Origin of the sequence: Kitasatospora sp. NPDC059327 (assembly GCF_042752535.1) — a bacterium.
Lineage (GTDB): Bacteria > Actinomycetota > Actinomycetes > Streptomycetales > Streptomycetaceae > Kitasatospora.
Map to the genome: position 1 here is coordinate 57672 of NZ_JBHYYB010000014.1, position 57117 is coordinate 114788.

The following is a 57117-nucleotide window of genomic DNA, read 5'->3' on the forward strand; positions in this document are numbered from 1 at the left end:
CTGGGCCCGCGCCCTGCTCGGCGCGCTCGGCGTCTCGGTCCGCCTCGCGCCGCCCCCGGCCGGCGGGGGCGGCGTGCTGGTGGTGGCCAACCACGTCTCGTGGCTGGACATCCCGCTGATCGCGGCCGGCCGGCCCGGCCGTTCGCTGGCCAAGACCGAGGTCCGGCGCTGGCCGGTCCTCGGCCCGCTGGTGGCCTGGGGCGGCACCGTCTTCCTCGACCGCGACCGGCTGCGCACCCTCCCGGGCACCGTCGCGGCGGTCGCCGAACTGCTGCGCGCGGGCCGGCCCGTGGTCGTCTTCCCCGAGGGCTCGACCTGGTGCGGGCGGGAGAGCGGCCGGTTCCGCCCGGCCCTCTTCGAGGCCGCCGTCCAGGCCGGGGCGCCCGTGCAGCCGGTGACGGTCCGTTACCGGCTCGCGGACGGACGGGCGACCAGCGTGCCCGCCTTCGTCGGCGAGGACGGGCTGATCGCCTCGATCGCCCGGGTGGTGTCGGTCCGTGGACTGGTGGCCGAAGTAACGTTCCTGCCCCCGATCCCGGCCCCCGAGGCCCGGACCGGATGGCCGGTGGACCGGTGGCGGCCACGCCGGGAGCTGGCACGCGCCGCGCAGGCGGCCGTGGAGGCGACCGGCCGGTGACCTCCGGCCGGCGCGACCGGGTGCCCACCGCGGGCACCCGTCGCGACCGGCCACCGCCCGGGCCGGCGGACGATCGGCACCGGCGACCACCCGGGACCGGTGACGGGCTGGGACCGGCGGCGGCCTGGGACCGTGCCCGAGCGGGCCGGCGGATGGTCGGGACCGGCGGATGGTCGGGACCGGCGGGCGATCGACGGGCCACGGGCCGGGCGGGTAGCCTCACGGCGTCCCGTCCGTTCAGCGCCACCGGCCGCCCGCCACCGCGGTCGGCCACCGATCGCCCAGGAGGGCCTTCCGCCGTGCCCGATTCGTACCCGATCGGCAAGCCGTACGCGCAAGGACTGCTGGAGGTCGGCGACGGCCACCGGATCCACTGGGAGGCCTCGGGAAACCCGGCCGGCAAGCCGGCCGTCGTGGTCCACGGCGGGCCCGGCTCCGGGCACAACCCGGGCAACCGACGCTATTTCGACCCCGATCGCTACCACCTGGTGCTGTTCGACCAGCGCGGCTGCGGGCAGAGCCTGCCGCACGCGTCCGACCCGACGACCGGCCTGGAGCACAACACCACCGCCCACCTGATCGCCGACATGGAACGGCTGCGCGAGCACCTGGGCATCGAGCGGTGGCTGCTGTACGGCGGCTCCTGGGGATCGACCCTGATCCTCGCCTACGCGCAGGCCCACCCCGAGCGGGTCTCGGAGATCGTGATCTGCGGGGTCACCATGACCCGCCCCGAGGAGACCGACTGGCTCTACCGGGGCGTCGGCCGGCTGTTCCCCGGCCCCTGGGAGGCGTTCCGCGACGCGCTGCCGCCCGCCGAGCGGGACGGCGACCTGGTGGCCGCGTACAGCCGGCTGCTGAACAGCCCCGACGAGACCGTCCGACGCAAGGCCGCCCGTGACTGGGCGACCTGGGAGGACGCGGTGATCGCGCACGAATCGCTCGGCAAGCCCAACGCCTACTCGGACCGCCCGGGCGACGCGCTGATGGCCTTCACCCGGATCACCGCGCACTACTTCGCGCACGACGGCTTCCTGGAGGACGGCCAACTCCTGCGTGACGCCGGGCGGCTGGCAGGGATCCCGGGGGTACTGATCCACGGCCGGCTGGACCTCGGCTCGCCGCTGCGGACCGCCTGGGAGCTGGCGAAGGCCTGGCCGGACGCCGAGCTGACGGTCATCGGGGAATCGGGGCACACCGGGAGCCCGGCCATGGCCGAGGCGGTGTTCGCCGCCATCGAGCGGTTCGCCGCACCCGCCGGACACTGAGCACGACCGTCAGCGTCGCCCGTCCCGCCCACACCGCCCGTCCCGTGCCACCGGATGGCACGGGCTCCCGGGCCGCCGACCGGTGGCACGGCGCCACGGCCTCACCTCCGTGACCGCTCCTCCGATTCGACCCGGCGTCGGCCGCCACCGCTCACGAATGGGCGGTCGGCCTGCCTGCCCGCGTGTCGCCCGGCCCTGGCGCCTCCGCCGCGAGGAGGACCCGCCGCAACAGGTCGGAGAGCAGGCGGCGCTCGTCGGACGCCAGGACGCCCAGCAGACGGCGCTCCTCCCGGCCGACCACGTCCAGCGCCTCCCGCCAGGCGGCGCGACCGGCCTCGGTGAGTTCGACGTCGACCCGGCGCCGGTCCTCCGTGGAGGGCGTGCGGACGATGAACCCACGCCGCTCCAGGGCCTCCAGCCGGCCGGTCACCGAGGCCGGCGCCAGGCTGAGGTCGTCGCGCAGATCGGAGGGCACGGCCCGGCCGCCACGGCCGGCCAGCACATGGAGCGTGTCGAACTCGTGCTTCTGCAGGCCGTAGTCGGCCACCCCCTGCTCACGCACCCGGCTCAGGTGACGCACCAGCTTGGTCATCCGGGTGACGGCGCCCTCGATGTCCGGATCCAGGTGCGGCAGCACCGGGCGCCAGCGCTCGACATGGCCGTCGGTCCAGTCACGCGGCCGCTCTACCTGCCCGTGGCCACCCTGGGACGCTTCCCGCGGCTCGTCGCGTGTGTCGTCGGCTCGTCGCTCGGGGTGTTCCATGCGACGAGTCTAGGCTCCACCGGCGCGCGCATATATTTCGTTGCCGAAATTTCGGTACCGAAATATAGTTTCGCCGTGACCCATCCCATGAGGCTCCCCGACTTCCGGCTGCTCTTCCTCGGCCGGACCATCTCCACCCTCGGCGACGCCGTCGTCCCCGCCGCCCTCGCCATCGCCATCACCAGGGCCACCGGCTCCTCCGGCGCGCTGGCCCTGGTGCTGGGCTGCGCCATGGTGCCGCGACTGCTGCTGCTTCCCCTGGGCGGCGTGGTCGGGGACCGCTTCAACCCCCGGACGATCGCCCTGACGACCGATCTGGTGCGGGCCGCCGCGCAGGTGTTCGTCGGCATCCAGCTGCTCGGCGGAGAACCCGGCCTGGCCGAGATCGCCGCGGCCGAGGCAGTCGGCGGCATCGCCTCCGCGTTCGCCCTCCCGACCGCCTCTCCGCTGGTCGCGGCAACCGTCGAGGGAACACTGCGGATGCGGGCCAACGCGCTGCTCGCCTCCGCCGCCAACGCGGGCCGACTCGGCGGCCCCGCACTGGCCGGAGTCCTGGTGTACACGGTCGGCGCGGGCTGGGCCTTCGTGCTGAACGGCGCCTCCTTCGTGGTCAGCGCCGCGCTTCTGACCCGGGTGACCGCCCGGCACACCCCCGCCGAACGGCGACCGCTCTTCGCCGAACTGACCGAGGGCTGGCACGAGCTGCGGACCCGAAGCTGGTACTGGACCAGCCTGGTCGCGCACGGCACGTGGAACGGCGCGGGCGCGGTCCTGCTCACCCTCGGCCCGCTGATCGCCTCCCGGGACCTGGGGGGCGACGGGGTCTGGATCGCCATGACGCAGGCCGGCGCGATCGGTGTGCTGGCCGGATCACTGCTCGCCGGAAAGGTGAGGCCGGGCCGCCCGGTACTGATCGCCAATCTCGGCCTCGCGCTGTACGCGCTCCCCCTCGCCGCCCTCGCGGTCGCCGCCCCGGCACCGGTGACGGTCGCCGCCTACACGCTCGCCATGGCCGGTCTGGGCTTCCTCAACCCCGTCTGGCAGACGGTGGTGCAGCAGGAGTTCCCGGCGCAGGTCCTGGCACGCGTCACCTCCTACGACTGGCTGCTCTCGCTGGCGGCCGCCCCACTCGGGTACACCCTCGCTCCGCTCGCGGCGGACGCCTGGGGCAGCACCGCCCCCCTGGCGGTGGCGGCCGCACTGGTGGCGCTGGCCTGCGCGGGCACGGCGGCTGTCCCGGGCGTTCGCCGGATCGGGCGCAGCTCGGCGCAGGGGGCGCCCGCCGCGGCGGGCGCCCCCGGGGCGGTGACCGTCCCCGCCGGGCCGACCGGAGGGACCGGGCGAACCGGCGGGGACGGGGTGGCCGTCCGGCCGGACGGTCCTGTCGCCGCAGCGGAACCTCCCGTGCTGGAGCCGAGGAGCTCGGTGCCCAAGAGCCGTTCCTAGCCGCCCGATCGGGCCCCTACGATACGAGCATGATCGCCTATGCCCCAGCGGCCCTCTTCTTCGTCCTGTGCGGGATAGGGGTCCTGCGCGACCGACGCCGGTTCAGCAATGCCGTCCTGCTCGGCATAGCCGTCTCCTTCCTCGCTCTGGCGCTGCTCGCCGAGCTGCGCAAGGCCCCGACGCTGGTCGCCGAAGTCGCGGCGGTCGCCATCATCCTGCTGCCGGCGATCGGGACGCTGGCCCTGGTCGGTTTCCTGATCGCCAACGGCCTGACCATGGTGCGCAAGGAGGGCAGGCGGCCCGCCAACCTGCTCTCCCTGCTCGCGGGGCTCGGTATTCTCGCGGTGATCGCCCTGCTCGTCGCGGCGGTGATCACCCGCTCCTACCGGCTGGGCGTCCTCGCCGGCACCGCCGTACTGGTGGTCGGTTACATCGCCTTCCTGTTCGTCTGTTTCGTGGGCTACGCCTTCCTGTACAGCCGTCACCGGCCGCGCCGGGACATCGACTTCGTGGTAGTGCTCGGCTCCGGTCTGATCGGTGGTGACCGGGTGCCACCGTTGCTGGCCAGCCGGCTGAACCGGGGCCGCGACGTGTACCTGAAGCAGGCCGCGCGCGGCAACCCGCCGGTGCTGATCACCTCGGGCGGGCAGGGCCCGGACGAGAAGCTTCCGGAGTCTCACGCGATGGCCGACTACCTGCTGGAGCGGGGCTTCCCCGAGGCGCACCTCGTTCGCGAGGACCGCTCGCGCACGACGGAGGAGAACCTGCTCTTCACCAAGGTGCTCATGGAACGGGCCAAGCCCGACTACCGCTGTGTGATCGTCACCAACAACTTCCACGCTTTCCGGGCCGCGCTGACGGCCCGCAGGACGGGCGTGACCGGCCAGGTGTTCGGCTCCCCCACGGCCGCGTACTACTGGCCGAGTGCGACGATCCGCGAATTCGCTGCCGTCTTCCTCTCCCACAAGCTGATCAACTTCGGTATCTGCGGCTTCCTCGCCCTGTGCGGGGTGCTCGCCGCGGCCCTCTGAGCCACCGCGACACCGTCCCTCCCGGGCCCCGTCCGCCGAAGCGGACCGGGGCTCGGCGCTCTACGGGCCCCGGTGAGTAGCGGGCCCCGCGACTTGCGGGCACCGTGTGCAGGGGTCCGGCGCGTAGCGGGCCCCGCGTGCAACCGGCCCCGCGCGTCAGGCCGTCGGGCGCGGGGGCAGGACCGCACACGTGGTGCTCCCGTGCGCGTACAGCTTGCCGTCCTCCACTCCGACCACCCGCGCCTCCGCCGTCGCGAGGGTGCGGCCGACGTGCAGGGCGACACCTTCGCACCGCAGCCTCCCCGTGGCGGCGAACACCGGGCGCACCATGTGCACGTTCAGCTGGGTGGTGGTGTAGCCGGTACCGGCGGGCAGCCGGCTCATCACGGCGCAGCCGAGCGCCGAGTCGAGCAGGGTCGCGAGGTAGCCGCCGTGAACGGTGTTCATCGGGTTGAACAGGTGATCCCCGACCTCACCCTCGAAGACCGCCGTTCCCAGCCCGGTCTCGACCAGTTCGAAGCCCAGCGTGCTCGACATCGACGGTGCCTGGATCCGGCCCGCGAGGATCTCGCGCAGGATCTCCTCACCGGTGAGGTGCGCGTAGTCGGAGATCGGCGGCCCGACCTGCCAGTGGTGGGTGCGGCTGCGCTTCGAATCGTCCGGCACGGGCTTGTCTCCCTCGAATTCATACGTGGTCATGGGTTCAACCTGCCTCCCCCGCGCGTGCGACTCAACTGGGATTCGCACTGCGGGGGCCGGTGCGCCAATGTCGGTACCGGCCATGACGGGTGGGCCGAGGGCGGGTGACCGTCACATACCTCCCGGCGGCCGGACGCGCCACGCTGCACGGCGTCCCACCGAACTCCGCCCCCACCCAGGAGTCCCCCATGGCTCTTCCGTCAGTACGCCTGGCCGCCCCGTCTGCTGTGACAGCCTCGCCCGCCCGGTCCGCCCGGTCCGCCGGATCCGTTGCCGTCCGGCCCACCACCGAAGTCGGCCCCGCCGTGCCGGCCGGCGCACCGCCCCACCGGGGCGGGCGGCTCGCGCGCCGCGGCGCGGCCGCCTTGCTGGCCGCGGTGGCGTTCCTCACCGCCGCACCGGCCTCCGCCGGTGCGGCCGCCTCCCCGGGCCCCTCCCGCCTCGCCGCCCTCGCGGTCCCTGCCGGCGGCGGCGCACCCTCCGAAACCTCCACCAGCGGCGCGGCCGCCGCCGCGACGGGCGGGACCTTCCAACAAGTCACCGGGTTCGGTAGCAATCCCGGAAACCTGGCGATGTACTCCTACACCCCCGCGAGCCTGCCCGCCGGTGCGCCGCTGGTGGTCGCGCTGCACGGTTGCGTCCAGACCGCCACCGACTACTACCGCAACTCCGGCTGGACCACGTTCGCCGACCGGTACGGCTTCGCGGTGGTGTTCCCGCAGACCGGCACCGCCAACAACAGCCTCTCCTGCTTCAGCTGGTTCGACGCCGCCAAGGACAGCCGGGGCACGGGCGAGGCCGAGTCGGTCGTCCAGATGGTCACCAAGGCCCGCGCACTGTACGGCTCGGACAGCCGCCGGGTGTTCGTCACCGGCCTCTCGGCGGGCGGCGGCATGGCGGCCGACCTGCTGGCCGACTACCCGGACGTGTTCGCGGGCGGAGCCATCGACTCCGGCCTGCCCGCGCACTGCGCCACCACCCAGAGCGCCGCCTCGGGGTGCCAGAACAACGACCAACGGCTCACCCCCGCCCAGTGGGGGGACAAAGTCCGCCGGGCCTACCCGGGTTACGCGGGGCCGTGGCCCCGGGTGGCGATCTGGCAGGGGACCGCCGACACCACCGTGAAGCCGGTCAACGGCACCGAGCTGCGGGACCAGTGGACGAACGTGTGGGGCATCGGCCAGAGCGCCGCCGAGACCCGGACTCTCCCGGGCGGCACGACCCAGTCCGTGTACAACGACGCGAGCGGCCGGCCCGCCGTGGCGCTGTACTCCGTCGCGGGGATGGGCCACGGGCTCGCCGTCAACCCGGGGCCGGCCCCCGACCAGTGCGGGGCCACCGGCGCCTACTTCCTGGACACGATCTGCTCCAGCTCCTACACGGCGCGGTTCTGGGGGCTCGACGGCGGCGACCCGAGCACGCCCGCGCTGCCCGCGCCCACCGGCCTGACCGCGACCGCCGTTGGCCCGGACTCCCTCACGCTCGGCTGGCAGGCCGTCACCGGCGCCGCCTCGTACCTGCTGTACCGGGACGGACTGCAGATCGCCGCCCCGGCGGGCACCTCGTACAGCGACACCGGACTGACCCCCGGAACCGCGTACGGCTACACCGTGGCCGCCGTGGACCGGGCCGGCGTGGTGGGCACCCGATCGGCGGTGCTGACGGTGAGTACCACCGGCGGCGCGCCGCAGTGCTTCACGGACAACAACTACGACCAGGTGAAGGCGGGTCGTGCGACGCAGTCCGGCGGCCTCACCTACGCCCTCGGCTCCGGGCAGGCCATGGGACTCTGGAACACCTTCACGACCCACACACTGAAGCAGACGGGGACCGGCTACTTCGTCCTGGCCGACGGACAGTGCTGAGCCGCCCGTGCCCCGGCCGGCGGCGAGGCGGTGCCCGAACGGGCCTCCCCGGAGCGCCGGTCCGGGGCACGGGACCGCACCGCCGAACCGGTCACCCACCTCTCCCCTGCTGCTGAATCGGCTCATCCGTGCTCCTCCCCGGGGCGCAGACCGGCGAACAGGTCGGACTCCGGGAGGGTCGTCCCCACCAGGCTCCGGGCCAGGTGGTAGTCCTCGGTGGGCCAGACCTCGCGCTCGATGTCACGCGGGTGCGCCATGAACCCGGTGCCGGGCTGTATCTGGGTGGCGTGCGCGAGCAGCGCCGCATCCCGGACGGCGAACTGCTCGGCGCAACGGATCCGTGTGGTGGTGGCGAGGGCTGGCGGGGTGTCGGGCCAGTCGGCGAGCAGCTCGCCCAGCGCCGAGTCGACGCCGCGCGCCGTCATCGCCTCGTGCATGGTCCGGAACCAGGCCCGGGACAGTGCCAGGTGGTAGTAGAGCTTGGCCACCTGCCAGGGCTCGCCCGCCTCCGGGAAGCGGTCGCGGTCGGCCGCGGCCGCCAGGGCCTCGACGGTGACCCGATGGGTCATCACGTGGTCGGGGTGCGGGTAGCCACCCGTCTCGTCGTAGGTGACGACGACCTGGGGCCGGAACCCGCGGATCAGCGCGACCAGCGGCTCGGCGGCGACGGCCGGCGGCAGGAGCGCGAAGCAGCCCTCGGGCAGCGGCTCGTCGGGGCCGGGGAGCCCGGAGTCGGTGAAACCGAGGAAGCGCTGCCGGACTCCGAGGATCTCGCTCGCGGCGGCCATCTCCGCCCGCCGGATCCGGGCCAGGTCGGCGCGGACCCCGGGCCGGTCGAGCGCCGGGTTGAGGACGGAGCCGCGCTCTCCACCGGTGCAGGTCGCGACCATGACGTCCACCCCCTGGGCGGCGTAGCGGGCGAGGGTGGCCGCTCCCTTGCTGGACTCGTCGTCCGGGTGGGCGTGAACGGTCAGCAGGCGCAGTGCGAAGGGCTGGATGAACATGGGCGGTCCTTCGGTCGGGGCCGTAACGGCGAGCGAGCGGGCAAGCGATCCGGCGGTGGCCCGCCGTGCCATGAACTTAGGTCGAACCCAGTGATGAGGTCAAGCCTAATTATTGTGCTCGACCCAGCGAACCTGCGCTAGGCTCACCCCATGACCGAGGGCACCCCCAATCTGCGCGAGCTCAACAAGCGCCGCACCCGCGAGGCGATCTCGACCGCCGCCACGCGGCTCTTCATCGAGCGCGGCTTCGACCGGACGACGATCGCCGAGGTCGCGGTGGCCGCCGGAGTCGCCAAGATGACCGTCACCAACCACTTTCCGCGCAAGGAGGACCTGGTCCTCGACCTGCACGAGGAGATCGTCGCGGGCCAGGCCCGGGCAGTCGCCGGACGCGCGTCCGGCGAGTCCGCGCTGGCGGCGCTGCGTCGCGCCTGCCTGGCGGCGATCGACCGGCACGACCCCGCACTCGGGTTCTCCGACCAGCCCTTCGCCCGCACCGTCTCGGAGAGCCCGGCCCTGCTCGCCCGCCTGCGCGAGATCCACGAGCAGAGCGAGAGCGCGCTGGCGGCAGCCCTTACGGAGGCCACCGACTCCTCTCCCTGGGACCTCACCGCCCGGCTCGCGGCCGGCCTGCTCGCCGCGATCCACCGGGCCCTGTTCACCGAGGTCTTCCGCCGCGTCCTGGCCGGCGAGGAGCACGAGACGATATCCGACGCCATCCGCCCGTCCGCCGTCGGCGCCTTCGACCAACTGCGCGGCGCGCTCGACGGGTACGCCGTCCGGGCGGCCGACTGAACCGGCACCACGCACCGGCGGCGGAACCGCCGCGCGCACCGCTCCGCGCCGCCCCGCACACCGGAGCGGCGCGGACAACGCGCAGGTCCCGGCACTTGACGAAAGGTTGACCTGTTCACGGCAGAACGTTGGCGGGCCCCGACCCTATGGTCGGCGCATGCCCCCACAGCCCATCGGGCGGACGACCCTCCCCGTCCTGCCCTATCGCAAGCCCACCCCCGGCCGGGACTACTGGGTGCTGGACGACGTTCTGCCCGATCCGGACGCGGTCCGCGAACGCTGCCTGGCCCGGGGGGGCTGGACCGAGGGTTACCCCTACCGGCCCGAGACCTGGCCCGGCCTGCGCACCATGCCCGGCCTGGAGCCGGAGGAACTCGCCCGGGTGGAGTCACTGGTCCGCAAGGCCACCGGCGCGTCCAGGCTCTGGGTCCAGAACACGCCCGGCGGTGGCACGCTCAACCACAACTGCGTCCAGCTGGTCGGCGCCGGCGAGTCGGAGTCACGCCCCCACACCGACTCCCGGGCGCTGTGCCGCTACGCCGCTGTCCTCTACCTCAGCCCGGGCGCCCCCAAGGAGGCCGGCACCAGCTTCTACCGCCAGCAGTTCCCGGGCGGACGCCTCGGCGGCAACCTCGTCGACGCTCCGCACAACAACCTCGTCGAGGCGCTCGGCACCCGGCGCGTTCCCGGCGACGCCTTCGCCGAGGACATCCGGGTCCCCAACCGCTACAACCGCCTCCTGCTCTACCGCGCCAATCTGATCCACAGCGCCACCGGCTACTACGGCATCCCGCTGGAGGAACGGCGGATGACGGCCGTCTTCTTCTGGATGGCCTGACCCGGGAGGCCGCACCCCGGCAGGCCACGCCCCGGCCGACCGCCGGGTTGACGACACCCGTGCCCGGGGAGACAGCGTTCATGGACAGCGACCTCCCGCCGGACGCGGAGCCCGACGCAACGGAGCCCGACCCGACGGAGCCCGACCCGACGGAAGCCGACACCACGGAGCCCGACCTGACGGCCGGTGCGACGACGACCACAGACGCGACGAGGACCGGTGCGACGACCGGAACAACCGCCTCCCGGGTCACCGGTGGTGCGCCCGACGGCCCGACCACCGAGGTCGTACGCCCCGAGTGGTCCGACATCGACCGCTTGACGACCCTCGACCTCGTCCGTCTGATGAACGCCGAGGACCGCACCGTCGCCGAGGCCGTGGCCGGGCAGCTGGAACCGATCGCCGCCGCAGCCGACGCGATCGCCGCCCGGATGAGCCGGGGAGGGCGGCTCATCTACGCGGGGGCGGGCACGGCGGGGCGGCTCGGGGTCCTGGACGCGAGCGAGTGTCCGCCGACCTTCAACACCGCTCCCGGCCAGGTCGTGGGGCTGATCGCGGGTGGGTCGGCGGCCCTGGTCGATGCCGTCGAGGGCGCGGAGGACCGCCCGGACCTCGCCCTCGCCGACCTGGACGCGCTGGCACCGACCGCCGCCGACTGCCTGGTGGGCGTCTCCGCCTCGGGCCGGACGCCGTACACGGTGGCCGCGGTCCGGCAGGCCCGGGCAGCGGGAGCCCTGACCGTCGGTCTGGCCTGCACCCGGGGCTCCGCCCTGGTGGCGGCGGCCGAGCTGGGCATCGAGGTGGAGACCGGACCGGAGGTACTGGCCGGCTCGACCCGCCTCAAAGCGGGCACCGCGCAGAAACTCGTGCTGAACCTGCTCTCCACGACTGTCATGGTCCGTCTCGGCAAGACCTACGGAAACCTGATGATCGACGTGCGGGCGGGCAACGCGAAGCTCCGCGACCGGGCCCACCGGATCGTCGCCCTGGCCACCGGCGCGGATGAGGACACCGTCCGGAGCGCGCTGGCCGCCACCCGCGGCGAGGCCAAGGACGCCGTCCTGGTCGTGCTCGCGGGAGTGGACGCTCCCACCGCCGGGCGACTGCTCGCCGCCTCGGGCGGACGGTTGCGCGAGGCCCTGGAGTCAGCCCGGCCGGAGGCCTGACCCGGGGTCACGGTCACCGCCGGGGCGGCGGGCACAGCATGGCGCGGCATAGGGCAGCGCGTCGCGGGAAGAGCGCGCGAGTCACCCGAAGCGGATGGCACCCCGCGCGACGACCTCACCGAAGCGGGGCAGGTCGAGGGCGACCGCCGACCTGTGCTCGGCCTCGGTCAGCGCCGTCATGGCGTCCTCGACGAACACCAGCTCGTAGCCGTGGTCGGCGGCCGCCCGGGCTGTCGACTCCACCCCCAGATTGGTCGCGATACCGCCGAACACGAGCGTGTCCACACCCCGTGCCTGCAACAGCTCGTGCAGCCCGGTGCCGTGGAACCCCCCGATGGTGCGCTTCACCAGAACAGCATCGGCCACCGCCGCCACCTCCCCGATCAACGCGCTGCCGGGCGGCTGCTCGGCGACGTTCGGACGCTCGACGCGCAACGCGACGACCGGGGCGCCCGCCGCCTGGAAGAGCGCCGCCAGTTCCAACGACACCGCGAGGACGTCGACGCCCGGTCGCGGGGCCAGCGGCAGGGCGACGATCCGGTCCATCAGATCGACCAGGACGAGCGCGGTCCGGCCGGAATCAAGGGTTCGCATGGCGGTTCACGGTAGCGGATCACGGGAGGGCGGCCGGCCTCCCGTGATCCGCACGGCCCCGCCCTCGGGGGCCTCAAGGCCGCCCTGCAGGCTTCCGCCCCCCCCGGCGCGGCCTCTCCGGTTCGACCTCCCGCAGGCGCCCGGACCGTCCGCGCTCAGCTCTTCCCACGCCGGAGGCGACGCCACCACGACCGATCCCCCTCCCGGCCGGGCCCCGGACCCGCGCCGATCACCGCCAGCAACACGCCGAACGCCTCGTCCAACTCGCGCCTGGGGCACCGCAGCGGAGAACAGGTGACTGCCCCGGCGCTCGGCTGCCACCGACAACGGGTGGACGTCGCCGCCCCACCTTGACCGACGGCTACCTACCGGCGACCGGGGCGTACACCTCGGCGCGAATCGCGTCGATCAGGTCAGCGGCCGGCCGACCTACCCCACCCATTGGACGGGTGGTCACACGGAGAGCCCAACTGGCCTACCGGACCCATGGATTGGCAGAATCTCGAATTGTTCTCCGCCGCAAGCGGGACCAGGATGGTCGGGCATGGGGACACACGATCCGTTGCCGCAAGAAGCGCAGAGCGTCGCGGAGTTCGTCGACTGCCTCCGGCGGCTCAAGGACCGGAGCGGCCTGACCTACCGGCAGTTGGAGGCGAACGCCGAACAGTACGGGGACGTGCTGGCGCGGAGCACCACGGCGGACATGCTGCGCCGGGGCTCGCTGCCGCGCCCGGAGACGGTCCTCGCCTTCGTGCGCGCCTGCGGACGGGGCGAGGCGGCCGCCGACTGGTTGGCGGCCAGGGACAGGTTGGCCGCCGCCGAACCGCCCCCGCCCGGTGGCACGGTGGCGTCCGACCAGGTGGCCGCCCCCTCCACCGGACAACCGGCCGGGGACCTTGCCGCCCACCGCGGCCGCGACGCCGGCCGACGGGTCCGCGCCGCCGCCGCAGGCGCCGTCCTCTTGCTGGCGGCCGGGGCCGCCTGGGCCCTGCTGCCCGACGACCGGGGCGCTCGGGACCGGCCGGCGCGTGGGTCCGGCGCCACCGCGCCGCTCGCCTCACCGCCGCTCACCTCACCACCCGCTGGATCTCTGCCTCCTGGATCACCGCCCCTCGGGAGCGCAGTCGAGGGCCCCGCCCCCGCGTCGGGTCGCACCCGTATTCGACCGGCCTCCAACCCGCAGCTGTGTGTCACCGACGGCCACGACCGCCAGGGGCGCTACCCCAGCCAGGTCGCCGTCCAGCGCGACTGCGCCGACGCCACGCCGCCCGACACCTCCCTGCTCCCGGTCGGCCGCCCCGGCTCCTTCTACATCCAGTGGAGCCACCCCACCCACGGGGACGGTTGCCTGACGGCGCTCGGCAGCGGCCATGTGGTCGCGGGCCTGCTCGAACCCTGGCCCTGGGAGAGCTGTTCGGCGGACCGGACCAGCCAGCACTTCCTCTTCGAACCCGTGGGCCGCACCCGGGCCGAGGGCTACCGGATCCGCGTGGTCTCCAACGGCATGTGCCTCGGCGTCAACGGCGTCAACGGCGTCAACGGCGTCAACGGCGCCGACGACAGCTCGGCCGGCGCCGAGATCGCCCAGCAGCGATGCACACAGGCACCCGGACAGACGTTCCTGGTGGACCCCGCCGGCTGATTGCCGCACGGGTGGGACCCGCGGTCCGCCGGGTCAAGAACCGTCACGAAGGTCCTCCCCGCAGGCGGGGGTAAGCCGTTCCGCCGCGACGACACCAGCCGGATCCTGGGGCCCTCAGCGCGTCCGCGGGGGTCAGCCGGTGTGGGCGTCCGCGGAGACGACCTCGGAGACCGAGGGGGCCTGTAGTCGTACCGATTCCCGGGACCTTCCCAACGCCTGCGCGGTTCCTGCGGCAGAGCCTACGATCTCGGTGTGACTGAACCCTCGGACTACGAGCTTGCAGCGTGGCGTGACATCCAGCGTTTCAAGGGTCGCCCGCTGTCCCGGAGGATGGGCGAGGCCGGCGAGCAACTGGCCGTCGGAGCGGCGAAACTCGGCAGGCGCGCGGCCAACAGGTTGGAGAGCCTCCCACGGGCCCGCTCCGCGGTGACACGCGGACGGGAGATCGTCGCCAAGGGCGCCCAGAAGGCGGGTACCGCCGCGCGCAGTGCCACCGACGCGCTGCCCGACTGGAGCGGTGTGGTCGTGCAGTCCACTCGGCAGACGGTGGGGCAGCTTTCGCGAGCGGGGCTGACCCCCGCACGGGTGATGAAGCGCCATCAGAAGCGGGGCCACGACGTGTCGTCGCTGGCCGACCTTCGCCGGCTCGATCTGGAGCAGATCGACGCGGCGCGGGGGCGCGCGGCCAGTTGGTACTACCCGGCCGCCGCAGCGCTGTCGGGAGCGACGGCGGGGCTGGTGATCTCGGGCGGGGAACTGGTCGTCGCCGCCTCCGCAGGAGCTGCGGCAGCGCCCTCGGGAGGCATGATCGTCGGCGCCCTCGCCGGCGACGCGGCGATCGTCCTCGGGCTGGCGTCCCGGGTGGTCGGCCATGTGTCGCTGTTCTACGGCTACGACCCCGAATCGCCCGCCGAGAAGCTGTTCGTGATGTCTGTGGTCAACGCCGGCACGGCGGTGTCGACCTCCGCCAAAGTCACCGCGATGGGCGACATATCCCGGCTCACCCAGGCACTCGTGCGAGGTAAGGCGTGGGATGTCCTGAGCGAGTCTGTGGTCACCAGGGTCTCTGTGGAGTTCGCCAGAGCGTTCGGCATACGCCTTACCAAGAAGGGCCTCGGCAAGGTCGTTCCCGGGGTCGGGATTCTGGTGGGCAGCACCCTCAACTGGTCCATGCTGGAACGGATCGTCGACACCGCTGACATGGCCTACCGGCGCCGCTTCCTCACCGAGAAGTACCCGCACCTCGGCGACGAGGAGGAGAGCGGTTCGTTCCCCGACACCGACGAGGACGGCGTGGAGTCGGCTGACAGTCCGATCAGCGTCCTCGCTGAACTCGCCAAGGCAGGCGGACCCGACCTTCCCTGAGGGTTGTCCCGCGCCCGCGGGGTGATCCCTGCACCCGGCTCGTCCCCGGCGGCCCGGCGTGTGGACGGTCACACGGGCTGTGGCCACGTCACTCCCCAGGTCCTGGCCGCGCGAGGGGCTGGGTTGGTGGGCGTGGGGACGCGGGGGCGGATGTATCGACATGTGGGTCCGGCGGAGTTGAAGGGGCTCGTCCGGGCGGGTGGTGAGGGTCGGAGCTTGCGCTCGTCGGTGGACTTCGGCGCGTGGGCCTCGGCGCTGACCCCGGACGAGTTGGCCGAGCCGTTCACGTTCGTCGTCGATGCCGGCGGGGTGCTGCGGCTGGCTCCGCGCCGCAGCGAGCATGTGGTGTGCGCCGGCGGCGAAGAGGTCTTGAGCGCCGGTGAGATGAGCTTCCGTGAGGAGTCCGGGCGGTGGGTGATCGACGAGGTCAGCAACCAGTCGACCGGCTACTGCCCGGACGTCGTCTCATGGCCGGCCGTGGCCGAGGCCCTGGACCGGATGGGGATCCGGCGCCCGTCCGGCTTCACGTACGAGGTGGTCTTCCGCCGCTGCCGCTCCTGCCGGGAGCTCAGCATCGTGCGGGAGGAGGACTTCGTCTGTGTTCTCTGCGACGAGGGCCTGCCTCGGGAGTGGAACGTTGCCGAGCCGGATCGCTAAGTGGTCGGAGGCTTGTCTACGGGGTTCCTGGGCGTCGTTCTGCCTCAGGCGGGCTTCCCGAAAGCCCGGCGCCATCACGGACCGGGGTCCACGTCGGCGCGCCGGCCGGGACGCCGCTGGACCGTCCGGGCCAGCCGGCGGCCCAGCAGCAGGTAGCCGAGGAGCGCGCCGGTGGTGTTGAGCAGGACGTCGTCGATGTCGAAGGCACGGCCGGTGATCAGGGCGCCCTGGACCAGCTCCACCAGGAGCATCACCGCTGCCGTCCGCAGCAGCACCCGGAACAGCCCGCGGGCCCTCGGCCAGAGCACCGGAAGCAGGAGCCCGAACGGCAGGCCTAGCAGCACGTTCCCGCCCACCTGCCGGACGGCGTCGACGGTGGTGGCGTGCAGCAGGTAGTGGCGCAGCTAGTCGCCGGGCCGCAGGTTGCTGTGGACCTGGCCGACCGCTTCGGGAACGGGGACGAGGGTGACGCGTGCCAGCGCGGCCGCGAAGGCGACCGAGGCCAGGAACGCGGCGCTCAGGATGAGCCAGCGCCCGGCGATCGCGGTCCTGACCTGTCGGCGGTCGATGGGGGCCTCCGCCCTCTCGGTTCCTCCGGCCAGTGCTGCGCCGGCCCATCTCTCCGCGGCCCGACCCTCCCTCGTCAGCCGGCCACGGGCCCGCCTGCCGTGGCCGGTGGTGGAGCGTGCCGTGCCGGTCGGCTTCGGGGTGTTTCCTTCCTCCGCGTCGGAGGCCGCCTTGTCCCGGCGGCGCCGGCCCCAACCTACGCCCGCGCCGATGATGTGCTCCGCCATCACTGCCCCTCCGGCTCTTCTACGTTGGGGAGGGTCGTGTACCCGGGCCGCCCGCCCTCACACCGTGAGCGGTTGCTGCCGCAGCGGCGGTCGGCCTGACGAGTCGAAGGTCGGTTCCACCACTGTCCGTCCGGGATGTACGTCCGCCCCGCGCGCGGGCACCGGGCAGGAGGTGGAGATGTGGGCGCTGGCGGTCACCTGCTACGAGCGGGTCACCGAGGTCGTCAACGCCGCACGGCCTGCCGGTGACGACCAGAAGCTCACCCAGCCCCGCATCGTGCTGGACGACCTCAGCGTGAAGGCGGTGGGCAGCGAGCATCGCTGACAGCGCGGTCAGGGTCGGTGCTTGGCCGGCTTGGGGTGCTTCCCCGCCTGCCCGTGGACGGGGGGCTGTCGCCTGCTGATTCTGGAGAATCGTGATCGGACGTGTGGTCGAGACTCACGGATCGGGGAGGCCCCATGACGAAGGACGACGGCACAGTCAGCTCAACATTCGCCAAGGAGCAGCGGGCGTCGGAAGACCGCCGCCGCCAGGAGGAGGAGCGGGCCCGCCGCCACCGTGAGGCGGAGGAGTACCGGGACCGCGGGCTGGCGGAGGAGGATCGGCGCCGCCGAAAGGCAGCGGAAGCCCAGACGAGGGAAGAAACCGGGGACAGCGCCGAGGAGAAGTAGCGGCGATCCAGTCACTCCTGGCCTGGGCAGTGTCCGCCACTGCCCAAGCCCGCGCCCTCCACACGAACACGACCTGGCGACGGACCGGAGCGCAAAGCCTCCTCTGGCCGGCGCTCGCACACGTTCGCTCCGACGAGCCGGCGCACGGTCCCGTGCCCCGCGATCCGGCGCGCCAGGGGCACAGCCCCGGTCAGCCGGCCGGAGTCCTCGACGGCGGCGGCCTCCAGCATCACCCATCATCGTGACTCAGGGCCACAGAACCCTCTCTCAACGTCACTGCTCCGATCCTGCCACGCGGGCCGCCACGTCACCCGGGAATCGCACTTCCCGCCCGGGCCCGGACCGATGGGCGGCCCCGTGAGCCCGTCGCCGCTGAAGCTCGAACACTCAATCGTCGTCGTGACTGTCCTCTCTGCGCAGCGACGGGAGCAGCAACGAACCGGCGCCCGCGAGGAGGAGGAGCAAAGCCTGGGTGGCCGCGGGGGCGGAGGTGGCGTCGTGCAGGGGCCAGGCCCAGATGCTGGGCCGGTTGTGCACGAGGCCAAAGGAGACGCAGGCGAAGGGGAACACCGCGGTGGCGATGGAGGCCAAACGCGCGCCGCCGAGCCACCGGAGGATGAGGGCGAGGCCGAGGTAGCCGCTGAAGTCGCGGGCCAGAGCGGTGGCTGCGGTGCCGGCGCCTGCGATGACCGAGACAGCGGCGGTCACGACGCCGGTCAGGACACACAGGGCCATGAAGGCCGCGTCCCATCGCCTGACGGCTCGGACGGCGACACGTTCGGTGAGGCGGTCGGCGCGGGCCTGCCCTTCCAGGATCAGGCAGACGGGGACCAGTGGGAGGAGCGAGGACATGGGCAAGTCGAACGTCAGCCCGCCGACCACGACCGGGATGGGGACTGTCACCGAGTTCGCGGAGCTACCCAGCAGGATGCAGGCGAGCAGGCCGGCGGCGACGGCGGGGACGTACCTGATGCGGAGCCACCAGATCATCGGGTCGCCTCGAACGATGGTGCTCCGGGGTGGTGGTACTGGGCGGGGTCCAGAACCGGTTTGATGTCACACCGGTTCAGCGTGTCGGCGTTGGCCCGGAACCAGGCCAACTGTTCGTCGCGCGGAAGGGCCATGACCTGGCTGGCAATCCGTACTTCCTGCTCGCGGTAACGTCCCTCGACCGTGCGGGGGGTGACTCCGGCGGTCAGCTTCAGCCAGGACGACAGTGGGGCGACGGCTTCGACACCGGGCCAACGCCCGCCACGTTCCATAGCGCACTGCGGCGCCCGGTTGGGAATCTGCTGGAGTGCGACGAGCGACTGGACCTCGTCCCGGGTGGGCCGGCTGGAGAACGGGGACACTGGGGCGGAGTCAGTGAGGCCAGCGGCCTGGAGACGCAGCTGCGCCTGGGTCGCCCACTCGGTGATGTTCGCAGCTTCGGCCTTCTGCTCGGGCCACAGGCACACCCGTGGTGTGGTCGTGGTGCAGGTCTGTTCGCTCGCCGGCCGGGCACTTGCCGCGTGGTAGCCGAGCGGCCCGGCGATCCACGCCCCCGCGGCGGTGGTCACCACTAGCGTCACGGCGGCGGTCAGCCGACGCCTTTCGCGCAGCGCCGTCCAGATCCAGGCGGCCGCGAGCAGCCCGAGAACCGCCACTGTCGGAGCTGCCAGCGCCCTGAGGGCGGGGACCTCGTCCAGGGCGCAGCATTCTGTGAGGTTGCGGCCGTTGAGCTGGCGGACCCAGAAGGCGTCGAGGGTGGAGGGGTAGGCCATCCAGAGGAAGCTGGCAACGAGGGTGAGGGGTACTGCCAGGAGGCGGGGCAGGGTGAGGCCGAGCGCGTAGCCGACGGTGGTGTGGGCGAGGACCACCAGGAGTTCGACCGTGATGACGGTGGGGGTGGGCCAGCCCGGGAGGCCGCTTGCCTGTGGGATGAAGACGGCGAGGGCGGCGAGGACGGACAGGGCGCCGAGTGCGAGGACCGGGGCCAGCGCGGACAGGGCGATGGCGGTGGTGGAGCGGGCGGGTGCGGTGTCGAGGACGGCGGAGCGGCGGACCTTGAGTCCTTCCCAGGCGCCGCAGGCCGCGACGGCGGGAGCGGTGAAGTTCAGCAGGAAGGAGCTCTGGGCGGTGACAGAGGGCCAGTAACCGTTGGTGATCCACCCGGTCATCTTGCCGCTGTACATAAGGATCCAGACCAGGGCGATGGGTGCGGCACGCAGGGCCGCGGAGGTGCGGATGACGGTGCGCCAGGGCATGGTCAGACCTCCCCGGCGACGATGCCGGCGTAGGCGGCCTCGGCGCGACGTTCCGCAGGGACGTCGCGGGGCGCGAGTGCGAGGAAGGAGTCGATCGGGCCCTGGTGGCGGACCTGGCCCCGGTCGAGCAGGACGACCGAGTCGTAGATCTCGGCCAGGTCTTCGGTCTGGTGGGTGGAGACGACGAAGCTGGTGAGGTGGCGCAGTTCGGCGATCAGTTCGCGGAAGACGCCGCGCTGCACCGGGTCCAGCCCTGCGGTGGGCTCGTCCAGGAGGACCAGTTCCGCGTCGTGGACGAGTGTCTGCGCGATGCCCAGGCGGCGCAGTTGTCCTCCGGAGAGTTCGGCGCTGCGCCGGCTAGCGAGTGTGGAGAGCCCCACCTTGTCGATGGCTCGCTGCGACCGCTGCCAGGCCTCGGCGCGGGACATGCCCTTCAGCCAGCCCGCGTAGGCTGCCTGCTCCCTGACCCGTAGGCCCGGGACTGGGCGTACCTGCTGGGGGAGCCAGCCGACCTTGCGCCGGTACGCCTTGAGGTCCTTGCTCGTACGGGTGTCGAGCCCGTCGAGGGTGATGCGGCCCGTCTCGGGCCGGAGTGCGGAGGCGATCAGTCCTAACAGGGTCGACTTGCCGGCGCCGTTGGGGCCGAGGAGCACGCTGCAACCCTTTTCGAGGCGAAGGCTGAAGTCCTTCAGGATGTGGGAGTCCCGACGGTAGCTGAAGGAGCATTCGGTTACTTGAACAGGCATTGTTTATTGATCCACTTCGCAAGGCGGCTGGCCAGAGGGGCACTGCGCATCAATTCGGCCGAATGGCGAGACTGGAGAAGTCTGTGTACTTTTTGAATGGCTTCGATGATCCACAAATGCCAACGAACTTCTTGTGGATTTGCCATGTCCGAGCCGGGGCGGCATCAGGTCAGGGCGTGCGGCGAAGATCCATGGAACGAACCTGGCGGACGTCATGGGGCGCAGCTCAGGACTTTGCGGCAAGTGCCGTCCGGGGCCGGCCGGCAGGGTTGGTCGGCGAGCGAGGCCGTGGTCGTCCAGGCAGGCGCTCGAGCGGATCGGGTGGATGGCGGTCGCACTACCGTTGATCTGCACAGATGTCCTTCTTGAGTGCGGCGCCGCCGGGGTTCGTCGCGAGAGTTCGGATCCGATCATGCCTCACGCGCACGGCCCCTGCAGGGACTTGCGGAAACTCCCGATCGGCAAGTATCACAAACTACCCATACCATCCCAATTTGGTACTGTGGGACTTTTTGTACTCTGGGGTAGATTTCTAGAAATTTCCAATAAGCCTGTGCAATTGATCGACTTGGCGTTCATTTTCCTGGCTCTTGGCCGATTTGCAACCCTCGCCGAATTCGCGCCAAGTATCGAACGATTCTGGAAATCCATTCGCTTGAGACTCGTACGTGTGCGTGAATACTTTCGGTATCCGGGATCTCTGGAAGCCGGCTTCGCCAAAGAGCGAAGTCTCCGAGAGAGGGGAGTGACGTGCACGTCACTGGATTCATGCGGCGCCGCGCAGGCGTCGTCCTGGCAACACTCGCAGCGGCCACACTCGCCGGAACGGTGCCGGCGAACGCCGAAGGCAGCTGGAGCTCCTACATCTCCTACTGGGGCTACAACAGCGAGTCCCGCCGGTGGACCGACAACCACGCCGACGGGAACTGGACCAGCGTCAGCTTCAGCGGCTGCTCGGACAACGGCTCGGGCTACTTCGCCACAGGCAACCCCACCACCGTCGAGCTGGACCGGGACATCTCCTGGTCCCCCGACACCAGCTACGGCGGCCGCGGCAACTTCTGCAACACCGTCGACTGGGGCGAGCGCACCGACAAGGGCCAGTACTACTTCATCCACAAGAGCGACTTCCGGCTGAGCGTCGACTCGGTCTACACCGCCTACTGAGCATGGAGAAGACAGACATGCAGCTCACCGGATTCATGCGGCGCCGCGCAGGCGTCGTCCTGGCAACACTCGCGGCGGCCACACTCGCCGGAACGGTGCCGGCGAACGCCGAAGGCGGCTGGAGCTCCTACATCAGCAACTGGACCTACAACAGCGAGTCCCGCCGGTGGACCGACAACCACGCCGACGGAAACTGGACCACCGTCAGCTTCAGCGGCTGCTACCACAACGGCTCGACGGACTGGTTCAACCGAGGCGGCACAGCGGAGATCGAGCTGGACCGGGACATCTCCTGGTCCCCCGACACCAGCTACGGCGGCCGCGGCAACCAGTGCAGCACCGTGAACTGGGGTGAGCGCACCGACAAGGGCCAGTACTACTTCATCTTCAAGGGTGACTTCCCGCTGAGCGTCGACTCCGTCTACACCGCCTATTGATCACACCAGCCCTGACGTCACCAGCCAGCGCGCTGGGCGAAGGCACTTGCCTTCGCCCAGCACGCTCCCGCTCGCACGGACCCAGCCGAGCCCAGCAGCGTAGACATCACCCCCGAGGTCTACGGGGATATTCGGGCTGGCGCGGTCCGCATCCGCGCCAAGACGGCCCGTGCCGTCGCGCTCGCCAGCGTGCTGGGCCGCGACAGGGCCGGCCAAGGCCTTCGGACAGGGCGCCGCGGCGGGGCATTTCGCCGACGACGACCTGGTCTCCGTCCTGGAGCACATCGTGGTCGGCAAGCCCGTCGGGATGTCGTGCACTCTGGACGAGGCCCAGTCCGTCCAGAGCGCCACTGCCGCCCGGCGGGCCCTGGGCCAACAGCCGACGGCGGCAAGGGAGCCGACGGTCGACTGACCGTGGTCAGTCGCCGACGAACCACAGGTACCGGCGCGTTCCTTGAGCGACGACGGACACAACTCGCCGGCCTGCGCGACCCAGTCACCGCCACAAGCGGCCGGGAGCCGGTCGAGTTCCGCCAGCAGCCGTGGCACCTGCCGATGATTGAAGACCGCATCCCCATACGGTGTCAGGGCCGAGAGCATCGGGAACAGTGCCGGATCCAGATCCGCGAAAGCGGAAGTCCACGGCACGCCCGCCTTGGCCCGGGCCACGACATCGCGGCTGTCACCGCACACCTGCATGTTGATCGCCTGCCGAGCCCGTCGGCGCCCGACTCGACCCTCGGAGGAATGTGCGACCAGGCGGCCGGCAAGACCCTGGTCCTCGATGTCATGGGCAGGTCCTCTCCGCGCCGGCGGGGTCGGCCGCCGCCTCGGTTACCCCGCGCCCCAGCACCATGAACCGATGGACGACCCCGTGAGGGACCCCATCGAAGGATCTACGAGCAGGCCTGGAGAGAAGGACACATCACCAAGGACAACCCTGCCGCCCGCTCCTGGAGAGGTCGGAGTTGGCACACCAAGCAATAGCCGGGGTCTCTGGACTCCACCAAAGACCCCGGACCGCTCCTTCGAACGCCACCTTCTTCCCGCTCCTGCGGAGACGACGCGAGGTGAGGCCCGCCCTCAAGGCCTTCCCACCGCCTCGCGATCGTCCTGCACGTCCTCGGACGGCTCGTCGCTCCAGCGGAACCACATCTTGCGGCCCTGACCGGTCATCGAGGTCGAGACCGACCAACCGTCCCGCACCCCGCACGACCGGCCTGGCGTGTAACAGGCAAGGCTCCCCTTCGCCAGCCGCACCCCCTCTCCCGGCCACGTGCCCCCGAGCACCGGTCGGGCGTGTTCGGAGTTCCCGCCGTCACCCCACGTCAGAGCGGTCGGCAGGTGACCCCCGGTCGAAGCCCCAGCCACCCGGCCCCGGAACCCCTGGTTCACCCCAGAACAACGCACCCCACGCCTTGCGAAAATCCCGGATGGAAATGACCGAGAACACGCTGGGCCAGAGCGTGTTCGATTGACCCTCAGGAAAACGGTCTGAATACTGATCGAGCACGATGCAACAGAAACTCGTTGCACAGCAGACTCCGATTTGTCATTTCATTCGACTGGGGAGGATCTATGTTCTCGAACGCGAGGAAGGTCGTGGGCTCGATGGCCGTGGCCTTCGCTTCGGCGGCCGCGCTCACCGTGGCCGTGCCGTCCGGCAATGCCTTCGCCATCGACCACGTCGCGTGCGACGGGAGCCGCAATGACTTCCTGAAGATCTGGTCGCACCTCGACGGCCGTGACAGCGTCGACTGCTACGCGAACGGCGGGTCGATCGGCTTCGGCGGGTGGTGGGTCGACCGGATCTCCACGGGGAACAACGACCTGGTCTACTCCGACGCCAACGGCGACTCGGTGAGGATCAATCGCTGGACCGACATCTCGTTCCCGAACCACCCGCCGAAGGTGGACTCCATCCGGATCCTCTGAAGAACCGGCGGAGCGGCCCCAAAACGGAATTCGCCCGGCCTCATCACCTCAGGTCTCCGCGCCACTTGGGTCGCCGTCGCATCTTCTGTGACGTGAATTCCCTCCGCCCCGGCTCATCGGTGCCGGCCACGCCCTCCGGGCATGGCCGGCACCGGCCTGTGATGCTGCAACTGTCCGCCGGCCGATCCCGGGATGATGCCGATAGGACCATCCCGCTGGCGCGGGGAACAGCGGTTCATCGCCGAGCACAGAGATCGTCTGCGGGGACCACCACCGCTGGCGCGGGGAGCAGCAGCAACCCTGCGGCGATGGAGATGCCAGCGAAGGACCATCCCCGCTGGCGCGGGGAGCAGTGGTACATGGTCGAGATACTGATCGGCTTGTCGGGACCATCCCCGCTGGCGCGGGGAGCAGCTGCTCGCCGAGCACCTCGCCGAGGCGGGCTTCGGACCATCCCCGCTGGCGCGGGGAACAGGGTGCCGTGCTGACCGATGCGCTCGCGAGCCGGGGACCATCCCCGCTGGCGCGGGGAGCAGCTCGCACTCTAGTTCTACAAGCGGTCGAAGTCGGGACCATCCCCGCTGGCGCGGGGAGCAGAGTTCATGGCGACGTGGGGGCACGCGGACCGCGGGACCATCCCCGCTGGCGCGGGGAGCAGCTGGCGGCCGCCGACACTCTCGTCGACGGCAGGGGACCATCCCCGCTGGCGCGGGGAGCAGAGGGCCGCGATCTGGCGTTCCAGTGCGGCAACGGGACCATCCCCGCTGGCGCGGGGAGCAGCCACCGCGCGGCCAGCTCCTCAGCTGGTCGATGGGACCATCCCCGCTGGCGCGGGGAGCAGACACCACGGGCAAGACGGGTGGTGGCACCGTCGGGACCATCCCCGCTGGCGCGGGGAGCAGGCCAGATCGCCCCCGCCGCTGGTCGGGACGTCGGGACCATCCCCGCTGGCGCGGGGAGCAGGGTCGGGGTCGACCAGCAGGCCGGTCTGGATGGGGACCATCCCCGCTGGCGCGGGGAGCAGCTCCCTGGGGGATTGTCCTTCGACTCGGCCCAGGGACCATCCCCGCTGGCGCGGGGAGCGGGGAGCAGGGATCTTCGACGGTCCACGAGCCATACAAGGCGGGACCATCCCCGCTGGCGCGGGGAGCAGCATCCCCCGCCCCGGAGGAAGCACGTGAACCGAGGACCATCCCCGCTGGCGCGGGGAGCAGGGAGGCATGCGCGGCGGGGACGGGTCGCAGGTGGGACCATCCCCGCTGGCGCGGGGAGCAGGACCACGATTCGGGGTTGTTGTGGTTGTTGTTGGGACCATCCCCGCTGGCGCGGGGAGCAGTCCCCGATCGCCGGGTTGCCCTGGAACGCCGAGGGACCATCCCCGCTGGCGCGGGGAGCAGGTGGCCTGCTTCTCGGCGCGGCGGGCCTCGCGGGGACCATCCCCGCTGGCGCGGGGAGCAGTGGGCGGCCATCTTGCGGAGCTTGCGGTGGAGGGGACCATCCCCGCTGGCGCGGGGAGCAGACATGACGACACACCAGCACACCCCGGCCGCGGGGACCATCCCCGCTGGCGCGGGGAGCAGCTCCTCGCGCAGCTCCAGGACCAGCAGGTCGAGGGACCATCCCCGCTGGCGCGGGGAGCAGTCTGCGTGACCTGGGGCTTTAGCCGGCTGCGGGGTGAAACTCAGCCACTTCCACCGATTCGGACAAACAAGGCATAGTTGCCGTTCCTCTCTCGGGTGCGGCCTTGGCAATCGCTGGAGCGCGACCGGGCACTATCGTCGATCATCCATCCCGTCGCTGACAATAGCCAGTCCCTTCGGCAGGCAGCCGATCGAATCACCTGCAGGGACCCACCCTCCCCCCTGCGGGTCGTCCCGGCGGGCACGGAGAGTCAGGGCGGCGACCAGCGCGCCGCCCCCCAGGGATCACCCCCGAGGCGCGGGGGCCGGCCCGGTCCGTGCCCTCGCGCAGCGGGTGCACCGTCTCCAGGAGTTGAAGAAGACGCCGGGCACTGGTGTCAGTGGCGCGGGCCCGTCCGGCGGTCGCCGGGACGATGGCGCGCGGGTCCGGCAGTACTGGGGTCCGGCTTCCCTGGCGCCGCCGTCGGACGTCAGCTGCTGACCTGTGCGTCCGCACCGTCCGCCGGCGGCATGATCGGTGCGAGCGCTGCGACGGGCGGGCACCCGCCACCTGGGTCAACTCCTCGGAGCGAGTCCGACCGATTGAACGGCCAACCAGACGACCGGGCCGCCCCGTTCAGGCGGCGTTCGTGACTCGCTCAGGCCTCGGCCCCACGCCCGGTCACCCTCGAACGACGACCGCCCCCGGTGACCACCACACCATCCACGGGAGCGCTCCCACAGATGTGCGCCCAACGCCTTGACGCCTCCGAGCGTTCATGGGTTGATAGCGGAGAGCCCGAGGCTCACCATCATCTCACCTTCACAGCAGTCGAATTGATGCAATCAGCGGCTTCATTCGGCCACTGCGATCGCCCACCGGGGAAGCCGTACGACGGCCGCACTCGATGAGATATGGGAGCGATCCCACGTACTTCATGGGCCACCGATACACCCCCCTGGGTCCCCCACCCGAAAGGACTCCCCCATGCCTTCCGGCCACCACAGCAGCGGGCGCCCCCGCCGCAGGCCCCTGCTCCACCGGCTGCGCGCCCTCGCCGCGGTCGCGGCGCTCGGCGCCGCCGCGCTGCTGCCCGTCGCCACCGCCGCCCCCGCACAGGCCGCCGCCCGCGTCGACAACCCCTACGCCGGCGCGGGCGTCTACGTGAACCCCGAGTGGGCCGCGAACGCCGCCGCCGAGCCCGGCGGCAGCGCCGTGGCCGGCCAGCCCACCGCTGTCTGGCTCGACCGCATCGCCGCCGTCAACGGCACCCCGGGGCACCTGGGGCTGCGCGGACATCTGGACAACGCCGTCCGACAGGCGGCGGGCAAGCCCTTCGTGGTCCAGCTCGTCGTCTACGACCTGCCCGGCCGCGACTGCGCCGCCCTCGCCTCCAACGGCGAGCTCGGCCCGACCGAGATCGGCCGCTACCGGACCGAGTTCATCGACCCGATCGCCGCCGCGCTGGCCGACCCCGCCTACGCCGGCCTGCGGATCGTCACCACCGTCGAGATCGACTCGCTGCCGAACCTGGTGACCAACGCGGGCGGCACCGCCACCGCCACACCGCAGTGCGACACCATGAAGGCCAACGGCAACTACGTCAACGGCGTCGGCTACGCGCTGGCCAAGCTGGGCGCCGTCCCGAACGTCTACAACTACGTCGACGCCGGCCACCACGGCTGGCTCGGCTGGGACTCCAACCTCGGCCCCGCCGTCGATGTGCTCCGCCAGGCCGCGACGGCCGCCGGCTCCACCACCGCCAACGTGCACGGCTTCATCGTGAACACCGCCAACTACTCGGCCCTGAAGGAGCCGTACTACACGGTGGACGACTCGGTGAACGGCGCCTCGGTGCGCCAGAGCGCCTGGGTGGACTGGAACCGCTACGTCGACGAGCTCTCCTACGCCCAGGCCTTCCGGCAGAAGGCCGTGGCCGCGGGCTTCGACCCGGCCATCGGCATGCTGATCGACACCTCGCGCAACGGCTGGGGCGGCGCGGCCCGCCCGACCGGCCCCGGCGCCCGGACCAGCGTGGACAGCTACGTGGACGGTGGTCGGACCGACCGCCGGTTCCAGACCGGCAACTGGTGCAACCAGTCCGGGGCCGGCCTCGGCGAGCGCCCGCGAACCGCACCCGAACCGGGCATCGACGCCTACGTCTGGGTGAAGCCCCCGGGCGAGTCGGACGGCGCCAGCCGGCTCGTCCCCAACGACGAGGGGAAGGGCTTCGACCGGATGTGCGACCCGACGTACACCGGCAACGCCCGCAACAACTTCCACCTCTCCGGCGCGCTGCCGAACGCACCGCTGGCCGGCTCCTGGTTCTCCGCCCAGTTCCAGGAGTTGCTGAAGAACGCCTACCCCCCGGTGACCGGTGGCGGCACCGGTGACACCACGCCGCCGAGCACCCCGGCCGGGCTCCGCTCCACCGGTGCCACGGCCGCCACCGTCTCGCTGGCGTGGACGGCCTCGACCGACGACGTCGGGGTCACCGGGTACGACGTCCGCCGCAACGGCACGCTGGTCGGCTCGACCTCGGGCGCCGGCGCCACCTCCTACACCGACAGCGGGCTGACCGCCTCGACCGCGTACGGCTACACCGTGGCGGCGCGTGACGCGGCGGGCAACTCCTCGGCGGCCTCGGCGGTCCTCACCGTCACGACGGCCACCGGCAACGGTGGCGGGACCACCGGCTGCACCGCGACCTACCGGATCAGCAGCGACTGGGGCGCCGGCTTCAACGCCGATGTCACCGTCACCAACACGGGCACCGTCGCCGCCACGGGCTGGAAGGTCACCTGGACCTGGGGTGGCACCCAGCAGATCACCAACCTGTGGAACGGCGTCCTCACCCAGTCCGGCACCGGCGTGAGCGTCGCCAACGCCCCGTACAACGGCGCCCTGGCGGCGGGCGCGAGCACCGGCTTCGGGTTCGGCGCCGGCTACTCCGGAAGCAACGCCGCGCCGACGCTGAGCTGCACCGCGAGCTGACGCCCCGGCCGACCGGTGTCGGCCCCGCCACGACGGCGGGGTCGACACCAAGTGCGGGGTCGACGCCAAGTGCGGGGAAGACACCACGGCGGAGCCGACACCGACTGCGGAGCCGACACCGACGACGGCGTTCAAGGCGCCTCCCCCGCACACGTCCTGACGCACAGTCGGCATCAGGCGGAGTCGCGTACCACCAGCTCCGTCGCCAGCACCACCTGACGGCTGCCCCGGTGCCGTCCGGCGATCTCCTCCAGAAGGAGCCGGGCCATCGTCCGCCCCATCTCCTCGATCGGCTGCCGGACACTGGTCATCGGCGGCTCGGTGTGCCGGGCGACGATCGAGTCGTCGAAGCCGATCACCGCGACCTGGTCCGGCACCCGCCGACCGGCGGCGCGGAGCACCTGCATGGCCCCGGCGGCCATCACGTCCGAGGCGCAGAACACCGCGTCAAGGTCGGGCCGCCGCTCCAGCAGGGCCCGCATCGCCTGCCGCCCGCCCTCCTCGGTGAAGTCGGCCGGCCCCACGAGGTCCTCCTCGTAGGTCCGCCCGGCCTCCTCCAGGGCGCGCCGGTAGCCCTCCAGTCTCGCCAGCGCCACCTCCATGTCCGGCGGGCCGGTGATGGTGGCGATCCGGGCGCAGCCGCGCCGCAGCAGGTGCCGGACGGCCATCCTGGCGCCGCCCGCGTTGTCGGCGTGGACATAGCTGAGGACCTCGTGGTCACTGCGCCGGCCGGCCAGGACGGAGGGGATCTCCAGGCTCTCCAGCAGCCCGGGCAGCGGGTCGTCGCGGTGCACCGCGACGAGCAGCACGCCGTCCACCCGCTGGGCCGCCAGGTAGGCGGCCAACCGGTCCCGCTCGCGCTGGTTGCGGACCAGGATCAGCAGCAACTGCATCTCGGTCTCGCTGAGTTCGGCCGCGACGCCGCTGATGATGTCGGAGAAGTAGGGCTCGGAGAAGAGCCTGGTCTCCGCCTCCGGGACGACCAGGGCGACGGCATCGGTCCGGGAGGTGACCAGCGAGCGCGCGGCCCGGTTCGGCACGTAGCCGAGCTCGGCGATCGCCGCCTGGACGGCCGCACGGGCTTTGTCGCTCACCCGTGGCGAACCGTTGACCACCCGGGAGACCGTGCCCCGGCCCACGCCCGCGAGGGCCGCCACCTCCTCCAGGGTCGGCCGTGCCGAGCCCCGCGGGCCACCGCCCGACGTGCCGGCCGTCCCACTCGCCGCCTGTCCCATCGTCCACCTCTCCAAGACCTCGCCGCCCGGGACCGCCGCGCAGGGCGGCGCCCAGGGGACCATCCTCCTCCACCGTGACACCCGCGACACGACGCGGGTACGCGGGCACCCGGGCACGACGCCCGACGCCCGCCCCGGCGGGCCATCGGCCACAGGACACGTTCGCGCAACGGATGGCGCGATCCGCCTTGACACTCGGCCCGATCACCCAGCAACCTTCCCCTAGTGTATTTGGGAGCGCTCCCACGAAGGGCGTTCACCTTGGCGGCCCGCCGCGACCGGGGCCGCCATCCGACGCCCGCCGCGGACCTGAACGGTCCCGAGGCCCGGTCGCCCCACCCGATGACTGACCGTCAAGACATCCACAGAGCCAGCGAAACGGGGCACTGCGGGCTCCCACCAACCCCGACCGTCAACGGGCCCGAGCTCCAGCAGACCCACCAAGTACCGCCAAGTACCGCCAGGACACCACAACACCGGAACACCCCACCACCGGACACCGGAACACCGGCCGCCGCGTCATCCGGACACCGAAGCCCAGCGCACCGACCACACCAAGGCACCGAGGAGAACCCCCATGCGTCCCACCACCCACGCACGCCACCGGGCCGTCCCCGTCACCACCGCCCTGACCCTCTCCGCCCTCCTGCTCACCGCCTGTGCCGGCGGTTCGGGCACCGACCCGGCCGCCGGATCAGCCGCCGGTTCGGCTGCCGCGGGCGGCAAAATCACGCTCTCGGTAGGTGACTTCGGGACCTTCGGCTACCGCGAGGCCGGCCTCTACGACGAGTACATGGCCGCCCACCCGGAGATCACCATCCGGTACGAGACCGTCCAGGACGGCCAGAAGTACTGGGACGCCCTGGCCACCCACCTGGCGTCCGGCAGCGGCCTCAACGACATCCAGGCCGTCGAGGTCGGCTACATCGCGCAAGCCACCGGCACGCTCGGCGACAAGTTCACCGACCTCTCCAAGGTGGCGGGCGTGCGGGCCGACGCCTGGCTGCCGTGGAAGGCCAAGCAGGCCACCACCGGCAAGGGCGCCCTGATCGGTCTGGGTACGGACATCGGCCCGATGGCCGTCTGCTACCGCAAGGACCTCTTCGAGCAGGCCGGCCTGCCCACCGACCGTGAGGCCGTCGGCAAGCTGTGGAACGGGGACTGGACGAGGTTCGTCGAGGCCGGGAAGCAGTACCAGGCGAAGGCCCCGGCCGGCACCTTCTTCACCGACTCGGCGAGCGGCCTGTTCAACGCGGCGCTCTCCGCGGAGGCCCAGCAGTACTCGGACGCCGCCGGCAAGCTCGTCTACCGCGACAGCCCCGGTGTGAAGAAGGCCTGGACGACCGCCGTGGACGCGTCGCGTGCCGGGATCAGCGCCGGGCTGCGGCAGTTCCAGGACGACTGGAACACCGCTTTCACCAACGCCAAGTTCGCCACCGTGGTCTGCCCCTCCTGGATGACCGGCATCATCAGCAAGTACTCCGGTGATTCCGGGCGCGGCAAGTGGGACATCGCGCAGGCACCGGTGGCCTCCAACTGGGGCGGCGCCTTCCTGACCGTGCCCAAGGCCGGCAGGCACCAGAAGGAGGCCGCCGCCCTGGCGGCCTGGCTGACCGCGCCCGAGCAGCAGGCCAAGGTGTTCGCCAAGGTCGGCAACCTGCCCTCGACCACCGCGGCGCTCGCCCAACCCGCCGTCCAGAACGCCACCTTGGACTACTTCGGCAGCACACCGACCGGTCGGATCTTCGCCGCCACCGCGCAGAACATCGCGACGGCACCGATCGGCGAACACGACGGGACGGTCAAGACCGCCATCACGGACAACGGGATCCTCGACATCGAGCAGCACGGCACCGACCCGGCCAAGGCCTGGGCCAACGTCACCAAGCTGATCGACGACAAGGTCAACGGCTGAGCCCCACCCCGTCCGGCCGTCCCGGCTCCGGACCCGCCCAGGGTCCGGACCGGCCCGGCCAGTCACTCCCGGAAGGACTTCCCGTGGCCACCACCCACCGGCCCAGCGGCGACAGCGGCCCGCCACCGCCGACGCCCCCGACCCGCCGAGACGTCGAACCGACGCCCCCGACCCGCCGCGACGCCGCACCACCACGCCCGGCCTGGCGCTCGCGGCTGCACCGTCTCGACCTCAAGGCCTCCCCCTACGCGTACATCGCGCCCTTCTTCCTCTGCTTCGCGGCCTTCGGCCTGTTCCCCCTGCTGTGGACCGGTTGGCTGTCCCTGCACCGGGTGGACCTGCTCGACCCGGGCGTGATGGAGTGGCGCGGACTGGGCAACTACACCCGCCTCTGGGGGACGGAGCAGTTCCGTACCGCCCTGCTCAACACCGTCACCATCGGGGTGCTCTCCACCGTCCCGCAGCTGCTGATGGCGCTCGGTCTGGCGCATCTGCTCAACTACCGCCTGCGCGGCCGGGGCTTCCTGCGGGTGGCGATCCTGGCGCCGTACGCCACCTCGATCGCGGCGGCGACCCTGGTGTTCGTCCAACTGTTCAACCCTGACTACGGGTTGGTGAACTGGGTGCTCTCACTGATGGGCATCGGCCGGACGGACTGGTACGCCGACACCTGGCCCGCGCAGATCGCCGTCTCCACCATCGTCACCTGGCGCTGGACGGGCTACAACACACTGATCTACCTGGCCGCGATGCAGGCCGTCCCGAAGGACCTCTACGAGGCCGCCGCCCTGGACGGTGCCTCCCGCCGCCAGCAGTTCACCCGGATCACCGTGCCGTCGATCCGCCCCACCATCCTCTTCACCGTGATCGTCTCGACCATCGGGGCCACCCAACTCTTCGGTGAGCCGCTGCTGTTCGGCGGCGGCGTCGGGGTCAGCGGCGGCTCGGCCCACCAGTTCCAGACGCTCGGTCTCTACATGTACGAACTCGGCTGGCCGAGCCGCCAGTTGGGCCGGGCGGCCGCGGTCGCCTGGACGATGCTGCTGATCCTGCTGCTGATCGGCGCCGTGCAGCTGCTGACAGCCCGCCGCAACCGTGCCAAGCAGGGGAGCTGACATGGCCGTCACCGTCGACCCCGCGCCGGCTGCTCAGCCGTCCCGTCCTGCCCGGCAACCACCCGGCCGCCTCGGCGGGGCGCTCCGGACCGCCCGGCGCCGGCTGCTTCCCGGCGCCGGGGAGCAGGACAAGGCCGGGCCGCTGACCTACGCGGTCCTGATCGCCGCCGCCGTACTCTCGCTGTTCCCGCTGTACTGGACCTTCGTCGCCGCCTCCTCCACCGGGGAGCGGGTGGCCCAGGCACCGCCGCCGCTCCTCCCCGGCGGATCGCTGTGGTCCAACATCGCCACCGCCTGGGAGCAGGCCGACCTCGGCCGGGCGCTGCTCAACTCCACGGTCGTGGCGGGCTGCGTCGCGCTGAGCACCGTCGCGTTCTCGACCCTGGCCGGCTTCGCCTTCGCCAAGCTGGCGTTCCGCGGCCGGGGCGCGTTGCTGACCGTCGTCGTCGCCACCATGACCATTCCCCCGCAGCTCAGTGTCATCCCGCTGTACCGGATCATCACCGAACTCGGCTGGGGCAACCAGCTGAAGGCCGTCGTGCTCCCCTCCCTGGTGGCCGCCTTCGGGGTGTTCTTCATGCGGCAGTACCTCGCCGAGGCGCTGCCGGTCGAGCTGATCGAGGCGGCCCGGGTGGACGGCGCCCACAGCCTGCGGATCGTCTGGCACGTCGTGCTGCCGGTGGCCCGGCCCGCGATGGCCGTGTTGGGGATGCTCGTCTTCGTGCAGTCCTGGAACGACTTCTTCTGGCCGTTCGTGGTGCTGACCCAGCAGAACCCGACCGTCCAGGTCGCCCTGTCCGCCATCGGCGGCGGCAGCGCCTACGAGGTCAACCAGGCCGTCATCATGACCGGCGCCCTGGTCGGCACGCTGCCGCTGTTGCTGCTCTTCGCCGTCCTGGGCCGGCACATCGTCGGGGGCATCACCGCCGGCGCCGTCAAGAGTTGAGCCGCGCCGCCCGTCCACCCCACCCATCATCTCCCGGGAGCATCACGCCATGACCTCCATCGTGCCGCCCGCCCGCACCGCGACCAGCCCCTCCGACACCCGCACCGCCGCCGCGACCAGCCCCTCCGACACCCGCACCGCCGCCGCGACGGCACCGACCGACCGCACAGCCACCACCGCACGCACCACCACCCGCACCACCGCCGAACCCCCCGCCCCCGCCCACGCCTTCCCATCCGCCTTCCGCTGGGGCGCCGCCACCGCCGCCTACCAGATCGAGGGCGCCGTCCACGAGGGCGGCCGCACGGCGTCGATCTGGGACACCTTCAGCCACACCCCGGGCCGGACCGCCGGCGGCCAGACCGGCGATCTGGCGGTCGACCACTTCCACCGGTTCCGCGAGGACGTCCGGCTGATGGCCCGGCTCGGCCTCACCTCCTACCGGTTCTCGCTCTCCTGGCCCCGCGTCCAGCCCACCGGCAGCGGCCCCGCCCTCGAAAGCGGTCTGGACTTCTACCGCGCCCTGGCCGACGAGCTCCGGGAGCACGGCATCCGGCCGGTCGCCACCCTCTACCACTGGGACCTCCCGCAGCACCTGGAGGACATCGGCGGCTGGCCCGCACGCGACAACGCCGCACGCTTCGCCGAGTACGCCTCGCTCGCGGCGCAGGCCCTGGGTGACCGGATCGACACCTGGGTCACCCTCAACGAGCCCTGGTGCAGCGCCTTCCTGGGCTACGGCTCCGGCGTGCACGCGCCCGGCCGCACCGACCCCGGCGACGCGCTCCGGGCCGCCCATCACCTCAACCTCGGCCACGGTCTCGCCGTCGGCGCCCTGCGTGCGGCGCTCCCGGCCACCGCCGAGATCGCCGTCTCCCTCAACCTGCACGCCGTCCGCCCCCTCAGCGGCCACCCCGACGACCTGGCGGCGGCCCGCCGGATCGACGCGGTGGGTAACCGGATCTTCACCGGTCCGCTGTTCGCCGGCGCCTACCCGGAGGACCTGCTCGCCGACACCGCCCATCTCGTCGACTGGGAGGCCCTGGTGCAGGACGGCGACCTCGCCGAGATCTCCCGTCCGATCGACCTGCTCGGGCTGAACTACTACACACCCACGGTCGTGTCGGCCACCCGGGAGACCGAGGGGGCGACCCGCCACGACGGCCACGGCGAGAGCCCGCACTCCCCCTGGCCCGGCGCCGACGAGGTCGCCTTCCACCGCGCGCCCGGCGAACTCACCGCGATGGGGTGGCCGATCGACCCGACGGGCCTGACCGATCTGCTAACCTCGCTGCACCGGGAGCACGGGCTGCCGCTGCTCGTCACCGAGAACGGCGCCGCCTTCGAGGACGTGGTCGGCCCCGACGGCAGCGTCGACGATCCCCGGCGGATCGCCTACCTGCGGGCCCACCTCGCAGCCGTCCACCACGCCATCGAGGCCGGTGCCGACGTCCGCGGCTACTACCTCTGGTCGCTGCTGGACAACTTCGAGTGGGCCTACGGGTACGCCAAGCGCTTCGGCGCCGTCCACGTGGACTACGACACGCTCGCCCGCACCCCGAAGGCCAGCGCCCACTGGTACGCCGAGGTGATCCGCCGGGGCGGCGTCGACTGAGGCCCGGCCCACCCGCCGCTCAGTCGACGCCGGGGCGGCGCACACCGCCCCCACCGGCCCGGTGGCCGGGTTGTTCGGCGGCCCGGCGGTCCGACTCAGGACCCGAGTGCGCTCCGGTGCACCAGGGCGACGGCCCGGCCGTCGGCCAGCACGAGTGCGGCGTCCTGGCCGGGCCCGAACGCCTCCCGGGCCTCCGAGAGCGGCTGACCGACGCCGACCGTCGCCAGCGCGGGACCCAGCACCGAGGTGACCGGGCCGTCCGGCGCGGCCCGGCCCTCGGCGAGCGCACGCTGGACGGCGGCCGCGGAGAGGGAGCCGAGCACCTCCGTGGCGCTGATGCCGTACGGCCGGACCGCGCGGGCCAGCACGACCGGCGCGATGCCGCCGGGCGCCGTGCGCAGCACCGCCAGGGCCTCGGCCAGCGAGGCGTCCGAGGCCACCGTGACCGGCCCCCCGGCGCCGGACTCACCCGCACCCGACCCACCCGCACCAGGCGCACCCGCGCCGGACCACCCGCCCGCCGCGTCGAGCACGGCCCGGACGGTGGGCTCGGTGTCGTCGGCGCCGCGCGGCTCCTCCAGGAACCCCCACCGGCGCAGCCAGTCGTCGCTGTACAGCTTGGAGAGGTAGGACCGGCCGGAGTCCGGCAGCAACACCACCACGAGGTCCTCCGGCCCGAGCCGACGCGCCACCCGGAGCGCGGCCGCCACCGCCGTGCCCGAGGACGGGCCGGCCAGCAGTCCCTCCTCCCGGGCCAGGCGCCGGGCGGTCAGCAGCGACTCCCGGTCCGGGATCCGCTCGAACCCGTCGACGACCTCGCGGTGGTAGGACTTCGGCCAGCGGTCCTCGGCCGTGCCCGGGTGGAGGAAGTGGCCGATGCTCTCGACGAAGTACGGGCTGCCGTCGCCCCCGGCGTAGCTGGAGGACTCCGGGTCCGCGCCGATCACCGTGACGCCGCCGCCGGAGACCTTCTTGAGGTAGGCGCCGGTGCCGCTGATCGTGCCGCCGGTCCCGACCCCCGCCACGAAGTGGGTCACCCGGCCCCCGGTCTGCTCCCAGATTTCGGGCCCGGTGGTCCGCACATGCGCGTCGGGGTTGGCGGGATTGTCGTACTGGTCGGCCAGCCAGGCACCGGGGATCTCCTCGGCCAGCCGGCGCACCACGTTGAACAGGTGGTCCGGGTCCTCGGCGGGCACGGCGGTCGGGGCGAGCACCACCTCCGCGCCGTAGGCCCGCAGGATGTCCGACTTCTCCGCGGCGGACCGGTCGGACACGCAGGCGATCACCCGGTAGCCGCGCCGGCGCCCGACGATGGTGAGGCCGATCCCGGTGTTCCCGGAGGTCGCCTCGATGATCGTCCCGCCGGGCCGCAGCAGGCCGTCCCGCTCGGCCGCCAGCACCATCGACAGCGCGGCGCGGTCCTTCACGCTCCCGCCGATGTTCAGGAACTCCGCCTTGGCGTAGACGGGGGCGGCGAGGCCGGCACCGAGCCGGGCCAGCCGGAACAGCGGTGTGCCGCCGATCGCGTCGACCACCGATTCGTGGACCGTCATGCGACTCCTTGTCCGGTGTCCCGCCGCGCGCGACCGTTGCCCTGGCGACCGCCACGAGCGCCGCGGCCGAGGCCGACGCCCCGGTCGTGGCCCACGACGTGGCCGACGCCGCGGCCGTCCCGGCCGCTGGGAGGAAAGGCTTTCACCGGACGCTCGCCCGCCGCAAGAGGGACCCGCTGGGCCCCGAGGGTCCGGGTCACGCCTCCTGGGCGTCCAGCCAGTGCAGCAGGACGGCGCGCTCGGCGTCGGTACCGGTGGGGTTCTCGGGGTCCAGCGCCCAGTGCCGGATCCGGCGGACGGTCTCCAGGTCGAGGTCGAGGTAGAGCCGCCAGTGCGCGCGCGGGTGGCAGTCGGGGTCGCGCGGGTCGTCACAGCGGTGGCAGTGGGTGAAGAAGGCGTCCACCATCCGGTGCGCGATCAGCTCGTCGGACATGGAAGCCGTGTTCCCTCGCTCGATGCGTGACGCCGGCCTCCACGGGCCGGCGCTTCCCCTCCAGGGTGCGCGGCGGCCCGCCCCGGACGGGAGGGACGAACGTCCCGCGCACGTCTCCGGACACGCCGAAGGCCCGGTACCCGTGGGGGTGGGTACCGGGCCGGTTCCGGGGCCGGGGCGGTCAGCCGCGGCCCGAGGACTTCTGGGTGCGGCGGGAGACCGAGTCCAGGACGACGGCGGCCAGCAGCACGGCGCCGGTGATCATGTACTGGATCGCCTGGGCGGCGTGCACCATGTCCAGCCCCGTGGTGATGGACTGGATGACCAGGATGCCGAGCAGGGCCGACCAGGTCTTGCCGCGTCCGCCGAAGAGGCTGGTGCCGCCGATGACGGCGGCCGCGATGGCGCTCATCAGCACGTTGCCGCCGCCCAGCGTCTTGTCCGCCGAGCCCTGCTGGGAGGCGATGAACAGACCGCCGAGACCGGCCAGGCCGGCCGAGATCATGAAGACCGAGATCCGGACCCAGGCGACGTTGATGCCCGCCCGGCGGGCGGCCTCGATGCCGCCGCCGACCGCGAAGATCTGCCGGCCGTAGGAGGTGCGGCGCAGCACGAAGTCGGTCAGCACGACGACGCCCAGCAGGATCACCAGCGGCAGCGGCAGGCCGCTGTCCTGGTTGAGGGTGTAGGCACCGGCCAGGGCGAGCACCGCGAGGGCGCCGGTGCGCAGCGCGATCTCGCCGATGGTGCGGGCGGGCAGGCCGGCGGCGGTGCGGCGGCGGGCGTCCAGCAACTGGCCGCCGAGGAACAGGGCGATCGCGAGGACGGCGGCCAGCCAGGCGAAGACGATGTCGCCGTCACCGAGGAAGTAGGTGTCCAGGTTGGCGACGACCCCGTCGTTGATGTTGTTGACGGTGCCGAGCTTGCCGAGGACGTAGTCCTGCAGGCCGCTCCAGGCGAGCATGCCGGCGAGCGTGACGACGAAGGCCGGCACACCGATCCTGGCGAAGAAGAAGCCGTGCAGCGCGCCCATGGCCACGGCGGCGCCTATGGCGAGCAGGATCGCCAGCCACTCGTCGAGCCCCTGACGCACGGCCAGGACGGCGGTGATGGCCGAGCAGACGCCCGCGATGGAGCCGAGCGAGAGGTCGATCTCCCCGAGCAGCAGGACGAAGACCACGCCGACCGCGATCAGGCCCGGTCCGGCGATCCACTTGGTGATGTTGGTGAGGTTGTCGGCCTGGAGGAAGTGGCCGGTGACGCTCTGGAAGATGACGGCGATGAGGACCAGGCCGATGACGACGGGCAGCGAGCCGAGGTCGCCGCTCTTGATCTTGCGGCGGAACTCCTCCAGGTAGCCGGCGACGCCGCCCTGGCGGACCAGCAGGCGCGGGTCCACCGCCGGTGCCGGGGCGTTGGTGGGGGTGGTCTGGCTGGTGCTCACTTCGCTTCCTCCGCGATACGTGCCTGGCGCCGGGTGACGGCGTTGTCGGTGGCGCCGGTGATGGCGGAGATGATCTCCTCGGACGAGGTGCCGGCGACCGGGAAGACCCCGTTGTTGCGGCCCAGGCGCAGGACGGCCACGGTGTCGGCCACCGCCCGGACGTCCGCCATGTTGTGGCTGATCAGGATCACGCCGAGGCCGCGCTGGCGCAGCCGCTCGACCAGGTCGAGGACCTGGGCGGTCTGCTCGACGCCGAGGGCGGCGGTCGGCTCGTCGAGGATCACGACCTTCGGGTCGCCGACCAGGGCGCGGGCGATCGCCACGACCTGGCGCTGGCCCCCGGAGAGGGCGGCGATCGGGATCCGCACGCTGGGTATCCGGATCGAGAGGGTGTCCAGCAGTTCCTTGGCGCGCCGTTCCATGGCGACCTCGTCCAGGGTGCCGAAGCGGCGCAGCTCGCGGCCGAGGAAGAGGTTGGCGACGACGTCGAGGTTGTCGCAGAGCGCGAGGTCCTGGTAGACGGTGGCGACGCCGAGTGCCTGGGCGTCCTGGGGGCGGGTGATGCGCACCGCGCGCCCCTCCCAGGTGATTTCACCCTCGTCGATCGGGTGAACTCCTGCGATCGTCTTCACCAGGGTGGACTTGCCGGCGCCGTTGTCGCCGACCAGCGCGACGACTTCGCCGGCATGGACGTCGAGGTCGACATCGGTGAGCGCCTGGACAGCGCCGAAGCGCTTGGAGACCGCGCGCAGCGCCAGTACGGGTGCGCCTGTCACGTGAACCATCTCCTGCGGGGTAGTGCGTGGGGTGGGGTGGGGTTCCGGCGCGGGCAGGAGGGCCGGCGCTCCCCGGGTGGGTCGGGGAGCGCCGTGGCCGTGGTGCCCGGCGGGCGCGCTACTTGACGCCGGCGGCGGCGCAGGCGGCCGCGAAGTCCGCGGTGCAGATGTCGGCGGCCTTGTAGAGGCCGTCGGCGATGACGGTGTCGTTGATGTTGGTCTTGGTGACGACCTTGGGCTCCAGCAGCTTGGCCGGGATGCCCTTGTCGGTGTCGCTGTCCACGGTGGTCGGCGCCGCGGCCTTGAGGTCCTTGCCCTGCAGGAGGTTCACGGCGAGCTCGGCGGCGCTGTCGGCGAGCGGCTTGTAGGCCTTGTAGATGGTGTACGCCTGGTCACCGGCGACGATCCGCTGCACGGCGTCGAGACCGGCGTCCTGGCCGCCGACCGGCACGGAGACGCCCGCGGCCTTCAGCTGGGTGATGATGGCGCCCGCCATGCCGTCGTTGGCGGAGTAGACGGCCTGGAAGCCGTCCTTGCCCAGCTGGGTGATGGCGGCACCGGTCTTCTGGCCGGCGACGGTGGGCTTCCACTCGCCGGACTGCTCGTAGACCACCTTCTTGACCTTGCCGTCGAGCACCTTGTGCGCACCGGACTTGAACTTGGCCGCGTTCGGGTCGGCCTCGTCGCCGTTGATCATGACGATGTTGGCGTCGGCGGCCTTGGCGCCGAGCGCGTCCAGCAGCGCCTGGCCCTGCAGCTCGCCGACCTTCTCGTTGTCGAAGGAGACGTAGGCCGAGACCGGGCCGGTGGCGAGCCGGTCGTAGGCGATGACCTTGACGCCCTTGCCCGCCGCCTCCGTCACCCAGGACTGGGTGGACTTGGCGTCGAAGGCGTCCAGGACGATCACCTTCACGCCCTGGGCGATCAGGGTGTCGAACTGCTGCTTCTGCTTGGCGGCGCTGCCCTCGGCGTTGCTGTACTGCACCTTGCAGTCCGGGCAGAGCGCGGTGACCTTGGCCTCGATGAACGGCCGGTCGAAGGACTCGTAGCGGGTGGAGGAGGCGTTCTCCGGGAGCAGCAGGCCGATGGACTTGCTGTCCCCGGAGCTCGCGCTGTCCTTCTTGTCACTGCCGGCCTTGCCGCAGGCGGCCAGCGAAAGGGCCATCGAGACCGCGGCGGTGCCGATGACGACGCGACGCACAGTTGCGTTCATGTGGGGAGTGCCTCCGTGACGGTGCCGCAGCGCTGCGGCGGGGTGGGAGGAGTTAATCCGGCTTCGGCATATGACGTCAATAAGTAAATCCAAGCCCTCACGAATCAGATCTGTTCGTTATCTTCGTGAACGCCAACTCGTCATTGACACTTGGAGGAACCTCCGAGTACCAATCTGGCAGGACATGACAGAACGGACAAATGACTACGCCATGACGGCTTCCACCTGGTGTGAACCTCAGAAGTCCCCGGAGAACCCGGCCGGCCACTCGTCCACCCCTTGACCATTGCACTCTTGACAAGAACAGAGCAAAGTGCCCTGTGTGTTCAAGAGTTAGATCAACAGGAGGGAAAGGCTGCGGATCTGACGCTCAGTCGGCGGCAGCCGGGAGCGACACCCGGGCCCGGAACCGCCCAGGCCCGGCGCCGAACGGGCGGTCGACGGCGCGCAAGGGCGCGCGCGAGGGCGCAGGGGACGCTGTCACCGGCCCGCCGTCGGCCGGGTCCGATACCCCCTTGGGCCGACCGCGGGCGGGCGGGCGGCGACGCACGGCGGTCAGCACGCGGACCTCGCCGCCCGGACGGCGAGGTCCGCGACGGCGAGGTCCGTGGCGAGCGAGTACGTGGCGAGCGAGTCTGCGGCGAGGTGGTCCGCAGTGAGCAGGTACGCGGCCGAGCAGGTACGCGACGGGCGAGGTCCGCGACGGGCGAGGTCCGCGACGCGGCGGCGGGAAGCCCTCAGCCCCACCACTGCTCGGGAACGGCGGCCGCCCCCGGCTGACCGTCCGGCCGCGCCGCCGCCTCCCCCGCCCCGGGCCCGGCCGTCACCAGCAGCTCGCCGGCCCCGGCCTCGGCCACCCGGTAGCCGGACTCCCGGAGCACCACGGCGACCGCTCCGGTCATCGCCGAACGAATGCCCCCGGCCGGCGGGGACCCGGCGCCCTCCCCCCGTTCCGCGCCCCCGGCCGGGCCGGGCTCCGCGCCCCGGCCGGCGTCCTGGTCCGCGCCCGGCGACCAGCCGACCACCACCCCCTGGGGCCGGTGGCCGATCCGCAGGCCCGAGGGGCCCCGCCCGGTGTCGAACCCGGCACGGGCCAGGGCCGCTGTCACGTCCTCGAAGAGTTCCCGGTGATCCACCATTGGCGCAGCGTAGGCCGGGGACCGCGCCCTCCCCGCGTACGGCGCGCGCCGAAACGGTTCACCGCCCCGGCAACAGCACCCGAGCGCACCATTCCCGGCCCGCCGAGGGCCGGTCGGCGGCCCGGTCACCCCCGGACGGGCCGACACGAGCGGCCGTCCGGGCCGATGGACGTGCACAGTCGGCCCCCTGCCGACAGCATGACAGAGTAAGCGCTCCATCACTTTGAGCAACGGGGCCAGCGGGTCGGCGGATCCGCGCGCCGGTGACCCCGGCGGCCCCGTATCGAGAGGTCCCATGATCACATCACTCCGCCGGCCGGCAGCTCCGCAGGCGGGCTCCCCGGACGGTACGCAGCGGACGCCGGGGAGCCCGTCGTGAGAGCCGACCAGCAGTCGCGTCCGGGACCGGTCACCAGCACACGCTCGGCACCCGCGAACAAGGCCGAGGCCCTCGCCGACTGGGCCGACGGCCGGCTGGGCATCTACGCCCTGTCCAAGTCCAACCTGCGCAAGATCTTCCCGGACCACTGGTCCTTCATGCTGGGTGAGATCTGCCTGTACACCTTCGTCATCATCATCCTGACCGGCGTCTGGCTGACCTTCTTCTTCCAGCCGTCGATGTCGGAGGTGACCTACGAGGGCTCGTACATCCCGCTCCGGGGCGTCCTGATGTCCGAGGCGTACGCCTCGACGGTGGACATCAGCTTCGACATCCGGGGCGGCCTGCTGATCCGGCAGATCCACCACTGGGCGGCGATCGTGTTCGTCGCCGCGATGCTGGTGCACATGATGCGCGTCTTCTTCACCGGCGCGTTCCGCAAGCCGCGCGAGATCAACTGGATCTTCGGCGCGTTGCTGCTGTTCCTCGGCATGTTCGACGGCTTCATGGGCTACTCGCTGCCCGACGACCTGCTCTCCGGCACCGGCATCCGGTTCATGGAGGGCGCGGTACTGGCCGTCCCGCTGGTCGGCACGTACCTGCAGTTCTTCATCTTCGGCGGCCAGTTCCCGGGCTTCGTGATCGTGCCCCGGCTGTTCACCGTGCACATCCTGCTGATCCCGGGGATCATGCTGGGCCTGCTGGTGGCCCACCTGATCCTGGTCTTCTACCACAAGCACACCCAGTTCTCCGGCCCCGGCCGCAAGGAGGAGAACGTCGTCGGCATGCCGCTGATGCCGGTCTACATGGCCAAGGCGGGCGGCTTCTTCTTCCTGGTGTTCGGCATCATCAGCGCGATGGCGGCGATCGCCACCGTCAACCCGATCTGGGCGTACGGCCCGTACCGGCCCGACCAGGTCTCCACCGACGCCCAGCCGGACTGGTACATGGGCTTCTCCGAGGGCCTGATCCGGATCATGCCCGGCTGGGAGATCGGCCTCTGGGGCCACACCCTCAACATGGGTGTCTTCGTACCGCTGATGATCTTCCCCATGGTCCTGGTCGCCATCTGGTCCTACCCGTTCCTGGAGGCCTGGGTCACCGGCGACAGGCGCGAGCACCACATCGCGGACCGCCCGCGCAACGCGCCCGTGCGGACGGGCTTCGGCGCCGCCTGGATCAGCCTCTACGTGATCCTGCTGATCGGCGGCGGCAACGACCTGATCGCCACCCACTTCCACCTGTCGATCAACGCCATCACGAACGCGGTGCGGATCGGCTTCTTCGTCGTCCCGGTGGTGGTCTTCGTGATCACCAAGCGGTGGTGCCTGGGCCTCCAGCGGCGCGACAAGGAGAAGGTGCTGCACGGCCGCGAGACCGGCGTCATCAAGCGGCTGCAGCACGGCGAGTTCATCGAGGTGCACGCCCCGCTCCCGCAGGGCCGGCTGTACACGCTCACCTCGCACGAGCAGCCGCAGCCGATGGAACTGCCGGCCGAGGTGGACGAGAACGGGGTGGCCCGCCGGGCCGGCCTGCTCACCCGCACCCGGGCGAAGTTCTCGCGCGGCTTCTACGGCCGGGGCAGCCAGATCGCCAAGCCGACCGCCGAGGAGCACCAGGAGATCACCAGCGGCCACGGCCACCACTGACCTCCGGCACCCCGGACGAACGGGCCCGCCACGCCGTCCAGCGCGTGGCGGGCCCGTTCCGCGCGCCCGCTCCGGGAGCGCGCCCGGCACGGCCGGATCAGGCCCGCAGCGCGGCCGGCACCGCCGCGAGCAGGGCGGCGGCGAGCGCCACCGAGACGCAGAGGGCCGCCCACCGCGCGCAGATCCGCCGGCACTCGCTGCGGTAACGGGCCGCCAACTGGCGGCACCGCTCCACCGCCCGGTCGACGACATCCTCGGCATAGCGCAACCGGTCCGCCGCGTAGGCCCGTTCGAGGTCCTCCCGTTCGCCGGGCGACAGCCAGGGGAACCGGCCCGCGAAGGCCTGCGCGTCCCGCTCGGCCGCCGCCACCTCGGCCTCCCAGGCCAGATAGCCCTCCAACCGGGCGATCTCCACCCGGGCGTCCACCCGTGGCCGCGCCGGCCCGGCACCCTTGCCCGGCCGAGGGCTCCGCACTCTCGGCGGGCGCTGTCTGCCACCCATGACCGCTCCTTGTCCAGCACCCGGGCACCGCGGCGAGCAGCACGGCGGCAGCGGCGCGCACCTGTCGATTCGGCCGGCCGACCGCTCCACCGGGACGAGACCCGGCGATCGATCGCACCGCAACCACGCAACTACTATCAGTGACCAACGGTGGCCCGCGGGACGACTCGCCGGTCCCGACCGGACGGCGGGGCGCCCGGCCGGCGGCCCGCGCCCTACCGATCGGCACGGCGCCCCCGCGAGGAGAGGCGCGACCCGGGGCGTGCGAGTCGAGTCGCGCACGCCCCGGACGCGGTCGGCACGCTCCGCACATGAACGTGTACCATCAGCGATCACGGCGGCGCTCTGCCCAGCCGCCGGCCCGACCTGCCCCGGCCCACCCGGGGTGCGCACCAGGAGGTCAGCCATGCCCGACGCCGGTCGGTTCAGCGAGTTGGGCGAGCAGGGCTCGCAGGCGGTCATGGAGGCGGCCGCGGTGCTGGAGCGCGAGCTGTCGCTCGGGCTGGCGGACGCCAAGGCGGCCGGCGACCGGCTGACCGGCGAACACCGCGTCGACCAGGAGGAGTTCGACCAACTGGTGCGCCGGGTGTCGGAGAACACCCATCAGCTGATCGACGCCGTCAGCACCCGACTGCTGGGCAACACCACCGGCGACGCGGCCGAGCAGACCCAGCGGCTCGCCACCAACGCGCACGACGTCCTCGACCTGCTGCTCAACCTCAGCTCCCTGGCGCCGGCGTTCGCCAACCGGTCGATGGAGACCACCTTCGGCACCCGGCAGAGCCCGGCCGAGCACCCCGGCGAGGCCGAAGGTCGGCACGGGTGACGGCCGCCGCCCCGCCACGCGCCGACCCCACCCCCCTGGTCGAGCGGCTCCTGACCCGGCACCGCGAGCGCACGGTCGCGGAACTGCTGCGCCACATCCCCGAACAGAGCCCGCCGTACCTGTACGAGCTGGCGGCCGACTACCCGGCCCGGCCGTGCAAGGGACTGCGGGCCGCGCTCTGCCTGGCCACCTGCGCCGCGTTCGGCGGTGACCCCGAGCGGGCGCTGAACCCGGCCGTCACGGTCGAGCTGTTCCACAACGGCTTCCTGATCCACGACGACATCCAGGACGGCAGCGAGCTGCGCCGCGGCGCGCCGACGCTCTCCGCCGCGCACGGTGTCGAGGTCGCGCTGAACGTCGGGAACGCGACCAACCTGCTCGGCCTCCGGCGGCTCATGGCCAACCGGCGTGAGCTGGGCGGCGAACTGGCCTGGCGGCTGTTCGAGGAGACCGAGCTGATGTGCCGCCAGTCGTTGGAGGGGCAGGCCCTGGAGATCGCCTGGATCCGCGACAACAGCTGCGACCTGGTCCCCGCCGACTACTACCGGATGTGCCTCAAGAAGACGTCCTGGTACACCTTCCTCTACCCGTGCCGCAGCGGCCTGCTGGTGGCCGAGGGCGCGAGCACGGACGCCGCCCGACTGGACCGGTTCGGCTGGTACCTGGGGGCGGCGTTCCAGATCCAGGACGACGTGCTCAACATCGTCGGCACCGAGGCGGAGTACGGCAAGGAGATCGCCGGGGACCTCTGGGAGGGCAAGCGCACCCTGCTGCTGATCCACCTGCTGGAACGCTGCACCCCGGCCGAACGCACCCGCGTCGTGGCGTACCTCAGCCGCACCCGGGCGCAGCGCGGGCCCGACGCGGCGCAGGAGGTGCGCTGGCTGCTCGACCGGATGACGGCGTACGACTGCGTGGAGAGTGCCCGGCAGGCGGCGGCCGGGCTGGTGGACGCCGCCGAGCGGGAGATCACGGCGGTGCTGGCGGCGGCGCCGGATCTCGTCGAGCCGTCCGCGGAGGCCGCCGAGGCGCGGGAGTTCCTGCTGGCCCTGCCCGACTTCACGGTGGCCCGCGGCCGCTGACCCGACCCCGCCCCCGCGACGGCCACACCCGTTGCCCCGCCGTTCCCTTCGCCTCCCTGGGATCCGCGGGACCGGTCCCGGCCGGGGAACCGGCCGCGCGGGGATCCGCGTCACCGGGGACGACACCGCGTCCGCGCCGTACTCCCCCGGGAGCACGGCGCGGCTGAGTACATCCACCCACCGGAACTGAGTACCCGTCCGCTGTCGGGGCGGCGGACGGGCGGCCAGGATCGGGGCATGACCGAGACCGCCTCCGGGCCCCGCGCGAACTGGCGTCGCGCTCCGCTGGCCTCCACCCTGGTGACGGGGTTCTGCCTGCTCTTCGTCCTGCCGCTGCGAGGGCTCGCCGAGATGGCCACCGACCCGTGCGCCGGGCCCGGCTCCTGCCCGGCCACCCGGGCCCAACTCGTGCTCTCGGACCATCTGTTGCTGGCCACCGTGGTGCTGATCGTGGTCCAGTGGCCGGTGGCGTACCTGATCCGGCCGGCCCGGGTCTGGGCGGCGCTGGCGCCGATGGCGGCGCTGCTGTCGGTGGTGGCCGCGATCTTCTCCATCAACCCGGGCACCTGAGCGTCAGGCGAAGGCCGACGGCCGGCCGAGGGCGACCAGGCGGTGATCCTTCGTCCCGATGTAGATCCGGCCCTTGTCGGTGGCCGGCACCGAGAACTTGCTGACCGTCCCGAGCGGGAAGGAGCGGCGCAGTTTCAAGGTGCCGGCGACCGGGACGGGGTCGTAGGCGCGCAGCTCGCCCCCCTCGCCGTACGAGCCGGTGCCGGACCAGATCACCCAGACCAGCGCGGAGCCGGACCGGGCGCCGTCGGAGGTGACGACGGGTGAGCCGGACATCTTGAGGAAGTCCTCGGCGCTGGTGCCGGCACTGGTCAGCTGCGGGGTGCCGGCCGCGGAGACGGAGTACTTGAGGGCGCGCAGCTTTCCGTAGTTCTCGACGGTGTAGACGTAGCCGCCGTCGCCGCCCCAGACCGCCGGGTGGCCCCAGACGCCGCCGTAGGGGCCGGTGACGCCGACGGCCTTGTCGCTGCCGCCGGGCCCCTGGCCCATGCCGCCGAGGTTGTCCCGGTCGAGCAGGAAGATCCGGCCGTCCTTGCCGACCTGGACCAGCAGGCGGGGGTGGGCGGGGGTGCCGAAGCGGTCCGCGGGGAGGGCGACCGGGCCGCCGGAGCCGAGGTCGGTGTCCCGCTTGTCGAGGGTCGCGTTGTTGGCGGGGCTGAAGAAGTCCTTCGGGGTGAAGGTGCCGTCGCCGTTGACGGCGAAGCGGATCACCGACTCACCGAGGCCGCCGGGCGGCCTGGAGCCGGGCCCCTGGGCGGGCGAGGCGCCGGCGCCCTGGCCGTTGGCGGTGGTGAGGATGATCCGGCCGGGGCCGTCCGAGACCAGCCCGCTGCCGGCCATCCAGATGGAGGCCCGCTGGGTGTCGGAGCCGGCGACCGTCGACCAGAGGGTCAGCTCGCGGGTGCGGGTGTCGAGACCGGCCAGGGTGCCGATGTAGTCGCCGATGCCGCAGAGCGAGCCGAAGCCGAGGTAGATGTGCCCGTCGAGCAGCAGCAACCCGGGCCGCTGGAGCGAGCGGTAGGCGTTGAACGGCTTGCCGGGGGCGTTCACCGGGTCCCCCTGGACGGTCACCGGCCAGCCGCTGCGCTCGGCGCCGGTCTGGGCGTCCACGGCGTGCACGTAGTAGTGCGGGTGGCGGTCGTCCGGGCCGTCGTCGACCTTGCTGGTCAGGTAGACGGTGCCGGTGGCGGGGTCGTAGACGGGGGTGGAGGTGGTGCCGACGTTGGGGCCCGGGTCCGAGCAGCCGATCGCGGCGGAGGCCCAGGCCGGACCCATCGCGCGCTGCCAGCTGATCCGCCCGGTCCTGGCGTCGACACCGTAGACGTGGTTGGTCTCGGTGGCGACGACCACGGTCGGACCGATGACCAGCGGCTGGGCGAACACCTGGCCGTCGAGCGGGGTGGCGAAGCGGACGCCGAAGTCGGACATCCCGACCTCCGCCGGGGAGAGTCCCGGTTCGTCCTGGTCCCAGGCGGTGCGCTCGGTGGTGACGGAGACGGTCGTGACGTCCGCGCGGGCCGTTCCGGCGGGGGCGAGCAGGGCGATGCCGGCGAGCAGGGCCGCCGTCCGGGCGTACGGTCTGTTGGTTCGGTTCATGGCGCCCATGCTTCGGGGGTGACCGCGCGGCCACCAGCGGACGTGGTCCAGTCGGCGGACGCGACCGGCCGGCCGGCCTCCGGACGCGGCAATTCGCCGGACAGTCGGAGCAAGTTGATCTATCGTCGTCGCGGCACGCGCCACGGGGCGCGCGACGGCAGAGGGCGAGGCGCGGTGCGATTCGGAATCATCGGCACGGGTACGGTCGGGCAGACCCTGGCGGACAAGCTGGTGGCACTCGGCCACGAGGTGACGCTGGGCTCGCGGAGCAGGGACAACGAGAAGGCCGTCGCCTGGGCCCGGCAGGCCGGCGAGCACGGGCACCACGGCACGTTCGCCGACGCGGCCGACTTCGGCCAGGTGGTGCTGAACGCCACCGGCGGGACGGTCGCCCTGGAGGCACTGCGGGCGGCCGGCGCCGAGCGGCTGGCCGGGAAGCTGCTGGTGGACATCTCCAACCCCCTGGTGTTCTCCCCCGAGGGCGAGGTGACGCTCGACCCGGTGAACACCGACAGCGTGGGCGAGCGGATCCAGCGGGAGTTCCCGCAGGCCCGGGTGGTGAAGGCGCTCAACACGCTGACCGCGCCGCTGATGGTGGACCCGGCCCGGCTGCCGGGGGCGCACAACCTCTTCATCGCCGGCGACGACGACGGCGCGAAGGCCGAAGCGGTCGCGCTGCTGGGCGAGTTCGGCTGGCCGGCGGAGTCCGTCATCGACCTCGGGGACATCTCCGGCGCCCGGGCGATGGAGATGATGATGCCGTTCTGGCTCCGCCTGATGCGCTCGTTCGGCACGGCCGAGTTCAACTACGCCATCCGGCGCGCGGAGTAGCCGTCCGCGCGGAGCGGCCGTTCGGGGGCTCCCCGACGGCGGTGCCCCGCCCCCGCCGGCAGCGGCGGGGGCGGGGCACCGGGGCAGCCCTAGCGGGAGCCCGGCCCGGCTCCGGCCGGGACGCGGCTCTCGGGCTCGTCCTCGACCGGCTCCGGGGTGCCCCGGTGCGGCCGCGGCATCCGCGCCCCGGGCACCCCGGCCGCACCACCCGGGCCGGCCGCGCCGCCCGCCCGGGCCGCCTCGGTGAGCGCCAGCAGGCGGTCAGCCTCGGCCTGGATGGCGTCCTTGTCACCGATCTCGGCGTCCGGCAGGGCGTCCGGCAGCAGGTCCTCGATCAGGCGCAGCGGCCGGTAGGCGAGGCCCAGCAGGCCCCAGACCGCCAGGACGAGGCCGACCAGGACCAGCAGCAGGCCCGCGCCGCGGCCCGGACCGGTCCCGAGCACCAGGCCGACCGAGTCGGCGAGCGCCCCGCCCGGCCGCATCAGCGGCTCGAAGACGTGGTCGGAGAGCGGCCCGGCGGTGAGGAAGCCGAGCGGCATCATCGACATCGCGAGCATCTGGTTGGTGGCCAGCACCCGGCCCTGCAGCTCCATCCCGACCTTGGTCTGGATCAGCGCCATCCAGTGCGAGTTGAGGATCATCAGGGCCGCCCAGAGACCGAAGAGTCCGCAGGCGGTGAGTGCCGCCTGCGGGCGGCAACCGGTCACGATCGCGGCCACACCGACCACCGAGGTGAAGCCGATCATGCCGACCGCGCGCCGCCGGGTGCCGCCCCACAGGGCCATCACCAGTGCCCCGGTCAGCGCGCCGACACCGCCGACGGCGGTGATCACGCCCAGCTGCACGGCCGAGCCGCCCGCCAGCACCATCGGGGTGACCAGCACCGTCGCCACCGCGAACAGGTAGTTGAACACCACGAAGAAGACCACCATCGCGACCAGGCTGTGCCGCCGCACGATGTAGCGCCAGCCGGTGACCACCTCGCGCAGCAGCGGCTCCTCCTGCCGGTCGAACAGCGCGTCCGGGAAGCGGACCAGCAGCAGGCAGGTGACCCCGGTCAGGAAGGTCACCATGTCGAAGAGCACCACGCCGTGCAGGCCGATCAAGGAGACCAGCACACCGCCGGCCAGGACGGCCATCATGTCCCCGGCGCCGGTGCCGAGCTGGGCGAGGCCGTTGGCCTGCCCGAGGTAGCGCTTGGGCACCAGCTGGGTGATCGCGGCCAGATAGGCCGGGCGTTGGAAGGCCGAGCAGACCGCCCCGACGCAGGCCACCAGATAGATGTGCCAGACCTCCAGACGGCCGGCCCAGAGCAGGACGCCGAGCGAGAGCATGGCTGCCGCGGCCACCGTGTCCGTGACGATCATGATCTTGCGGCGGTCGATCCGGTCGGCCAGCGCGCCCGCGATCGGCAGCAGCAGGACGGCGGGCAGGACCGCGACCACCGAGATCATCGCGAAGTCGAAGGCCGAGCCGGTGCGCTGGTAGACCCAGACCCCGAGGGCGAAGGTGGACAGGCTGGTGCCGATCATCGAGACGAACTGGCCGATCGCCACCTTGGCGAAGGTGCCCAGCTCGGCCCGGGCCGCCGGCCGCTTGGCCGCGACCTGCTCGGCCACCGCGCCGGTGGCCGAGAACTCGGCGATCACCCGGGCGAGTTCGTCGGCCTGGTGCTTGAGGAAGTAGTGCCCGGCACGCGGGATCACGGCCAGGTCGACGGTGTCACCGAAGTGCTCCCACTCGGCGTACCGCTCCTGGTACAGCTGGGTGGCGCGGTCCTTCTCGCCGACCACGCAGAGGATCGGGGCCGTGAGCCGCTCCGGCCGGGCGTCCCCGTACGCGCCGGTGTAGAAGTCCTCGGCCTGCCGGACGTCGTGGCGCAGCGCCCGGACCAGGAAGTCCTGTTCGTCCTGGTCGTAGACGTCGGTGAAGCCGCCCATTGCGCGCAGGTAGTCGAGGTAGGAGCGGTTGGAGAGCATCCGGTCGCCGGGCAGCCGCCGGGCCATCCACTCGGCGAACCGGCCGGGCAGCCGGGCCGCCGGGAACGTCCCGCCGAGGGCGAGGCCGCGCAGGTCGACCCCGGCCGCCTCCAGCCGGGAGCCGAGCGCGGTGGCGAGCGCGCCGCCGAGGCAGTGGCCGTAGAGCACCACCGGCCCGTCGATCCGCTCGGTGATCTGCTCGGTCAACCGGTCGGCCAGGGCTTCGAGGGCGACGAGGTCGTCGTCGATCCGGCTCGGGTCGTGCCCGGGCAGCTCGACCGCGTAGAGGCGGTGGCCGGCCGGCAGCGCGTCGGCGAGCGGCTGGAAGGTGATCGGGCTGCCGCCGCCGTACGGGACGCAGACCACGTTCACCTCGGCGGGCGCCGCACCGCGGGTGAGCCGGTGCAGCAGGGTGCGCGGCCCCTCCTCCCCGGTGCCGGCCGCCTTGGCGTCGAGCAGTGCGGCGAGTTCGCCGACGGTGGGGTGCTGGAACAGGTCGATCACCGAGAGGCCTCGGCCGATCAGCCGGACGGCGTGCACGGCGGAGAAGGAGTCGCCGCCGAGCGCGAAGAAGTCGTCCGCCGCGCCGAGTTCCCCGACCTCCAGGACCGACCGGTAGGCGGCAGCCACCTCGTGCTCCGTCGCGGAGGACAACGCGCCCCCGCCCGGGACCGGTTGGACGGCGACCGGCTCGGGCAGGGCGGCCCGGTCGACCTTGCCGTTGGCGTTCAGCGGCAGGGCGTCCAGCACCACCAGGGCGGCCGGCACCATGTAGTCGGGCAGTCGGGTGCGCAGCGCGGCGCGCAGCTCGGCCGGGTCGGGAGCCTCGGCCGGGTCGGTGGGCACCAGGTAGCCGACCAGGGTGCGGGCGGCGCCCTCGCCGCGCGCGACCACGACCGCCTCACGCACTCGCGGACGGCTCGTGAGCTCGGCCTCCACCTCGCCGATCTCGACCCGGAAGCCGCGGATCTTCACCTGCTGGTCGATCCGGCCGAGGAACTCGACGGCGCCGTCCTCTCGGCGGCGGACCAGGTCGCCGGTGCGGTAGCTCCGGCGACCGTTCACCGGGCCGAACCGCTCGGCGGTGAGGTCGTCCCGGCCGAGGTAGCCGCGGGCCACCCCGGCGCCGGAGACGTACAGTTCGCCGGGGACACCGACCGGCACCGGGCGCTGCCGGGCGTCGAGGACGTGCGCGCCCACGTTGCCGAAGGGCAGGCCGAGCGACGCGGTGGCGGCGTCCCCGAGGTCGGCCGGGACGGCGGCGCCGAGCATCGACACCGTGGTCTCGGTCGGGCCGTAGTGGTTGTGCAGCAGCAGGTCGGGCCGGGCCGCCCGGATCCGGGCCACCAGGTCGGGCCGCAGGGCCTCGCCGGCGCAGATCAGCAGCCGGCCGGGGAGGATGCCGCCGAGCCCGGCGCCGTGCGCCGCGAGACCCTCCAGGTGGCTGGGGACGAGCTTCATCGCGTCGATCCGGTGCTCGGCCGCGTAGGCGGCGAAGGCGTCCGGATCGGTGGCCTGGTCACGGGTGAGCAGATGCAGGCAGCCGCCCCCGGTGAGCGCGCCGAACACGTTGGTGGTGCCGAGGTCGGCGGCGAAGGTGGAGACCAGCGCCCAGTTCCAGCCCCGCTGGTCGCCGCCGATCCGCTCGCGCAGCCCGTGCAGGTAGTTGCGGAAGTTGCGGTGCTCGACGGCGACGCCCTTGGGCGCGCCGGTGGAGCCGGAGGTGAAGACGAGGTAGCAGAGGTCGCCCGGGCCGACCTCGACCACGGGCGCCTGGCACGGCGCGACCGGGGTGGTCAGCGGCTCCGGGACGACGACCGGGGCGCCGGCGACCCGGCCGGCCAGGTCGTCGGTGGTGACCACGGCGGCGGCCCCGGCGGCCGTCAGCAGCCCGCGGATCCGCTCGTCCGGGTAGACCGGGTCGAGCGGCAGGTAGGCGCCGCCGGCCTTGAGGATGCCGAGCATGCCGACGACCAGGGCGGCCGAGCGCTCGACCAGCAGCCCGACCGGGCGGTCCGGGCCGACGCCGAGCGCGCGCAGCCGGTGGGCCAGGGCGTTGGCACGGTTGTCGAGTTCGGCGTAGTCCAGGAGGCCGTCGGCGCCGCGGACGGCCGGCGCGTCGGGGGTGCGCCGGGCCTGTTCCTCGACCAGGCCGTGCAGGGTGGTCCCGAGGTCCCAGTCACGCTCGGTGTCGTCCCAGTCGGCGAGCCGAAGCTGCTCGGAGGGGGTGAGCAGCGGCAGCTCGGCGAGCGGGCGGTCGGGGGCGGCGGCCATCGCGTCGAGCACGGTGGTGAGGTGGCCGAAGACCCGCCGTACGGTCGGCTCGTCGTACAGCTCGGTGCGCCAGGTCAGGTCGGCGGCGAGGTCTCCGCCGTGGTCGACGACGGCCACCGCGAGGTCGAACTTCGCGGTGTCGGTGCCGACCGGCCGCCAGTCGGCCCGCAGGCCGGGCAGGTCGAGGGTGGCCTCGGCCTGGTTGTGGACGTTCAGCATGACCTGGAAGAGCGGGGTGTGCGCGAGTTCGCGCTCCAGGCCGAGGGCGTCGATCAGCCGCTCGAACGGCAGGTCCTGGTGCCCGAAGGCGCCGAGGGTGCCCTCCCGGACCCGCTCCAGCAGTTGCCGGACGGTCGGGTCGCCGGAGAGGTCGGTGCGCATCGCCAGGGTGTTGACGAAGCAGCCGACCAGGGGCTCGGTCTCACTGCGGGTGCGCCCGGCGACGGGCGTGCCGACGACGACGTCCTCCGCCCCGGTGTAGCGGGACAGCACGGTCTGCAGCGCGGCCAGCAGGACCATGTAGACGGTGGTCCCGGTCTGCTCGGCGAGCGCCCGGATCCGGCGGGTGCGCTCGGCGCCGAGGTCGGTGGTGAGCCGCCCGCCCCGGGTGCCGGCCACCGCCGGGCGGGGCCGGTCGGTGGGCACCGTGACGGTGGCGGTGGCGCCGCGCAGGCGTTCCTGCCACCAGGCCTGCTGGCGGGTCAGTTCCTCGGCCAGCGCGGTCTGCTGCCAGTGCGCCACGTCGGCGTACTGGACGGGCAGCGGCTCGAAGGCCGGGGCCCGGCCCTCCCGGCGGGCCGCGTAGGCGGCGGCGAGGTCGGTGAACAGCACGCCGATCGACCAGCCGTCGGCGGCTATGTGGTGCAGCACCAGGCTCAGCACGGCGCCCTCGGCGGTGCGCAGCAGGGTGGCGCGCACCGGCAGGTCGACGGCGAGGTCGAACGGGCGGCGGGCGTCCCGCGCCAGGTGGTCGTCGACCAGGTCGGCGGGGACGTCGGCGGTGGCGAGCGCGAGGCGGGCGGCGGCCAGCGGCCGCGGCCGGACCTCCCCGTCGACGGTCGGGTAGACGGTGCGCAGCACCTCGTGCCGGTCGAGCAGGTCGGTGAGCGCCGCGCGCAGGGCCTCGGTGTCGGGTTCGCCGTCGAGGTGGAGGGCGAGCGGGATGTGGTAGGCCGCGCTGTCCGGTTCGTACTGGGCGAGGAACCACATCCGGCGCTGGGCCGAGGAGAGCGGTGCCGGGGTGCCCTCGGGGCGGGGCTCGATGCCCGGCCGGGTCGGTGCGGCGGTGCCGGCGTCCTTGGCCGCCTTGACGGCCTTGGCCTTGGCGAGCCTGCGGCGGAGCAGTTCCTGGCGTCCGGCGTCCTGTCCCGGCCGGTCGGCGGTGGTGTGCTGGTCGGTCATGCCGTCTCCCCCGTCAGTGCGCCGGCGGCGTCCCGGTCGCCCGGGCCGCCCAGGTCGTCCGTCCCGCCGATCCCCTCGGCCCCGTCCAGACCGTCGAGCCCCTCGGCCCCGTCGATCCCGTCGATCCCGTCGATCTCGTCGATCTCGTCGAGCAGGAGGTCCTCGATGCGACGGGCCATCGCCGCCACGGTGCGGGCCTCGAAGACGGTGCGCAGCGGCAGGTCGGTCTCGAAGATGTCGCGGACGCGGGCGGTCAACCGGGTGGCGAGCAGCGAGTGGCCGCCGATCACGAAGAAGTCGTCGTGCCGGGAGACCCGCTCCAGGCCGAGGACCTCCTGCCAGAGGTCGGCGAGCAGTTCCTCGCAGTCGCCCTCGGGCGGGGCACCGGCACCGCCCGACCGGGGAAGCGGCAGCGCGGCCCGGTCGACCTTGCCGCTGGGGGTCAGCGGCAGGCTGTCGAGCAGGACGAGCGCGGCGGGCACCATGTAGTCGGGCAGCCGCTCGGCGAGCGCCGCCCGCAGGGCGTCCTCGCCGATGGCGCCGCCGGTGACGGCGTACCCGGCGAGAAGGGGGCCCGCCGGGCCGTCGGCCAGCCGGACGGCCCCGGCGGTGACGCCGGGGACGGCGGTCAGCGCGGCCTCGATCTCGCCGAGCTCGATCCGGAACCCGCGCAGCTTCACCTGGGCGTCGGTGCGGCCGTGGTACTCCAGCCGGCCGTCGGCGCGGCGGCAGGCGAGGTCCCCGGTGCGGTACATCAGCGCGCCCTCGGCGGCGCCGGGTTCGGGGACGAAGCGGTCGGCGCTGAGGTCGGGGCGGCGGTGGTAGCCGAGCGCGACGCCCTCGCCGCCGATGCAGAGCTCACCGATCCCGTTGACCGGGACGGGCCGGCCCGCCGTGTCGAGCAGGTGCAGCCTGGTGTTGGCGATGGGCGCGCCGAGCGCCACCACGCCCTGGTGGGCGGTGAGTTCGGGGGTGACCCGCTGGACGGTGGACCACACGGTGGTCTCCGTGGGCCCGTAGAGGTTCCAGAGCGCGTCGGTGCGCTTCAGCAGCGCGTCGGCGAGATCGGCAGTGAGCGCCTCGCCTCCGCAGAGCGCGGTCAGCCCGGGTCTACCGGGCCAGTCGGCCTCCAGGAGCATCCGCCAGGTGGCCGGGGTGGCCTGCAGATGGGTGACGGCGCGCCGCTCCAGCCAGTCGGCCAGCGCGTGGCCGTCGGTGGCGGTGGCACGGTCGGCCAGCTCCACCCGGGCACCGGTGACCAGCGGCAGCCAGAGTTCCAGGCCGGCGATGTCGAAGGTGACGGTGGTGACGGCCGCCATCACGTCGCCCTCGGCGAGCCCGGGTTCGCGGGCCATCGAGGTGAGGAAGTTGACGATCGCCCGGTGCGGGACGGCGACGCCCTTGGGCGCGCCGGTGGAGCCGGAGGTGTACAGCAGGTAGGCGCGGTCCTCCGGACCGACGTCGACGGCCGGCGCCTGCGGGGCCGCGGCGGTCAGCGGTCCGTCGACCAGGACGACGGCGCGTCCGTCGCACAGGGCGTCCCCGGCGGTGGCCCGGTCGGCGACCAGCAGGGTGACCCCGGCGTCGTCGAGCACCGCCCGGTTGCGGGCGAGCGGCTGGTCGAGGTCGATCGGCAGGTAGGCGGCGCCGGCGCGCAGCACACCGAGCAGGGCCGCGGGCAGCAGCCGGCCGCGCCGGACGGCGACCGCGACCAGGGTGCCGGGGCCGGCCCCGTGCTCGGCCAGCAGGTGCGCCACCCGGCCGGCCGTGGCGTCGAGTCCGGCGTAGTCGAGGACCCCGTCGGACGCGGAGACGGCCACCGCGGCCGGGGTGCGGGCGGCCTGGGCGGCGACCAGCTCGTGCAGCCGGAGGTCGGGCACCGGCGCCACGACGCCCTCGGCCGGCTCCGGGAGGGCCGGCTCGGCGGCCGAGCGCATCACCAGCTCGCCCAGCGGGCGGTCCGGTTCGGCGACGGCGGCGGCGAGCAGCGCCGTCAGGTGGTCCAGCGCGGCCCGCACGGACCGCTCGTCGTAGCGGGAGGTGCGGTACTCGGCGGAGAGCAGCGGGCCGTCGGCCGGGAACTCCAGGAACAGCGAAAGGTCGGTCTTGGCCGTCCCGTTGCACACCTCGGCGACGAACCGCAGGCTGAGACCGGGGAGTTCGAGTCCGGCCACCGGGTGGTTCTGGACCGCCAGCAGGGTCTGCGAGATCGGCGAGGCGGTCAGTCCGGCGGAGCCGCCGACCCGGCGGGCGTGCTCCAGGA

The 57117-nt window shown here is 72.6% G+C and carries 47 protein-coding genes and 1 CRISPR repeat array (2 of these 48 running past the window's edge); of the genes, 27 read left to right on the top strand and 20 right to left on the bottom strand.

Going from position 1 to position 57117, the window contains the following annotated elements; all coding sequences use genetic code 11:
- Positions 1-637 carry the 3' portion of a lysophospholipid acyltransferase family protein gene (locus ACFXHB_RS11560; RefSeq protein ID WP_380573775.1) on the top strand. 188 nt of this gene lie to the left of the window's left edge, so only the last 637 of its 825 coding nucleotides appear in the window; its start codon lies beyond the left edge, outside the window; its stop codon occupies positions 635-637.
- Between the two features lie 299 nt (positions 638-936).
- Positions 937-1905, top strand: a complete 969-nt coding sequence (pip, locus tag ACFXHB_RS11565) for a prolyl aminopeptidase (protein ID WP_380573776.1) — start codon at positions 937-939, stop codon at positions 1903-1905.
- A gap of 151 nt (positions 1906-2056) precedes the next feature.
- On the opposite strand, the gene ACFXHB_RS11570 is transcribed toward pip, so the two are convergent.
- On the bottom strand, positions 2057-2668 hold the full coding sequence (locus ACFXHB_RS11570; RefSeq protein WP_380573778.1) for a MarR family winged helix-turn-helix transcriptional regulator: 612 nt from the start codon (positions 2666-2668) through the stop codon (positions 2057-2059).
- 75 nt (positions 2669-2743) lie between these two features.
- On the opposite strand from ACFXHB_RS11570, the gene ACFXHB_RS11575 reads away from it, so the two are divergent.
- Both ACFXHB_RS11575 and ACFXHB_RS11580 read left to right on the top strand, forming a co-directional pair.
- Positions 2744-4114: an MFS transporter gene (locus ACFXHB_RS11575; protein ID WP_380573780.1), complete on the top strand. Its 1371-nt coding sequence runs from the start codon at positions 2744-2746 to the stop codon at positions 4112-4114.
- Positions 4115-4143: 29 nt separating this feature from the next.
- Positions 4144-5145 (top strand): YdcF family protein, encoded by a 1002-nt coding sequence (locus ACFXHB_RS11580; protein ID WP_380573781.1) that lies wholly within the window; start codon positions 4144-4146, stop codon positions 5143-5145.
- Positions 5146-5301: 156 nt separating this feature from the next.
- Here the strand turns inward: ACFXHB_RS11580 and ACFXHB_RS11585 are convergent, their stop codons facing one another.
- A complete protein-coding gene (locus tag ACFXHB_RS11585) occupies positions 5302-5844 on the bottom strand; it encodes a PaaI family thioesterase (RefSeq protein ID WP_380573782.1) in 543 nt (180 codons plus the stop codon).
- A 188-nt stretch (positions 5845-6032) separates the two neighbouring features.
- Here ACFXHB_RS11585 and ACFXHB_RS11590 point away from each other — a divergent pair, with 188 nt between their 5' ends.
- Positions 6033-7709: a PHB depolymerase family esterase gene (locus tag ACFXHB_RS11590; RefSeq protein ID WP_380573783.1), complete on the top strand. Its 1677-nt coding sequence runs from the start codon at positions 6033-6035 to the stop codon at positions 7707-7709.
- A gap of 122 nt (positions 7710-7831) precedes the next feature.
- Here the strand turns inward: ACFXHB_RS11590 and mca are convergent, their stop codons facing one another.
- A complete protein-coding gene (gene mca / locus ACFXHB_RS11595) occupies positions 7832-8713 on the bottom strand; it encodes a mycothiol conjugate amidase Mca (protein WP_380573784.1) in 882 nt (293 codons plus the stop codon).
- 150 nt (positions 8714-8863) lie between these two features.
- On the opposite strand from mca, the gene ACFXHB_RS11600 reads away from it, so the two are divergent.
- The 3 genes from ACFXHB_RS11600 to murQ all read left to right on the top strand — a co-directional run bounded on the left by ACFXHB_RS11600 (position 8864) and on the right by murQ (position 11512).
- A complete protein-coding gene (locus ACFXHB_RS11600; RefSeq protein WP_380573786.1) occupies positions 8864-9508 on the top strand; it encodes a TetR/AcrR family transcriptional regulator in 645 nt (214 codons plus the stop codon).
- 157 nt (positions 9509-9665) lie between these two features.
- Positions 9666-10346 (top strand): DUF6445 family protein, encoded by a 681-nt coding sequence (locus ACFXHB_RS11605; RefSeq protein ID WP_380573787.1) that lies wholly within the window; start codon positions 9666-9668, stop codon positions 10344-10346.
- 80 nt (positions 10347-10426) lie between these two features.
- On the top strand, positions 10427-11512 hold the full coding sequence (gene murQ, locus ACFXHB_RS11610; RefSeq protein WP_380573788.1) for an N-acetylmuramic acid 6-phosphate etherase: 1086 nt from the start codon (positions 10427-10429) through the stop codon (positions 11510-11512).
- 81 nt (positions 11513-11593) lie between these two features.
- Here murQ and ACFXHB_RS11615 read toward each other — a convergent pair whose 3' ends face one another.
- On the bottom strand, positions 11594-12106 hold the full coding sequence (locus tag ACFXHB_RS11615; RefSeq protein WP_380573789.1) for an isochorismatase family protein: 513 nt from the start codon (positions 12104-12106) through the stop codon (positions 11594-11596).
- Positions 12107-12650: 544 nt separating this feature from the next.
- On the opposite strand from ACFXHB_RS11615, the gene ACFXHB_RS11620 reads away from it, so the two are divergent.
- The 3 genes from ACFXHB_RS11620 to ACFXHB_RS11630 all read left to right on the top strand — a co-directional run bounded on the left by ACFXHB_RS11620 (position 12651) and on the right by ACFXHB_RS11630 (position 15770).
- Positions 12651-13748 carry a helix-turn-helix domain-containing protein gene (locus ACFXHB_RS11620; RefSeq protein WP_380573791.1) on the top strand — a complete coding sequence of 366 codons (1098 nt, stop codon included), beginning with the start codon at positions 12651-12653 and terminating at the stop codon, positions 13746-13748.
- Positions 13749-14000: 252 nt separating this feature from the next.
- Positions 14001-15113, top strand: a complete 1113-nt coding sequence (locus tag ACFXHB_RS11625; RefSeq protein WP_380573792.1) for an EcsC family protein — start codon at positions 14001-14003, stop codon at positions 15111-15113.
- Positions 15114-15263: 150 nt separating this feature from the next.
- Positions 15264-15770: a hypothetical protein gene (locus tag ACFXHB_RS11630; protein ID WP_380573793.1), complete on the top strand. Its 507-nt coding sequence runs from the start codon at positions 15264-15266 to the stop codon at positions 15768-15770.
- A 74-nt stretch (positions 15771-15844) separates the two neighbouring features.
- On the opposite strand, the gene ACFXHB_RS11635 is transcribed toward ACFXHB_RS11630, so the two are convergent.
- Together ACFXHB_RS11635 and ACFXHB_RS11640 are read right to left on the bottom strand one after the other, a co-directional pair.
- Positions 15845-16114 (bottom strand): VanZ family protein, encoded by a 270-nt coding sequence (locus tag ACFXHB_RS11635; RefSeq protein ID WP_380573795.1) that lies wholly within the window; start codon positions 16112-16114, stop codon positions 15845-15847.
- A 60-nt stretch (positions 16115-16174) separates the two neighbouring features.
- Entirely contained in the window at positions 16175-16564 is a 390-nt protein-coding gene (locus tag ACFXHB_RS11640) for a hypothetical protein (protein WP_380573796.1), read from the bottom strand.
- Positions 16565-16742: 178 nt separating this feature from the next.
- On the opposite strand from ACFXHB_RS11640, the gene ACFXHB_RS11645 reads away from it, so the two are divergent.
- Entirely contained in the window at positions 16743-16889 is a 147-nt protein-coding gene (locus ACFXHB_RS11645) for a hypothetical protein (RefSeq protein WP_380573797.1), read from the top strand.
- Between the two features lie 134 nt (positions 16890-17023).
- Complete coding sequence (locus ACFXHB_RS11650) at positions 17024-17236, top strand: hypothetical protein (protein WP_380573798.1); 213 nt, start codon at positions 17024-17026, stop codon at positions 17234-17236.
- A 387-nt stretch (positions 17237-17623) separates the two neighbouring features.
- Here ACFXHB_RS11650 and ACFXHB_RS11655 read toward each other — a convergent pair whose 3' ends face one another.
- From ACFXHB_RS11655 to ACFXHB_RS11665, 3 genes are read right to left on the bottom strand one after another with little or no spacing between them, the layout of a single operon-like run.
- Positions 17624-18226, bottom strand: coding sequence for a hypothetical protein (locus tag ACFXHB_RS11655; protein ID WP_380573799.1), 603 nt, complete (start codon positions 18224-18226; stop codon positions 17624-17626).
- A complete protein-coding gene (locus ACFXHB_RS11660) occupies positions 18223-19482 on the bottom strand; it encodes a hypothetical protein (RefSeq protein WP_380573800.1) in 1260 nt (419 codons plus the stop codon). Before ACFXHB_RS11660 ends, ACFXHB_RS11655 begins: the two co-directional genes overlap by 4 nt.
- Positions 19483-19484: 2 nt before the next feature.
- Positions 19485-20228 (bottom strand): ATP-binding cassette domain-containing protein, encoded by a 744-nt coding sequence (locus tag ACFXHB_RS11665; protein WP_380573801.1) that lies wholly within the window; start codon positions 20226-20228, stop codon positions 19485-19487.
- Between the two features lie 768 nt (positions 20229-20996).
- Between ACFXHB_RS11665 and ACFXHB_RS11670 the strand changes: the two genes are divergently transcribed.
- From ACFXHB_RS11670 to ACFXHB_RS11690, 5 genes are all read left to right on the top strand, one after another.
- Positions 20997-21395 carry a hypothetical protein gene (locus ACFXHB_RS11670; RefSeq protein ID WP_380573802.1) on the top strand — a complete coding sequence of 133 codons (399 nt, stop codon included), beginning with the start codon at positions 20997-20999 and terminating at the stop codon, positions 21393-21395.
- A gap of 2 nt (positions 21396-21397) precedes the next feature.
- Positions 21398-21832, top strand: a complete 435-nt coding sequence (locus ACFXHB_RS11675; protein ID WP_380573803.1) for a hypothetical protein — start codon at positions 21398-21400, stop codon at positions 21830-21832.
- A 169-nt stretch (positions 21833-22001) separates the two neighbouring features.
- Positions 22002-22244 (top strand): hypothetical protein, encoded by a 243-nt coding sequence (locus ACFXHB_RS11680; protein ID WP_380573804.1) that lies wholly within the window; start codon positions 22002-22004, stop codon positions 22242-22244.
- Positions 22245-23410: 1166 nt separating this feature from the next.
- Complete coding sequence (locus ACFXHB_RS11685) at positions 23411-23767, top strand: beta/gamma crystallin domain-containing protein (RefSeq protein ID WP_380573805.1); 357 nt, start codon at positions 23411-23413, stop codon at positions 23765-23767.
- A 202-nt stretch (positions 23768-23969) separates the two neighbouring features.
- A CRISPR array of direct repeats spans positions 23970-25408; the repeat unit is 29 nt; unit sequence GGGACCATCCCCGCTGGCGCGGGGAGCAG.
- A gap of 966 nt (positions 25409-26374) precedes the next feature.
- Positions 26375-28381, top strand: coding sequence for a glycoside hydrolase family 6 protein (locus ACFXHB_RS11690; RefSeq protein WP_380573806.1), 2007 nt, complete (start codon positions 26375-26377; stop codon positions 28379-28381).
- A 173-nt stretch (positions 28382-28554) separates the two neighbouring features.
- On the opposite strand, the gene ACFXHB_RS11695 is transcribed toward ACFXHB_RS11690, so the two are convergent.
- Positions 28555-29616 (bottom strand): LacI family DNA-binding transcriptional regulator, encoded by a 1062-nt coding sequence (locus tag ACFXHB_RS11695; RefSeq protein WP_380573807.1) that lies wholly within the window; start codon positions 29614-29616, stop codon positions 28555-28557.
- Positions 29617-30193: 577 nt separating this feature from the next.
- On the opposite strand from ACFXHB_RS11695, the gene ACFXHB_RS11700 reads away from it, so the two are divergent.
- From ACFXHB_RS11700 to ACFXHB_RS11715, 4 genes are all read left to right on the top strand, one after another.
- Positions 30194-31531 carry an ABC transporter substrate-binding protein gene (locus ACFXHB_RS11700; RefSeq protein ID WP_380573810.1) on the top strand — a complete coding sequence of 446 codons (1338 nt, stop codon included), beginning with the start codon at positions 30194-30196 and terminating at the stop codon, positions 31529-31531.
- An 83-nt stretch (positions 31532-31614) separates the two neighbouring features.
- Positions 31615-32646, top strand: a complete 1032-nt coding sequence (locus tag ACFXHB_RS11705) for a carbohydrate ABC transporter permease (RefSeq protein ID WP_380573811.1) — start codon at positions 31615-31617, stop codon at positions 32644-32646.
- 1 nt (position 32647) lies between these two features.
- Entirely contained in the window at positions 32648-33592 is a 945-nt protein-coding gene (locus ACFXHB_RS11710) for a carbohydrate ABC transporter permease (protein WP_380573812.1), read from the top strand.
- A 49-nt stretch (positions 33593-33641) separates the two neighbouring features.
- The gene (locus ACFXHB_RS11715; protein WP_380573813.1) at positions 33642-35207 is read left to right on the top strand and encodes a GH1 family beta-glucosidase; all 1566 of its coding nucleotides are present in this window, start codon (positions 33642-33644) and stop codon (positions 35205-35207) included.
- A 95-nt stretch (positions 35208-35302) separates the two neighbouring features.
- On the opposite strand, the gene ACFXHB_RS11720 is transcribed toward ACFXHB_RS11715, so the two are convergent.
- The 6 genes from ACFXHB_RS11720 to ACFXHB_RS11745 form a co-directional block, all read right to left on the bottom strand.
- Complete coding sequence (locus ACFXHB_RS11720; RefSeq protein ID WP_380573814.1) at positions 35303-36760, bottom strand: pyridoxal-phosphate dependent enzyme; 1458 nt, start codon at positions 36758-36760, stop codon at positions 35303-35305.
- Between the two features lie 196 nt (positions 36761-36956).
- Positions 36957-37193, bottom strand: coding sequence for a hypothetical protein (locus ACFXHB_RS11725; RefSeq protein WP_380573815.1), 237 nt, complete (start codon positions 37191-37193; stop codon positions 36957-36959).
- 181 nt (positions 37194-37374) lie between these two features.
- Positions 37375-38637 (bottom strand): sugar ABC transporter permease, encoded by a 1263-nt coding sequence (locus ACFXHB_RS11730; RefSeq protein WP_380573816.1) that lies wholly within the window; start codon positions 38635-38637, stop codon positions 37375-37377.
- Complete coding sequence (locus ACFXHB_RS11735; RefSeq protein ID WP_380573817.1) at positions 38634-39422, bottom strand: ATP-binding cassette domain-containing protein; 789 nt, start codon at positions 39420-39422, stop codon at positions 38634-38636. Before ACFXHB_RS11735 ends, ACFXHB_RS11730 begins: the two co-directional genes overlap by 4 nt.
- Before the next feature lie 109 nt (positions 39423-39531).
- Positions 39532-40626, bottom strand: a complete 1095-nt coding sequence (locus ACFXHB_RS11740; RefSeq protein ID WP_380573818.1) for a sugar ABC transporter substrate-binding protein — start codon at positions 40624-40626, stop codon at positions 39532-39534.
- Positions 40627-41363: 737 nt separating this feature from the next.
- Entirely contained in the window at positions 41364-41765 is a 402-nt protein-coding gene (locus ACFXHB_RS11745; RefSeq protein ID WP_380573819.1) for a hypothetical protein, read from the bottom strand.
- Positions 41766-42140: 375 nt separating this feature from the next.
- Between ACFXHB_RS11745 and ACFXHB_RS11750 the strand changes: the two genes are divergently transcribed.
- Entirely contained in the window at positions 42141-43793 is a 1653-nt protein-coding gene (locus ACFXHB_RS11750; protein ID WP_380573820.1) for a cytochrome bc complex cytochrome b subunit, read from the top strand.
- A gap of 97 nt (positions 43794-43890) precedes the next feature.
- Here the strand turns inward: ACFXHB_RS11750 and ACFXHB_RS11755 are convergent, their stop codons facing one another.
- Positions 43891-44295 carry a hypothetical protein gene (locus tag ACFXHB_RS11755; RefSeq protein WP_380573822.1) on the bottom strand — a complete coding sequence of 135 codons (405 nt, stop codon included), beginning with the start codon at positions 44293-44295 and terminating at the stop codon, positions 43891-43893.
- A gap of 406 nt (positions 44296-44701) precedes the next feature.
- Between ACFXHB_RS11755 and ACFXHB_RS11760 the strand changes: the two genes are divergently transcribed.
- The 3 genes from ACFXHB_RS11760 (at position 44702) to ACFXHB_RS11770 (ending at position 46773) form a co-directional block, all read left to right on the top strand.
- Positions 44702-45121 (top strand): hypothetical protein, encoded by a 420-nt coding sequence (locus ACFXHB_RS11760; RefSeq protein ID WP_380573823.1) that lies wholly within the window; start codon positions 44702-44704, stop codon positions 45119-45121.
- A complete protein-coding gene (locus tag ACFXHB_RS11765; RefSeq protein ID WP_380573825.1) occupies positions 45118-46203 on the top strand; it encodes a polyprenyl synthetase family protein in 1086 nt (361 codons plus the stop codon). The genes ACFXHB_RS11760 and ACFXHB_RS11765 overlap by 4 nt, the downstream gene beginning before the upstream one ends.
- A gap of 237 nt (positions 46204-46440) precedes the next feature.
- Entirely contained in the window at positions 46441-46773 is a 333-nt protein-coding gene (locus ACFXHB_RS11770) for a hypothetical protein (protein ID WP_380573826.1), read from the top strand.
- Between the two features lie 3 nt (positions 46774-46776).
- Here ACFXHB_RS11770 and ACFXHB_RS11775 read toward each other — a convergent pair whose 3' ends face one another.
- Positions 46777-48369 (bottom strand): PQQ-binding-like beta-propeller repeat protein, encoded by a 1593-nt coding sequence (locus ACFXHB_RS11775; protein WP_380573827.1) that lies wholly within the window; start codon positions 48367-48369, stop codon positions 46777-46779.
- A gap of 174 nt (positions 48370-48543) precedes the next feature.
- Between ACFXHB_RS11775 and ACFXHB_RS11780 the strand changes: the two genes are divergently transcribed.
- Entirely contained in the window at positions 48544-49200 is a 657-nt protein-coding gene (locus ACFXHB_RS11780; RefSeq protein ID WP_380573829.1) for an NADPH-dependent F420 reductase, read from the top strand.
- Between the two features lie 89 nt (positions 49201-49289).
- Here ACFXHB_RS11780 and ACFXHB_RS11785 read toward each other — a convergent pair whose 3' ends face one another.
- Together ACFXHB_RS11785 and ACFXHB_RS11790 are read right to left on the bottom strand one after the other, a co-directional pair.
- Complete coding sequence (locus ACFXHB_RS11785; protein WP_380573830.1) at positions 49290-54854, bottom strand: amino acid adenylation domain-containing protein; 5565 nt, start codon at positions 54852-54854, stop codon at positions 49290-49292.
- On the bottom strand, positions 54851-57117 hold the end of the coding sequence (locus ACFXHB_RS11790) for an amino acid adenylation domain-containing protein (protein ID WP_380573831.1). Its footprint extends 2746 nt past the window's final position; only the last 2267 of its 5013 coding nucleotides appear in the window; the start codon falls outside the window, past its right edge; the stop codon is at positions 54851-54853. The genes ACFXHB_RS11785 and ACFXHB_RS11790 overlap by 4 nt, the downstream gene beginning before the upstream one ends.

What these genes read in the sequence shown, in the direction of transcription:
- ACFXHB_RS11570 (WP_380573778.1), bottom strand. Translation starts at nt 2,668, where the DNA reads ATGGAACACCCCGAGCGACGAGCCGACGACACACGCGACGAGCCGCGG.
- ACFXHB_RS11580 (WP_380573781.1), top strand. Translation starts at nt 4,144, where the DNA reads ATGATCGCCTATGCCCCAGCGGCCCTCTTCTTCGTCCTGTGCGGGATA.
- ACFXHB_RS11585 (WP_380573782.1), bottom strand. Translation starts at nt 5,844, where the DNA reads ATGACCACGTATGAATTCGAGGGAGACAAGCCCGTGCCGGACGATTCG.
- ACFXHB_RS11590 (WP_380573783.1), top strand. Translation starts at nt 6,033, where the DNA reads ATGGCTCTTCCGTCAGTACGCCTGGCCGCCCCGTCTGCTGTGACAGCC.
- mca (WP_380573784.1), bottom strand. Translation starts at nt 8,713, where the DNA reads ATGTTCATCCAGCCCTTCGCACTGCGCCTGCTGACCGTTCACGCCCAC.
- ACFXHB_RS11600 (WP_380573786.1), top strand. Translation starts at nt 8,864, where the DNA reads ATGACCGAGGGCACCCCCAATCTGCGCGAGCTCAACAAGCGCCGCACC.
- ACFXHB_RS11605 (WP_380573787.1), top strand. Translation starts at nt 9,666, where the DNA reads ATGCCCCCACAGCCCATCGGGCGGACGACCCTCCCCGTCCTGCCCTAT.
- murQ (WP_380573788.1), top strand. Translation starts at nt 10,427, where the DNA reads ATGGACAGCGACCTCCCGCCGGACGCGGAGCCCGACGCAACGGAGCCC.
- ACFXHB_RS11615 (WP_380573789.1), bottom strand. Translation starts at nt 12,106, where the DNA reads ATGCGAACCCTTGATTCCGGCCGGACCGCGCTCGTCCTGGTCGATCTG.
- ACFXHB_RS11620 (WP_380573791.1), top strand. Translation starts at nt 12,651, where the DNA reads ATGGGGACACACGATCCGTTGCCGCAAGAAGCGCAGAGCGTCGCGGAG.
- ACFXHB_RS11630 (WP_380573793.1), top strand. Translation starts at nt 15,264, where the DNA reads ATGTATCGACATGTGGGTCCGGCGGAGTTGAAGGGGCTCGTCCGGGCG.
- ACFXHB_RS11640 (WP_380573796.1), bottom strand. Translation starts at nt 16,564, where the DNA reads ATGGCGGAGCACATCATCGGCGCGGGCGTAGGTTGGGGCCGGCGCCGC.
- ACFXHB_RS11645 (WP_380573797.1), top strand. Translation starts at nt 16,743, where the DNA reads ATGTGGGCGCTGGCGGTCACCTGCTACGAGCGGGTCACCGAGGTCGTC.
- ACFXHB_RS11650 (WP_380573798.1), top strand. Translation starts at nt 17,024, where the DNA reads ATGACGAAGGACGACGGCACAGTCAGCTCAACATTCGCCAAGGAGCAG.
- ACFXHB_RS11655 (WP_380573799.1), bottom strand. Translation starts at nt 18,226, where the DNA reads ATGATCTGGTGGCTCCGCATCAGGTACGTCCCCGCCGTCGCCGCCGGC.
- ACFXHB_RS11660 (WP_380573800.1), bottom strand. Translation starts at nt 19,482, where the DNA reads ATGCCCTGGCGCACCGTCATCCGCACCTCCGCGGCCCTGCGTGCCGCA.
- ACFXHB_RS11665 (WP_380573801.1), bottom strand. Translation starts at nt 20,228, where the DNA reads ATGCCTGTTCAAGTAACCGAATGCTCCTTCAGCTACCGTCGGGACTCC.
- ACFXHB_RS11670 (WP_380573802.1), top strand. Translation starts at nt 20,997, where the DNA reads ATGCGGCGCCGCGCAGGCGTCGTCCTGGCAACACTCGCAGCGGCCACA.
- ACFXHB_RS11675 (WP_380573803.1), top strand. Translation starts at nt 21,398, where the DNA reads ATGGAGAAGACAGACATGCAGCTCACCGGATTCATGCGGCGCCGCGCA.
- ACFXHB_RS11685 (WP_380573805.1), top strand. Translation starts at nt 23,411, where the DNA reads ATGTTCTCGAACGCGAGGAAGGTCGTGGGCTCGATGGCCGTGGCCTTC.
- ACFXHB_RS11690 (WP_380573806.1), top strand. Translation starts at nt 26,375, where the DNA reads ATGCCTTCCGGCCACCACAGCAGCGGGCGCCCCCGCCGCAGGCCCCTG.
- ACFXHB_RS11695 (WP_380573807.1), bottom strand. Translation starts at nt 29,616, where the DNA reads ATGGGACAGGCGGCGAGTGGGACGGCCGGCACGTCGGGCGGTGGCCCG.
- ACFXHB_RS11700 (WP_380573810.1), top strand. Translation starts at nt 30,194, where the DNA reads ATGCGTCCCACCACCCACGCACGCCACCGGGCCGTCCCCGTCACCACC.
- ACFXHB_RS11710 (WP_380573812.1), top strand. Translation starts at nt 32,648, where the DNA reads ATGGCCGTCACCGTCGACCCCGCGCCGGCTGCTCAGCCGTCCCGTCCT.
- ACFXHB_RS11715 (WP_380573813.1), top strand. Translation starts at nt 33,642, where the DNA reads ATGACCTCCATCGTGCCGCCCGCCCGCACCGCGACCAGCCCCTCCGAC.
- ACFXHB_RS11720 (WP_380573814.1), bottom strand. Translation starts at nt 36,760, where the DNA reads ATGACGGTCCACGAATCGGTGGTCGACGCGATCGGCGGCACACCGCTG.
- ACFXHB_RS11725 (WP_380573815.1), bottom strand. Translation starts at nt 37,193, where the DNA reads ATGTCCGACGAGCTGATCGCGCACCGGATGGTGGACGCCTTCTTCACC.
- ACFXHB_RS11735 (WP_380573817.1), bottom strand. Translation starts at nt 39,422, where the DNA reads ATGGTTCACGTGACAGGCGCACCCGTACTGGCGCTGCGCGCGGTCTCC.
- ACFXHB_RS11740 (WP_380573818.1), bottom strand. Translation starts at nt 40,626, where the DNA reads ATGAACGCAACTGTGCGTCGCGTCGTCATCGGCACCGCCGCGGTCTCG.
- ACFXHB_RS11745 (WP_380573819.1), bottom strand. Translation starts at nt 41,765, where the DNA reads ATGGTGGATCACCGGGAACTCTTCGAGGACGTGACAGCGGCCCTGGCC.
- ACFXHB_RS11755 (WP_380573822.1), bottom strand. Translation starts at nt 44,295, where the DNA reads ATGGGTGGCAGACAGCGCCCGCCGAGAGTGCGGAGCCCTCGGCCGGGC.
- ACFXHB_RS11760 (WP_380573823.1), top strand. Translation starts at nt 44,702, where the DNA reads ATGCCCGACGCCGGTCGGTTCAGCGAGTTGGGCGAGCAGGGCTCGCAG.
- ACFXHB_RS11770 (WP_380573826.1), top strand. Translation starts at nt 46,441, where the DNA reads ATGACCGAGACCGCCTCCGGGCCCCGCGCGAACTGGCGTCGCGCTCCG.
- ACFXHB_RS11775 (WP_380573827.1), bottom strand. Translation starts at nt 48,369, where the DNA reads ATGAACCGAACCAACAGACCGTACGCCCGGACGGCGGCCCTGCTCGCC.
- ACFXHB_RS11785 (WP_380573830.1), bottom strand. Translation starts at nt 54,854, where the DNA reads ATGACCGACCAGCACACCACCGCCGACCGGCCGGGACAGGACGCCGGA.